Genomic DNA, 56,420 nt, shown 5'->3' with positions numbered 1-56,420 from the left:
AGTATTAAATCTGTAAGTTATTGATATGATTATAGGGTTTGTGGGGATCCGTCAGGTATGTCGCAACTGTAGGGAACAGAGTTGCGACTATGATTAGCCAAATTAAAACAAAACCGATAACCAGCTCATTGGAAATAATAATTCTGGCGCTATTAAAGCATGCCGATGCAACCCAACACTGAGCCACTGTAATACTGAATCAAAAGCCAGCAACAGCAGCACCAGCACAATAAAGGCGGTCATCAGCTGCCGCAGGCCTGGTAATTGAATCGAGTCTTGTGTATTCATCGCCACTCTCCCTGAAGTTCTGATACTAAGTCGGGTCTGATTGCGAAATAGTTGGAAGCGTTACGAAAAAAAATCAGCACAGGTTCATTCGGACTTGCTAAAGTTCGCGCCAAACTGCCCCCTAAGGACAATAAAATGATCACCAAACACAAAATTCTGGCTCTTGCTTTACTGCTGTTGGCCTCTTGTTCTCAGCTGAATCATCTGGATATTTTCAGCCTGAAACAGCAAGAGTTGCAGAGCTTATTGCTGGATCAATTAGAGCAACAGCAAGGCAAAGGTAAAATGTTGGGCCTGCCGCTGACTTTAACGGTTCGTCAATTGGAGCTGCAATTAGCTCCGGATAACAAGCAGCAGATAGAACTCAAGCTGGCGCTGGGTGCTGAAGTGGATGCGTTATTGAAACCTCTGAATACAGATCTGAATCTACACTTGTCGGCTTTGCCTTATTTTGACGACGAGAAAAACGCCATTTATCTGAAAAACTTAACCATTCTGAATTCCAGTGTCGGCAGTGGCAGCTCGCAACTCAAACTGGCGCCTTTAAGCAATGAAGCCAAAGCTATTCTGGCGCAGCTTTTAAATCGTCAGCCGGTATATCAGCTCGATTGCAACAAAGTGACAGAAAAAGTCTTATGTGGCATGCCTTTAACTTTGGTATTGCAGCCTGGTGAGCTGCTGTTAAAGCCCAACTACTCTGCTCAGTAACCTCTGATTTAGCTAAAGGGCTCTTGGTTGAAGGGCCTTTTAGGCTGTTAAATGTAAAGGTGATATGATCTATTTGCAAACGATTCTCATTTGATCTAAAGTGGCGCCCATTATTCAAATGAGATCTATTCTCATTAAATGGAGCGCCTTATGTTTAAACTCAACCCCCTGCTTTGTTCTGCTTCACTGGTATTGGCTTTTACTGCGACCGCACATACTCCCTATCTGGCACCAGCCAGTTTTGAACCCTTAGGCGGCTGGGTGACGCTGGATGCAGCTTTTGCTGAGAAGTTTTTTGTGCCCGAAGTGGCCTTTGATCAAAGCGAATTTAAAGTGCTGCAACCCGATGGTAAAGCTGTTGCACCAAAAGAGCTGTTTTCCGGTAAAACCCGCATTGCAGTGGCACACCAGCTGGAACAGGACGGTACTTATAAATTCAGTACGGGCCAACGATTCGGTGCTGTATTTCGTAGCTGGCAGCAGGACGGCAAAACCCATAACAGCAGAGATCCAAAAGAACAAATTCCTGCTGGTGCTAAGTTAACCGCACATTTCCAGTCGGTGACCCTGGCTGAAACTTATGTCAGTAAAGGTGCGCCAAGCCAGACTGCCTTGAAGCCAACCAATCATGGGCTGGAGTTAGTGTTCCAAAGCCATCCCAACGACCTGTATATCCAGAGTCCAATCAAAGCCACTGTGCTTTATAACGGCAAAGCTTTAGCCGAACAAAAAGTACAAGTGTATCCGGCCAACTCGGCAGAAGCAGAAACCAAAGCCTCCAAAGAATTAATGACTGACAAACAAGGTCAGCTGAATTTCGAGCTGGATAAAGCCGGTACCTATTTGCTGCTGACCCGTTTTCGTACCGATGCACCCAAAGGTGCCAAAGCCCCAACTTACAGTTACAGCTACAGCGCTGTAGTTGAAGTCACTGAATAACAGGAGTTTATGATGCAACGCAGAAGCACAGCCCTTACTTTATTTTTAGCCATTACCAGCTGTTATTTAGCTGCTGATGAAAAAGCGCCAAAAAAACCAGCCCATCAGCCTACAGCTCAGGGTAAAGCCAGTTTTATTCAGGATTATGATCTGAATAAAGACGGCACTGTCAGTGAGACTGAATTTGCAGAAGTACGTCAGCAGCGTTACAGCGCTATGGACGAGAACAAAGATGGTCAGGTGTCGGTGGACGAATATGTCAATGAATACGCCGGTCGCCTGGATAAAAAACTAGAGACCGAACGTACAGGCCAAATCAAACAAACGCTGGTGCGTATCGAAGCACTGGATAAAAACAAAAGCAAAACCATAGGCCAGGATGAATACAACGCCTCAGGTGATAAAGCTTTTGCCTATATAGATACCAATAAAGATGGCGTCATTAGTAGAGCTGACCCGCTGCCAGAGCGTGAGCGAAAAGCTGACGCCAAACAAACTGTGCGCGCTCGCCCGGCTTTAGTGATGCCAACGACCCACAGTGTGGTTGGTATGTTGGATATGTACGATCAAAATGGCGACGGCAAGGTCGACAAAACAGAATACCAACAGCAACGCGATGCCGCTTTTGCTCGCACTGATCTGGATAAAAATGCTGAGCTGAGCAGCGATGAATACCTGAATGAGTTTGTGGATCGCCTGGACCGTCAAATCGCCAAAACCCGTACCGCTCAGTTAAAGCAAGCTGCAGTGCGCTTTAAAGCTTTGGATAAAGACAACAATCAGCAAATCAGTGCGGCCGAGTTTAATGCTTCGGGCGAACGTATGTTCAAGCGTTGGGATACAGATCTAAACCAGCAAGTGACCATGGCTGAAGCTTTGCCTGTTATTAATAACGAACAAACCAAAGGTACGGCTGAGTAATGAAAAGTTTTGTCTGGCCTTTGACGCTATTATCGTTAAGTCCACTACTGGTGCTGGCAAAACCTGTCAGTTATCAGCAGGATGTTGCAGGGAAGCAACTGAAATTGCAGCTGGAAGGCGTCAGCCAAAAGGACTGGCAGGCCAGACTACCGCAGTTTCAGCGTTGGTTAGCCACGTCTCAACCCAAGCAACAAGAACTGATTAAGCTCTGCGAGGAATGGCGTGTGCTAAGCCAGCAAAGTTACAGCTGCCGTTTAGGCGCTATAGCTCAGCAATGGCAGCAAGCGGTAAAAAGCCAAGAGTTACCGGACAGAGTGGAATTACGCCGTCAAACCAGAGCCATAGAGCAGCAAGTCGTTTCAGCAGCGAGTTACAATACTGTGGTCTGGCAGCTGAACGGTTTAGCCAATGCCCGTTTGTTGGACGAAACGGCAAAGCTGTTTAAGAGTTGGTTCCCGCAATTAAAGCAGATGGATCTGCAATCTGGTGTCAGCCGGCTGTTATGGTCTGATACGGGTGCGATACCGCTGAATCTGGGCACTGAACAGCCGTTGTTGCAGCAACTGCAACTGAGTTCTATAGCTTTAGCTCAGACCGAAACGGCTGATACTCAGCAAGGCTATAAGGTGTCGTATCGGACTTTTAGTCCGCTATTGAATCCGGCCGAAGGCTGGCCTGTGGAATATGGTCCAACAGCCACAGTGCTGGCTAAAGATGCTGTTACGGCTTATTTATTGGCGCAAAGTCTGGCGGTGTTGGATCTGAAGCAGGGCCAGCAGCTTACCGCCCAACAGCAGGCTGCCGCTTTAATCAAAACAGATTCGGCCAACTGGTATGCGTCTAACTCCTGGTATCACTATCTGGCGGATAAAAGCCAAAGTCAGCAGCAGCGGCTAGAAATCAGCTATCAGCTCCCCAAATTTACTGATGGCAATTACAAAAGACCTTATGTGTCGGTATGGCTGACCGATCAGCAGAAAAAACCAGTACGGCAATTGAGTCTGGTCGGCCAGCAAAGCCGTTGGTATCAGGAACTGAATCACTGGTGGCGTCGGTTGGGGCGGAAAAATCCGGAGCAAATTGATCAGATTGCCGGTGCTACCCAAAAACCAGGTACTTATCAGTTACAGTGGGATGGTCGTGATCAGCAAGGTGCTGTGGTGCCATGGGGTCAATACCAGTTGCATCTGGAAGTGGCGCGTGAACATGGTGGCCACGAACATTTAACTTTGCCGCTGAATTGGCAAGCCGATCTGAAGCCGGTAGAGCAGCAAGGTGAAGCTGAACTGGGGTTGGTGCGCCTGCAACTTCAGAGCAAAGACGGCTAAGTTTTTAGAATCAAATTCCTGTTGAGTTGCCTGCCAACTCCTGTTGTTCTCCCTATTCTTTGAATAGGGAGCTTTTTGCATTTTTAAATTATAAGTCATTGATATAAATGAAAATAAATTGAATTTTATTATTGAGAATGATTCTCGTTTGATCTAGCATAACGCCATCCTGTGGACTTACCACAACTGTTTAGCTCGTCAAGGAGAGCGTCATGCCCTGTTCTAAAACTTTAATTGCTGTTGCTATCAGCAGCTTATTTTCCACCTCCCTGTTGGCCGAAGTTGCTGCTGATGAAGCCGCAAAAGAGTTGTCACAACTGGATGCTGTGACAGTTACAGCTACTGCACTTGAAGATAAAAAATCGACCACAGCCAATAGCACAGTGATCAAAGCCAAGCAGCTGGAACAACAGCAGGTGCAGCGTTTAGAAGACATGGTGCGTTATATTCCGGGCGTCAGCTTAACTGACCAGGGCCGTTTTGGTTCTGCTGGTTTTAATATCCGTGGCCTGGAAGGCAATCAGGTGGCTATTACGGTGGATGGTTTGTCTGTAGGTGAGACTTTAAACCCGCCCACTTATGCCTTTTACGATTTTTTTGCGGCCGGCCGTGGTGGCATAGACCCGGATGCGGTGAAACAAATTGAAATCGTCAAAGGTGCTGACGCCATAGCCGCAGGCAGCGGCTCTTTAGGCGGCGCCGTACTTTTTGTCACTAAAGACGCAGCAGACTATTTAGAACCAGAAGGCAACGACACTTTTGTCCGGTTAAAAGCAGCTTACAGTGGCGCCAATGATGAAACTCAGGGCACTGTGACAGTGGCAAACCGTACTGGCAAGCTGGAAGCTTTGGCCGTGCTGACCAAAAGGGAAGGCCACGAAATGGAAAACTATGCCGACTCAGCAGAGCGCCAGGCCATTACAGGTTCAGGCCGCCCTGTTGCCGATCCGCAAGACAACAGCAGCCACAATATACTTACCAAATTAAAGTACCAGCTGACAGAGACGCAGGATATTGGCCTGACCGCTGAGTTATTTAAAGCAGATATCGACACCAATAACTTATCCTGGTTAAGCCGTAGCTACCTGACCCGCACCAGTGACGACCAGCAGGAACGCAGCCGTATTGGTCTACAATACAATTGGTTAGCTGGTCATCAATTATTTGACGCCTTCTCTACCAGCCTGGATTATCAGAAAACCCAAAATGACGCTTTCACCTTGATGCTTGCTCCTGCCAGTGCAGCGCGTTTATGTACAGCAGGCCCTTGTTACCGCAGTGAAGACCGTGATTACGAACAGGATTTGCTGAAGTGGGCTTTTGCTTTGGACAAAGAGCTGCACAGTGAGGGTCGCATTCATCAGCTGGTGTATGGCGGTGCTTTGGAGCAAAAATCTGTTGATTTCTCCGCTATAGACACCAGTTATGTCGGTCAAACCATGGCTGTAGCAAAGCAGGAAATAGACCCTGATTTTGTGCCAGAGACAGACGCGGACTTATGGCATCTTTATCTGCGCGATAGCATCAAATTTAATGACAGCGCTTTTAGTTTAACTAGTGGCTTACGTTATGACCATGTCGCGTATAGCCCTACTTTAAATCAAGGCTTTACCGACGCTACAGGTACAGTGCAGGATGCCAGTTTCAGCGCCCTGACTGGTCAGTTAGTCGGAACTTATCAGCTGACAGAACAGCAAAGTGTCGCCTTGCAACTGGGTCGTGGTTTCCGGGCGCCAAGTACTGAAGAAATGTATTTCCAAACATCCTCCGTCAGTCGCACTGAACAAGCTAGTGGCACAGTGGTGACAGGTTTATACGGCTCTTTATCCAACCCCAATTTGCAAGCTGAGTACAGTACTAACCTGGAACTGGCTTACCAGTGGCAAGGTGAAAACGGCAGAATCAAAGTGGCGGTGTTTAAAGATAACTACCACGACATGATTGAAAATGTCACCAAAGTACAAAACCCGGGCACAGTCTATGAAAGTTGCACCAGCTTTGGTTGTACTGTCACTCAGGGCAACCCTTATACCATCAACGAAAACGTCGGTGATGTAGATGTCACAGGAGTCGAGTTGCAAGGTGCCTGGCGCTTTAATCAAAGCTGGAGTGCTCAGTTCTCTTATAGCCATCATGAAGGTGAAAAAGACAATGGCGATCCGTTGATTACCATAAGCCCTGATAAGCTGGTGGCTGGGGTCAGCTATCGCGCAACCGACTGGTGGGATCTGGCCGCTAACTTAAGTTACAGCTCAGACGTCAAAGCCAAAGATGCTTACGAAACGGAAGAGGACGGTACTCAGACCCAATTAGTCACCTATCTGCCAAAAAGCGCTACTGTGGTGGATTTAGTCAGCAATATGGAGTTTGGCGACAACTGGTTACTGAACGTCGGTGTGTATAACCTGCTGGATAAAGAATACTACCGCTGGGAGCGGATCCGTTATGCCGCCAGCACCCGCAACAATATCAGTGCCGACGGTATTCAGCGTTACAGCGAACCGGGCCGTTATGCCAAGTTGAGTGTCAGTTACAGTTTCTGATCCTTGACGGAGATTGGGTTCAACCTCCGGCGGCGCGGATAAACCGCGCCCCTAAATTGCCCCGCTTTCTGCGTTACCCTGGTCTTTTGAGAGAATGCTCAACCACCTGCTGGGAAGACAGGTGGTTTTTTTATTCGCAGCCATCCATGGCGCTCACCCTTTGGGCCAGCTAAAGCTGTTAAAAATCGTTCCAGACGATTTTTTACTTTAAAAAACAAAGATTATGTTGAGGAAAAAACGTTATAATGTCACAGGTTTTTTACTGGGCTTTTTCTGCCTGGCACTGATCATCTTTATCCGCTGTTATTTCCCATAGGACAGGATTTTTTATGTTAACTCTGTTTATCCTACTGGCTGCCTTTTTGGTGATGCTGGTGTCCCTGTCCGGGGCCGTGTTATTTCTGCTGCCGCAAAAAAAACTACAACGTTTTTTACCACTGATTTTAAGTCTGGCTGTAGGTGTATTGCTGGCCAATGCTTTTTTACATTTATTGCCGGACGCACTGCAGCATCAGGAGTCGCATCGTCAGCTTTTTGGTTGGGTATTAGCGGGTTTATTAGGTTTTTACTTTCTGGAACGTGCGCTGCAACATGGCCATCCACAATTGCCGGATCAAGCGATAAGCACAGCCAGCTATGGCAAAGTGAATCTGGTGGCTGATGGAGTTCACAATTTTATTGATGGTGTATTAATAGCAGGCAGTTTTCTGGTCGACCCTTTATTGGGTGTGACAACGACAGTCGCTATTCTGATCCATGAAATACCACAGGAAATTGCCGATGTTGCTGTATTACTGCATGCCGGTTTCAGCCGTAAAAAAGCTTTGTTGTATAACCTGTTATCGGCCAGCGCTTGTGTATTAGGTGCAGTAGCGACCTTGACTATCAGTCATTGGTTAACCCCTAATCTGAATATCTTATTGGCTATTACAGCAGGTGCTTTTATTTATTTAGCCAGCGCCGATTTAATGCCGCTGCTGCGCAAAAATGTTGAACAACCTCTGTGGTTACATGGCCTGATGATGGGGCTTGGTGTTTTGCTTATGCTTATTTTGATTGGTCCCGAAGCTTCACATCAACATTAAGTTGTTGTAGGGGCCGCGGCTTGTCCCGGCCCGTCCATCTGCACCGCGGTATCATTAGACGGGCGGGTACAAGACCCGCCCCTACATTTTTTATTTACTATGCCCCGATACTTCCTTCACCAAAAATCTATCCACAAAAGCTGAATTTAACTTTCACTCTTGCACTTATCTTTCGTTTCTGTAAAATATCTTTCGAAACGAAACTTAAATGACTGGCAGATGAACAAACGAAACACCCAACAACGCCGCCGCGCTATTATTGATCTGCTGAATCTGCAGGGCGAAGTCAGTGTTGAGCAGTTGGCTCATCACTTTGAAACTTCTGAAGTGACTATTCGTAAAGACTTAGCTGCACTGGAAGATAATGGCTTGTTATTGCGTCGTTATGGTGGAGCAGTGCAAGTGCCGCATGAACTGATCCAGGAAGCCGCGGTCGAAAAAGTTTCAGAACGAAAGCAAATTCTGGCCAAAGCTGCTGCAGAGCTGATTCGTGACCACAACCGCATTATTCTCGACAGCGGCAGCACCACAGCAGCTTTATTGCCTGAACTGTCGCATAAACAAGGTTTAGTGGTGATGACCAATTCCTTGTCTATTGCCAATGCATTACGTGAACTGGAAAACGAACCTACACTGCTGATGACAGGTGGCAGTTGGGACCCACAGTCTGAGGCTTTTCAGGGCCAGCTGGCGGAACAGGTTTTACGTGCATACGATTTCGACCAGCTGTTTATTGGTGCCGATGGCATTGATCTGCAGCGTGGTACTACTACTTTTAATGAGCTGACCAGCTTAAGCCGGGTGATGGCAGAAGTGGCGCGTGAAGTGGTGGTGATGGTGGAGTCCGACAAAATAGGCCGGAAAATCCACAACTTAGAATTGCCCTGGTCGTCCATCAAAATACTGGTAACAGATGACAAGTTACCCGCCAGCGCAAAACAACAAATAGAACAACAAGGCGTAAAGGTGATTTGCGCCCCCCTTGGATCAGTGGAGTAAGACTTTATGTGTGGAATAGTAGGTGCTGTAGCACAACGTGACGTAGTCGACATTTTGGTGGAAGCTTACGCCGTCTGGAATACCGTGGTTATGACTCTGCCGGTGTGGCGATCATCAGCCCAACAGGCGAATTACAACGTATCCGCCGTTTAGGTAAAGTAAAAGAGTTGTCTGACGCAGTAAAATTAACCCCTGTTGTTGGCGGCACTGGTATTGCGCACACTCGCTGGGCTACCCACGGCGAACCTTCAGAGCGTAACGCTCACCCACACGTTTCCGGCAATATTTCAGTGGTGCATAACGGCATTATCGAAAACCACGGCCCGCTGCGTGAAATGTTAAAAGCCAAAGGTTATGTGTTTAATTCTGACACTGACACTGAGGTTATTGCGCACTTAGTGGCTGAAGAAATGAAAACCGCTGGTTCTTTGTTAGCTGCAGTACAAACTGCGGTCAAACAATTTAACGGCGCGTACGGCACTGTATTGATGGACCAAAACGACCCAAGCCACTTAGTGGTAGCCCGTTCAGGTAGTCCATTGGTGATCGGCTTTGGTATTGGCGAAAACTTTATCGCTTCTGATCAGTTAGCCCTGTTACCAGTCACCCGTCGTTTTATGTTTTTAGAAGAAGGCGATGTGGCCGAAATTACCCGTACCAGCGTGACTGTGTACGACAAAAACGGCAACCAAGTCGAGCGCACTATTACTGAATCCACCGCCAGCTATGACGCCGGTGACAAAGGCCAGTACCGCCACTTTATGTTAAAAGAAATCTACGAACAGCCACATGCCATCAGCAATACCTTAGAAGGTCGCTTAGGCTCAGATTCAGTGCTGGACGAGACTTTTGGTAACGGCGCCGCTGAACTGTTCAAAAAAGTCCGTCACGTGCAAATCGTTGCCTGCGGTACCTCGTACCACTCAGGTATGGTGGCACGTTACTGGCTGGAATCTTTAGCTGGTATTTCCTGTAACGTGGAGATTGCCTCTGAATTCCGTTACCGCAAGTCGTTTGTGCAGCCAGGCAGCTTGCTGGTCAGCATTTCCCAGTCTGGTGAAACGGCAGACACTTTAGCGGCCTTACGTTTAGCCAAAGAAGCGGGTTACATCGGTAGCTTAACTATTTGTAACGTGGCTGGTTCTTCACTGGTACGTGAATCAGATCTGGCCTTTATGACCCGTGCTGGCGCTGAAATTGGTGTTGCATCTACTAAAGCTTTCACTACTCAGTTAGTAGGTTTGTCGATGCTGACGTTGGCCATTGGTAAATACAATGGTTTAACCTCACAGCAGCAACAGGACATGGTGCAGGCATTAAAATCGCTGCCAGCCAAACTGGAAGAAACTTTAACACTAGCGCCAAAAATTGAAGCTTTGGCGACAGAGTTCGCTGACAAGCACAACTCGTTGTTTTTAGGCCGTGGCGACCAGTACCCTATCGCTATGGAAGGCGCGCTGAAGCTCAAAGAAATTTCCTACATTCACGCTGAAGCTTATGCCGCAGGCGAGCTGAAACATGGCCCATTGGCACTGATTGACGCTGATATGCCAATTATTGTGGTAGCGCCAAACAACGAACTGCTGGAAAAACTGCAGTCAAACGTGGAAGAAGTGCGTGCCCGAGGCGGTATTATGTACATATTCGCTGACATCGATGCTCACTTTAAATCAGACGCAACACAGCGTGTGATCAGCGTGCCACACGTACATCCGTTGATTGCACCAATCATCTACACTATTCCGCTGCAATTATTAAGCTACTACGTCGCCATTATCAAAGGCACAGACGTAGACCAGCCACGTAACCTGGCGAAGTCAGTGACTGTGGAATAGGTTTAAGTTATTGATTTAAAAATAAAAAGCTGACTATGTCAGCTTTTTTTATGCCTAAAATTTGGCTATGCTGTGTTCATTAGGTTGTACAGATAGTTTTAAGCCTCTGTGGCTCTGGGTATTTTGATCGCCAGACTTGATGGTTTTTTAGTATTTACTAATATTCTTTTTGGGTATATGCTTATATTAATAAGTGATTAGCCTCTGTGTTTAATGCGCAGTTGTTTTCCCTGAGTTACCAAGAGGTATTGAAGATGGACTGGATGAATTTTACTCCACAACAGTCGCTACTTGGTGGGCTATTGATTGGTCTTGCGACAGCCCTGTTATGGTTGCTGAATGGTCGTATTGCCGGGATTAGTGGTATTGCGGCCGGTAGTCTGACTTCCTCCTGCACTGAACGGTGGTGGCGGCTGGCTTTTGTGCTGGGGTTGGTATTGTCTTCCTGGGTCTGGCTGCTGTTGGCTCCCTTGCCAGAAGTTCAGGTCACGTCGAATTACCAGCTAGTAGCCTTGGCGGGTTTGTTGGTTGGCTTTGGTGCTCGTTTAGGCTCTGGCTGTACCAGTGGTCACGGCATCTGTGGTTTATCCCGACTGTCAGGCCGCTCTTTAGTCGCTACTGTTACTTTTATGACAGTTGCTATGGTCACAGTTTTTGTTGTCCGTCATCTGCTATAAGGACTTCATCATGATAAAACACAGATTTTTAACCTTGAGCGCTTTTATCTGCGGTCTGCTATTTGGTTTGGGTTTACTGATGGCTGGTATGGCAAATCCTGCCAAAGTGCTGGGGTTTTTAGATATAGCAGGGCTTTGGGATCCATCGCTGGCTTTGGTGATGGTTGGCGGCATAGTCGTGGCTTTTATCGCTTTTAGCCTCAGCAAAAAAATGCCGCACAGTCTGTTACAGACGAAGTTCAACTGGCCTGATGCTACAGCTATTACTAAACCTCTACTGATCGGCAGCACGCTGTTTGGTTTAGGCTGGGGCTTAGTGGGTCTGTGTCCTGGCCCTGCTTTGGTGTTGGCTGGCTCAGGAGCTATAGAAGGACTGCTTTTTGTCGTCTTTATGTTGATTGGTTTTCGGTTGGCGGATCTTGTACAAGCCAGGCTGAGTTAAACAGTCACTTTCATCTGAATATCCCTTAGCAACACAGCTAAAGCCGCATCACTGCGGCTTTGGTTTTAGTTATTTCTACCATTTCAGTAAAAATTGCTCAAAAAATCCGCTTGCTAATGCAGAGTGTGATCTGCTATACATATTACTATGTAATGCAAGGTATGATTCATCGCATGGTTACTTTATGACAATAGAAGAAAAAACTCAGGAAAAGTGGGAAGTGCAGTTGCGTAAAGGCACGCTGGAGCTGGTGATTTTAGCTGCACTGCAACACCGTACTTTGTATGGGCTGGAGCTTTTGAAGCTGCTGCAAAGTTTTAAAAGTGCCGCCATTACCGAAGGTACTTTGTATCCGCTGTTAGACCGACTGAAACGTGAAGGTATTGTGGATGCACAGTGGGTGCAGGAAGGGGATGTCAGGCCACGTAAGTATTACAGCCTGACCAATACTGGCCATCAAAAGCTGGCCGATTTGATCACTTTATGGCGTCAGTCCGTGCTTGATATTGAATTTTTATTGGCTCATCCGGGCCCTGATGTTTTACCTGTTCAAGGAGAATAAAGATGGAACAACGCGACATGATTCATCAGTACCTGAAAGAGCTGGAGCGTTATCTGGCCAGATTGGAGAAGGCTCAAGCGCAGGAAGTGCTAAAAGAAATTGAAAGTCATATTTTTGATGTGCTGGAACAGCAACAAGGTTCAGGTCAGGTTGTGGATGCCAAAGCCATTTTGCAGGGCTTTGGTGAACCCCGTCAGTTGGCTTTTGCCTATATCGCTCATGTCACGGATGGTGCGCCACCTCCTACTGGTTTTAAAGCCATTCAAAAAGTAAAACAGGGAGTGACCGCGACTTTGTATTACACCATGGCGGCTTTTGGTTTCAGTATTGCTTTTGCATTACTTTTTGTTGCCGGAGCAAAAATCTTTATGCCAGATTCGGTCGGCGCCTGGTCTGCCGGTAACGGGGAAAGCCTGGCCATCGGCTTTTTTGCTGCGCCTTATCCTGCAGATCAGGAATTACTTGGCGCCTGGTTTATTCCTGTCACCAGCCTCACTGCGTTATTGGTCATCACCTTGACCAAAAAAGTGTTACGGGTTTTAAAAAATAATAGGTAACAGGGCAACGTATTGGCGGTGAACGTCAGACTCTCCGTGACTATAGAGTCAGTAATCCGCCTCGCAGCTCTGAGGATTTGTTGATCCAGCAAGACCAGTATTTCCGGCTGAATGACAGCGGAGAACAAAGCTTGTTGTGAGTCCAGCATGCTATTGGCATACATATGTTCTGAAATCGGCTGCCGACAAAGGTTTACTAAATAAATAGCCCTGCCCAACCTCACAACCGAGTTTGATCAGCATGTCTTTTTGCGCCTCAATCTCAATGCCTTCGGCTATCAGCTGCAAATTCATCGACTGAGCCAGAGAGATCACTGCTTTGACTATTTCTATGTCGCCTCTGTCGGTCAGCATTTCCTGCACAAAGGATTTATCTATTTTCAGCACATCAACCTGAAATTTTTTCAGATAAGACAAGCTGGAATAGCCGGTGCCAAAGTCGTCTATCGAAGTGCGAATGCCTGATGCTCTGAGTTGGCTTAACATGTTTTGCGTTTTACTGACATCGAGCATCAGTGCGCTCTCCGTCACTTCCAACTCCAGAAGTTGTGCTGAGAGCTTTAGTTCTGCCAGCAGATCCCTGATTTGCTTCACTAACTGTGGGTCGGCAAACTGAGCCGCTGCAATATTGACAGACACTGGCACCTGATAACCCTGTTGTTGCCAACTTAAACACTCCTGACAGGCCTGACGTAACACTTGTAGGCCTAACTCTACAATTAAACCTGTTTCTTCTGCCAACGGAATAAACTCTAACGGAGAGACCCATTGTCCCTGCTGGTTTTGCATCCGAGCAAGAGCTTCAGCTCCTAACAGCTTGCCTGTTTTTAAACAAAGCTTGGGTTGGTAATATACCTGTAGCTGCCTGTTAGCCAAGGTGTCGCGTAACAGCAGTTCCAGTTGATGGCGATAGATGATTTGCTGCTCCAATTCGTCGGAGAAAAAGCTGGTTCTGTTACGGCCTTCAGATTTGGCTTTAAACATAGCAATGTCGGCGTGGCGCATAACCATTTCAATGGTTTGGGCATCATCAGGATAAATACTGACGCCTATGCTGACGGTCATTTGGTATTTCTTTTCGTCCAGCGTAAAAGGTTGCTGAAATTGACTATGCACCTGACTGCTGAACAAAGCGATTTCTTCGATAGACCAGAGCTCTGGTAGCACCATCACAAACTCATCACCCCCTAAGCGCGCCAGTGTAGTTCCTGCATCACAAATAGAACTCAGGCGTTCAGAGGCTTGCTTGATCAGCAAATCACCGAGATTATGACCAATAGAATCATTCACATATTTAAAGTGATCCAGGTCGATCAGCAGTAAAGCCGATTTATGGTGCAACTGCTCAGCTTTTTTAATGGCCTGTTCGATACGGTCATACAGCAAAACACGATTAGGCAAGTTGGTTAAAGGATCATGATTCGCTAAATGGCTCATTTTTAACGCCAGCGCCATACTTTCGCTGACATCATGAAATACCACTATGCTGCCAAGACAATGTCCGTTACTGTCGATAATAGGTGCTGCTGAGTCTTCGACCTGATACAGCTGCCCTGTGCGTGATACCAACTGACAATTCAATGCCATGGCTACAACACGCTGTTCTTTCAGCGCAAAATAAATTGGGTTCCAGTGCGGTTCTAAGCTGTGGGCATCTCTTAATTGCATGACTTCTTCGATAGGGCGAAACAGTGCCTCTCTGGCAAGCCAACCTGTCATACGTTCGGCAATAGGATTCATAAAGCTGATTTTGCCGTCCAGATCTGTGGCTATCACCGCATCGCCTATAGAATCTAAGGTCACGCGTAGCCACTCTCTTTCCGCTGCGACTTGTCTGCTGTAGCGGCTTAAATCCAGCAGATTTTTAATCCGCATCCGACTCGATACTGCATGCAGAGGTTTACGTAAAAAATCTATGCCGCCTTCAGTGAGTGACGCTATTTCATGTTCTATATCGATATGAGTAGTGACAAATACAACAGCTATATCTTGGGTGGCGGGATTGGATTTTAAGCTTCGACATACGGTAAGGCCATCCATACCTGGCATCTCTATGTCCAAAATGATGAGTTCAGGGCGATGCAAAACGGCCAGCTCAATGGCTTGAACCCCATCTGTGGCGAAATACAAAGTCGCTAAATCCTGCAATAGTTCGCGCAGGACTAATAAGGACGATGCCTGATCATCCACTAATAAAATTTTTGCTGCTGGTACAATAGCTTGCATGATCTGCATTCGGCACTTCCCTGTTTTTTGCCCAATCTTTTATTAGTGTAGACGAAAAATTAACCGGATAAAGCGCGGGATTTTTCACCCAAAGCCAATTATGCTGTGATAAATCATTTGGATAGGCCAAAACGTTGTTTAATTTTAGTGTACTGGAGCAATTAATTGGTTTTTCGCAAGATGCTTTTCAGCATCTCTCGCCTGCTATGACTCAACTGATCAGGTCTACCTCTGTTGAGCTACAGAAACTTAAGCAGTCCTATCAAAACAACGATGCTAAAGCTATTGAGTACTTTATGCATAAATTACGCGGCAGTTACGCGACTTTGGGGGCTACTACCTTGCCTGAATTATCACGCCCTCTGGAGCAAGCTCTGCATCAGTCTGGCCAGCTACCTGGTGCCGAAGCTTTTGCAGAGTATCTGGAGTGTGTGGAGCAAACCAGTGCCGCCCTGGAGTTGTGGTTGACTCAGTTTGAGCATCATTCAGATACCACTACACCTGACGTTTTGCAGTACATTCAGTATCTTGAAAATAGTGATATGCAGGCTTACAGCCTGTTTCAGCAACAAAGATTGGGGTGGATCGCCTATTTAGGTGCTGAAGATTTTGTGCTGATGGAGCAGGAAATTATGACATTAAACTTTGTGGCTGCGACAGAGCGCCTTAAACGCATTATGCAGCATAAGGAAGCAGGTCAATGACAGGTTTGAAGCGCACGTTGTCAGAGCTTTGGCCTGTGTTGATCCCGGTATTGTTGTTTTCGGTAATTGGCTTTTATTTGTCGGGGCATTTGCAGCAACGGCAGGAGGAACAGAATCAGCAACGTATTCAACAAAGTTTAGATAATAAAGCCCGGCAACTGGCTGATGCGATAGGTGAAAAACTCACTATTTATCAGTATGGTTTACGTGGTGTCCGCGGCGCTGTATTAAGTACTGGTACAGAAAAGTTCGGCTATGAAAATATGCTGAATTACAGTCAAAGCCGTGACTTAAAGCTAGAATTTCCAGGCGCCCGCGGTTTTGGCATGATCCGCAAAGTAACGCCTGCTGCACTTCCGCAATTTTTAGCTCAAGCAGAAGCTGAAAATGCTGAAAGTTTTAGCTTTCGTCAGCAAAACGCGCATACGCATGATTTATTCGTGATTCAATACATTGAACCTATGGCTGACAATAAGGAGGCTGTAGGTTTTGATATAGCTTCTGAGCAAAGTCGCTATCAAACGGCATTAAAGGCTGTTCGGGAAAACAGAGCTGTACTGACAGACCCAGTGACTTTGGTGCAGGCGCAAAGCAAAAAATCTCAGGGCTTTTTGTTGTTAATGCCCATCTATTTGCAAGGTAAAGCGCCGCAAACGGCTGAAGAACGTTATCAGCAATTGTTTGGTCTGGCTTATGCCCCTTTAACCATTGATGAAATCTTATCCAGCATCAAAACCGCAGATGCACAGGTTCAACTGGACGTCATAGATATTGCATTTAATCCGCAGCAGGCTTTTTTTAAAACAACAGTTACAGATCAAGCTTTAGCCCCTTATAGGGCTGAGCAACAGTTATCTATTTTTGGTCGCGAATGGCTGGTCAGATTGCAGGCTACTGAGCATTTTGTGACTGCTTTGGCATTACCCGCACCCACGGATGTGTTTTACACCTCGGCAGGATTTAGTGCCTTGCTGATCGTCATTGTTGCTTTTGCCCAACTGACGTTTTTTCGGCGTTTTCAACTATCCAGGCAGCAGGCCGTGTTGGCAGCCATAGTAGAAAATGCGAATGAGGCCGTGATAGGTCTGGATAAACAAGGCAAGATCAGTAGCTGGAACCCGGCGGCAGAGCAAATGTTTGGCCATAGCGAAGCCGAAAGTCTGGGCAAAACGATCAGTCAGTTGATTGTTCCTGATTCTTATCTGGATGAACAAGCGCAGCTGGAGCAACTGGTCCGTAAAGGCCAGAAAATACGTTATGTTCAGACGGTGCGTCAGCACAAGTCTGGTCTGCAATATGCAGTCTCATTAAACGTATCACCTATTCTGGATGAAAAAGGCCAGTTTATCGGCTCAGCACTGACGGTAAACGACATCAGCCATATCAAGCAGGCTGAACAAAAACTGCAGCAAGCTAATGAAGAGCTGGAGCATCAGGTCGAGCTGCGTACTGCTGAAATTGAACGGGTATCAACCTTGCAGCGCAGCATTCTTCGTAACGCCAACTACGCTATTATCACGACTGATTTAAACGGCAGTATCACGTCTTTTAACCCGGCAGCTGAAGCTATGTTGCAGTATAAGGAAGCTGAACTCGCTGGTAGTTATAGCCCTGCTGTATTTCATGATCAAGGAGAAGTTGTTGAGTATGCAGAGCTGCTGACCAAGGAGCTTGGCTACAAGGTCGAGCCTGGTTTTGGCGTTTTTGTCGAAAAGGCTAAACAAGGGAAAACAGATACCAGAGAATGGACTTACAGTCGTAAAGATGGCAGCCGTTTTCCTGTCCAGCTTGCGGTAACAGCTTTGCTGGATCAGCAAAAGCAGGTGGTGGGTTATTTGGGTATAGCCCGCGATTTAACAGTGCAAAAAGAGCTGGAATTTGAGCTTGCTCTGGCGAAAGTGTCGACAGAACAAAGTCCGGATCTGGTGTTCTGGTTGAGTGATAGTGCACAAGTCATTAAAGCAAATCCAGCGGCTTTAGCCTGCTGTTCCGATGAATTGAGCCCAACCAAGCTTGTCGGTCAATTAGTAGGCGATCGACTACAGCAACTGACTCAAAGCTCGGAGAAAAAGCGCAGTGTGCAGTTTGAAACTCAGTTTGAGGACGCTACAGCTGTACAAATTCCCTTATCGGTGAATTTATCCTGGATCCGTTTTGAACAACGAGACTACTTCTATCTGGTGGCCCGTGATCGCTCTGAGCAACACAAGAGGGAGCGCGAGCTGGCCGAGGCCAGACGGTTGGCGGATGCAGCGAATGACGCAAAGTCGGCTTTTCTGGCCAATATGAGCCATGAAATCCGTACGCCGATGAATGCTATTCTGGGCATGTTGCAACTGGTGCAACAAACTAGCTTAACCAAAAGACAAGACGATTATATTCGTCAGACAGAAATTGCCGCTAAATCCTTGTTAGCTATTCTGAACGATATTCTCGATTTCTCGAAAGTGGAAGCCGGTAAGCTGGAAATGGATAGCCACAGCTTTGAACTGGCCGCGCTCATGGAAGACATAGGGATCATTCTGTCTGCCAATCTGGGCAGTAAAGATGTGGAGGTCTTGTATCAATTTGCCGACGATTTACCTCAACTTGTTGTTGGAGATAGTTTAAGACTGAAGCAAGTACTGCTGAATCTGACCGGTAATGCCATCAAATTCACTGAGCAAGGGGAAATTGTGGTAAGGATCGGAGTCACAGCCCGCACTGCCGATGCTGTCCGGTTGAAGTTTACAGTCAAAGATACGGGTATAGGCATGACTGAACAGCAGCTTGCACTGATTTTTCAGAGTTTCAGTCAGGCCGAGTCGTCCATTAGCCGTCGTTATGGCGGTTCAGGTCTGGGGCTGGCCATCAGTCGTGGTCTGGTTGAGCTGATGGGCGGACAATTATCAGTAGAGAGCTACTTCGGACAGGGCAGTAGTTTCGAGTTTGAGCTCTGGTTTAATTGTCTGAACTTACCTGCTGCTCAATCGGATTTATCCTTACTTGAGGATTTAACAGTACTGGTGGTAGACGACAACCAGCAATCCCGGCAGATTTTATCTGAGGTGATGCGCCATTACGGCTGTCAGGTAGATTTAGCCAGTAGTGGCGAACAGGCATTGCAGTTGTTGCAACAAAACAACAATTACAAGCTGGTGCTATTGGATTGGTTAATGCCCGGATTAGATGGCTGGCAAACCGCAGAGAAAATCCGTGAGTTAGTGCAAGGGCCGGATATGCCGCTGGTTATTATGGTGACAGCTCATGGCCGGGAATGTCTGGCGCAAAAGCAGCAGGAGGAACAAAGTCAGCATTTGCTTAATGGTTTTATTGTCAAGCCTGTCACCCCTAGCCGTTTGCTCGATGCTGTGCTGGATGCGCTGGCTGGTAAACAGATGTTTTCCAATGCGCTGCAGGATGTGGCACCACGGCAAAGTCGGCTGAATGGTTTGCAACTATTGCTGGTGGAAGATAATCCGACCAACCAGATAGTGGCGTCTGAGTTATTGAGTCATGAAGGGGCTTTAGTCGACATAGCGCCCGGTGGCACTTTTGCTTTGGCTATGCTGGAACAGCAGCCGGATAAATACGATTTGGTGTTGATGGATATTCAGATGCCGGATATGGACGGTTATGAAACCACCCGCCGTATCCGCAGTAAAGCGGCTATGCTGACTTTGCCGATAGTGGCTATGACGGCAAATGCGATGCAATCGGATAAACAAGCCTGTCTGGATGCGGGCATGAACGATCATGTGGCGAAACCTTTTGCTATCGACACGCTGGTTCAAACCATACTGAAGTGGTCAAAAACTCCGGTCGACCTCAGTCGGTCTGTCGCAAGTATGCAGCAGCCATTGCTGAGCTCAGCCTTGGTTGATGAGGCTTTACAGCAAGGGGTACAGCTAAATTCCGCGTTAAACCGTCTGGGTAACTCGGTGACTGTGTATCATAAAACGCTGAAGTCTTTTGTGGGAGAACTTGAGGCCGCCTTGGTCAAGCTTAAAGCTGGCGCGGCTTTGCCGGAAAAAGAGTTGTATTTGCTGGCCCACTCGTTAAAAGGCTCCGCCAGTTCTTTGGGTATTGTGCGTTTATCTGAACCTGCTGCGGCAATAGAGCAATCTATTAAACAAAAAACCGCCCTGGATTTACCCATGGCCATAACGAAGTTTGTTAAAGATGCGGAAGCATTTGTGCGTTTTGTGCCTTTACTGCTGGCCGAAACAGCGCCGACAGTCGAGACGCAGCTGGCTGATTTGCCAGATGACGCTGAACTTAAGGCTCTATTGGTTGAGCTGCAAACTTCTTTGCAAAGCTTTAATATGAGTGCCCTGGACCAGTTTGCACAGCTTAAACAGGCACTACAGCAACTCAACCCTGAATGGCTGGGGCCACTGGAAAGTGCACTAGAGCAACTGAATTTTGTGCAGGCCGTACTTTACACAGAGCAGTATCAGACGTTATTAAAAGGCAGTGATTGATGAGTGCGATCTCAACACCCAGTGTGGATAAAATAAAAATTCTGGTGGTAGACGACCAGCCCGTTAATATTCAAATCATTCACCAGATGCTTAATGCTGATTACCAGATTTTTATGGCGACATCCGGCGCTCAGGCGATAAGTTTGTGCCAAAGCAACCCGCCGGATCTGATCCTGCTGGATGTTGTTATGCCGGAACTGGACGGTGTAGCGACTTGTCGTTTATTAAAGCAACAGCCTGAGTTAGCCCACATACCGGTAATTTTTGTCACTGGCATGCAGAGTCAGGAAGAGGAGGTTGTATGTTGGGAAGCCGGTGGCGCTGACTTTGTGCTCAAACCTGTGAATGCGGTGACCCTGAAACACAGGATTAAAACTCAGGTGAAACTGTTGCAACAGGCTCGTTTACTGCAACAACTGGGTGCAGAAAATAACTGTTAAGTTGTCTGATACAAAGCCAAAATAGCTTGGCTTTGTCTGCATAGCTCCTGTTTTATTTCATCAGGAGCAAGCGCTGTCGCTGCTGTGCCGAGGGACAATAACCAACAGGCTAAAGAGCCCCAATCGCTGCAGTTGAGCGTTATCACTACCCCTTCATCATGCTGTTGTTCGTCCGTTATACCTTGCCACCATTCCCGTCTGGCTCTGTCCGCTGCTGCAGGGATAAACCTGACTTGAGCTGTCAGTTGGGCGATCGGAGTGCTATTTTGTAAAAAGTCCTTGGCGTTAAAATCACTTCTGGCCTGAAACTGTTCGCTGTGCAGTTGCAGATTGTGGATACGGTCAGTGCGAAAATCACGAAAATCCTGTCGTAGTCTGCACCAGGCAATCAAGTGCCAGCGGCCCAGATAAAACACTAAACCTGCAGCTTCTACTTCACGTTGGCTGTGAGTCTGGCTGGCACTCTGATAATCAAAGCTCAACAGTTGTTTCCTGGCTATGGCTTGTTGTAATACGGACAAATCTGCCTGTTGCGGATGCTCTGTCGTTGGAGTGGCCATGCCTCTGGCTAACAACTCCAGTCGTTGTTTGGCTTCATTGGGCAATACAGCTTTGATTTTATCTAAAGCTGATTGCATTTTTTCGTTATAGCTGTGAGTCGTCATGCGCTGCGCCAGCATCACGCCAGTAGACAAGGCATAGGCCTCTTGTTCCGAGAAATTCACTGGCGGTAGTAAATAACCTTTCATCAGGCTATAGCCAATACCTGCTTCCGCCAGAATAGGCACTCCGGCTTCGCCTAAGGCAGCAATATCACGGTAAATAGTACGAACACTTAAACCAAAATGTTCTGCTATGGCTTCGGCTGTACAGGTGCGGCGACTTTGCAAATACAAAATTAACGCCAGTAATCTGTCTACACGATTCATCTGTTTCTCTTGGTAGTGGCGCAATTAACGGATCATTAGCCGACTGATTTTGCCATCCTGCAAGGCAAATACATAGTTCAGTTGAATGGGGCTCCCCTGAAACTGGCCAGATACATTCGCCTTAACCCAAACTTCACCATAGTTGCGTTCTGCAGTCAGTACCTGAATCATGGGTTGATACTTTTGTTGAGTTTGCTGCAGCCAGCGCTGAATTGACTCTAGCCCGGTTAATTGCTCGCCCTCATCAAAGACGGAGGCGTCCGGGTCGAAACATTCAGCGGCCAATGTATTATTTCGCTCGTTAGTCGCTGAAAAATAACGATCAATTGCAGTATCTAACACAGTCATGATGCGCTCCTTTTACTTGACCCTGTCAGAGTAGCAGTCCAGACTGACAACCTTATGTCAGTAGTGTTTACTTTCATTGAACACAAATCTGATAGCCACCACAGAGTTAGGCTTAGCTTTACTGAGTTCAGATGTCAGTAGCTAATGACTGAACGCTCCACTTGTGCTCATCAGCGCATTCCATTGATCCTTTGTGTTGTATAAACAGTATGTAATTGCACATAAAGCTATTGGTCGCTGTAAAAAGACATCTGACCGAATGTCATGTCATCTTTACTCAATCTTGACACTCGCTTCATTGCAGGGCTTTCGCGGCTGAATTAGAGTAAGCCCGTTTTTACTGAACTTAATTTTTGTTACAGGGATTTATCTTATGTCTTTGCTGAAAAAGCCTGTTGTTTTAGCTGTTAGTCTGGCTGTTGCTGCTGCCGCTCTGTATTGGTTTTGGCCAAGTGCTGAACCTGCTGGGGCAGGACAAGCTGCTGCAGGCAAACCTGGCCCGGGACAACGACCAGCGGGGCAAAGACCTGGAGGAGCACGTCCTGCGATGGCCAATAATCCCTGGGCTATGCCAGTTCCTGTGCGGGTAATTGAAGCGGGTTCTACCGATTTAAAAGTGCAGATTAAAGCCATAGGTACAGTAACGCCATTGAACTCTGTTCTGGTGCAAAGTCGGGTTTCCGGTCCTTTACAGCAAGTATTCTTCGAAGAAGGTCAGAAAGTTGAAGCTGGTCAGTTGTTAGCTCAGATTGATCCGGCCGATTACAAAGTAGAGTTGGCTCAGGCGCAGGGTCAGAAAGAACAAAATATAGCGCTGCTGAAAAGTGCGGAACAGGACCTGGAGCGTTTTGCCAAACTCAAAGAGCAAAATACGATAGCAGCACAACAAATGAACGCGCAGCAAGCTCTAGTCAGTCAGCTCAAAGGTGCTATTAAGTCGAATCAGGCTGCTATTGATGCCGCTGCTTTGCAGTTGTCTTATACCCAAATTAAAGCTCCTATCAGTGGCCGTTTAGGTTTGCGAGCTGTCGACCCAGGTAATTTAATTCAGGCTAATAGTGCCGAAGGTTTGGTCACTATTACTCAAAGCTCACCTATAGCTGTAGTTTTTACTATTCCTGAAACTCAGTTGCAGCAAGTTCGCAGTGCCTTTCGTGCAGGCTCTGCCTTATCGGTGGAGGCTTGGGACAGAGCTGAACAAATGCAGCTGACCAGCGGTACCTTAACCACCTTAGATAACCAGATTGATATAGCCACAGGCACTTTGAAGCTCAAAGCTGAATTTGCTAATCAGAACGAAGAGTTATTCCCGAATCAGTTTGTCAATGTGCGCTTGAATGTGGCAGTACAAAGTGGCGCTGTCACTATTCCACAGGATGCTGTGCAATACGGTGCCCAAGGGACTTATGTTTATATGATCGATGACAACAACAAAGCGCAAATCCGTTTGTTGAAATTAGGTGCTGTCGATAACGGCTTAGTGGCGGTGGAAGAAGGCTTAAAAGCCGGGGATAAAGTGGTACTGGAAGGCTTAGATCGTTTAAGACCAGACCGCGAAGTTGAGGTGATCCAGGACGCGCCTAAGGGGTAAATGATGAACCTGTCCAAGCCTTTTATTTTACGCCCTGTTGCCACTTCGTTATTAATGTTGGCGATTTTAATCGCTGGCCTTTTAAGCTGGCGTTTGCTGCCTGTGGCTGCCTTGCCTCAGGTGGATTACCCTATCATTCAAGTGTTTAGCTTTAACCCTGGTGCGAGCCCAGACATTATGGCGCGCACTGTCACAGCGCCTTTGGAGCGGCGTTTAGGCCAGATACCAGGTCTGAAACAAATGTCGTCCAATAGCTCGGCCGGTGCTTCGGTTATTACGTTGCAGTTTGCCTTAGTGGTGGATATGGGGGTGGCCGAGCAGGAGGTTCAAGCCGCTATTAATACAGCCTCCTCCTTGTTACCAAGCGACTTACCTACGCCTCCGGTCTATCGCAAAGTAAACCCGGCCGATGCACCTATTCTGACCTTAGCTGTCAGCTCCGACACGCTGCCTTTGCCTGCTGTCTACGACTTAGTGGATACCCGTATGGCACAGAAGCTGGCTCAGCTGACTGGCGTGGGTATGGTCAGCCTGGCCGGTGGTCAGCGCCCTGCCATTCGCGTCAAAGCTAATCCGGCTGCTCTGGCCAGCCTGGATTTAAGTGTCGAAAGTCTGCGAAGTGCTATCAGCGCAGCCAATACCAATCAGCCCAAAGGCAGTTTTGATGGTGCCTTTCGCTCCACTATGCTGGAAGCCAATGACCAAATTCGCAGTATCGACGAATACGAAGAGTTAATTATTGCCTACCGTGAAGGCGCACCTGTGCGCTTAAAAGACGTGGCAAAAATTGAAAATGGTGCTGAAGACAGGTTTCTCGCTGCATGGGCTAACCAAAAAGCTGCGGTGCTGGTCAATATTCAGCGCCAGCCCGGTGCCAATGTGATTGATGTGGCCGACAGAGTACAGGAATTATTACCGCAACTGACGGCCACTATGCCTGCCGCTGTGAAAGTAGAAGTCTTAACGGACCGGACTCACAGTATTCGTGCTTCAGTGCGGGATGTACAAAAAGAGCTGGTGTTCGCCATAGTGCTGGTGGTGTTAGTGACGTTTGCCTTCCTGCGCACTATTCCGGCCACTATTATCCCTAGTCTGGCCGTGCCTTTATCTTTGATTGGTACCTTTGCTGTGATGGTGTTGCTGGATTTCTCCGTCAATAACCTGACTTTAATGGCCTTGACCATAGCCACAGGTTTTGTGGTGGATGACGCTATCGTTATGCTGGAAAACGTCGCAAGGCACCGTGAAGAAGGGGCTTCGCCAATGGAAGCGGCACTGAAAGGTGCCAAAGAAATTGGTTTTACGCTGATATCCCTGACCTTTTCGCTGATCGCTGTGCTTATTCCTCTGCTTTTTATGGCGGATGTAGTAGGGCGTTTATTCTTTGAGTTTGCTGTCACTTTGGCTGTGGCAATCCTGATTTCTCTGGTGGTATCTTTAACGCTCACCCCTATGCTGTGCGCGCGTTTATTAACTACGCTGCCAGAGCATCATGATCAAAATGGCTTGATGGACCGCATTATTGCCTCTTATGGCCGTGGTTTACAGTGGGTATTACGTCACCAAACTTTAGCCATGTTCAGTATGTTGGCGACAGTGGCTTTAACTGCGCTGTTGTATCTGGCGGTGCCGAAAGGCTTTTTCCCGGTGCAGGACAGTGGCGTTATACAGGTGGTGACTGAAGCGCCACAGGATATTTCTTTTCAGGCGATGGCATCGCGCCAGCAGGAACTGGCGGAAAATATTTTGCAGCATCCATCGGTCAGCAGTTTATCGTCTTTTATCGGCGTTGATGGCAGCAATACCAGCATTAATAGTGGCCGAATTCAGATCAACCTGAAACAACATGGCGAACGTGATTTGTCGGCTGTGGAAGTCATTCGCGAGCTGGAGCAGCAAGTGCAGGCCGTACCTGGCATTAAAGGCTGGTTCCAGCCGGTGCAGGAACTGAGTATTGAAGACCGTGTTAGTCGCACTCAATACCAGTTCAGCTTAACCACACCGGATCAGGATGTATTGAACCAGTGGTTGCCCGTTTTAGTGGAAGCCTTGCAACAACGACCTGAATTGTCCGAAGTGGCACATGACCTGCAACAACAGGGCTTGCAGGCCTATATCGATATTGACCGCACTGCAGCAGCACGTTTAGGTATTAATGTGTCGCAAATCAGTACTGTGCTGCAAAGTGCTTATAGCCAGCGCCAGATCACCACCTTATTTACTCAGGCTAATCAGTACCGGGTGATTCTGGAGGTAGACCCGGATCAGATCAATGGTGTGGATGCGCTGAATAAGCTTTATATCAGCACTAGCTCAGGTACGCCTGTGCCGCTGTCTGCTGTGGCGAAAGTGACACAACGACCTGCCAAGTTATTGATTAACCATCAGGGCCAGTTCCCTTCTGTCACTTTGTCTTTTAACCTGGCTGAAGGTTATTCGCTGGGTGAGGCTGTAGCAGCCATCGAAGAAGTACAGCAGCAATTGCAATTACCAGCTGAAATGGAACTGACCTTTCAGGGTGCTGCTGAAGCGTTCAGAGCCTCTTTGAGTAATACGCTCTGGCTGGTGCTGGCGGCAGTAATCACTATGTATATAGTGCTGGGTATTTTGTATGAAAGCTTAATTCATCCGGTCACCATATTGTCGACTTTACCTTCAGCTACTGTCGGTGCCTTATTGGCGCTGCTGATCGCAGGTCAGCCTTTGGATTTGATCGCAGTGATCGGCATAGTGCTGCTGATAGGTTTAGTGAAGAAAAACGGCATTATGATGGTCGACTTTGCACTGGAAGCGCAGCGCCATCAGGGCTTGTCGCCGACTGAAGCTATTTATCAGGCGGCTTTAATGCGGTTCCGGCCTATTTTAATGACGACTTTAGCTGCACTGTTTGGTGCTATCCCATTGTTACTCGCCAGCGGCTCAGGTGCTGAATTGCGCCAGCCTTTAGGCTTGGTGATGGTCGGTGGTTTGCTGGTCAGCCAGGTGTTGACACTTTTTACCACGCCAGTGGTCTATCTGTGGTTTGACCGTCATTTTAGTAGCAAAGAAGGTCGTCAAGAACACTTACCTGAAGCTGAGGCAAAAGCGCTATGAATTTAGCTAAGCCCTTTATTCAGCGCCCTGTCGCCAGTGGTTTAATTGCCACAGCGATTTTGTTGCTCGGTATGTTGTGCTGGCGTTTGTTACCGGTATCCCCTTTGCCTGCGGTCGATTTCCCAATGATAGTGGTCACCGCCAGTTTACCTGGTGCCAGCCCAGAAAGTATGGCGGCCACTGTGGCCACGCCGCTGGAGCGGGCTTTGGGCAGTATCGCCGGCATTAACCGCATCAGTTCCAGCAGCAATCAGGGTTCTGCACAAATACGGCTGGAATTTGATTTAGATCGTAATGTCGACGAAGCAGCCCGTGAAGTACAGGCCGCTATTAATGCGGCCCGCAGTCAGTTGCCATCCGGTATGCCAGGCAATCCAAGTTATCGTAAATTCAACCCGTCACAGGCCCCTGTGATGGCGCTGGCGTTGAGCTCAGAGCACTTGGCCTCCAGTGCTTTATATGATGCTGCCTCTACCGTATTGGCGCAAAAACTGGCTGCTATTACTGGCGTAGGTCAGGTTGAAGTGACTGGTGCTTCTTTGCCTGCGGTGCGGGTGCAATTAAACCCTGGTATGTTGACACAATACGGTGTGGCATTGGATGAGGTGCGCAGTGCGATCAGTGGCGCTAACGCCGCCGTGCCTCTGGGTGTATTGGAGAGCAGCGATCAGCGCTGGCAGTTGGCGACCAGCCAGACGTTGCGGCAGGCGTCGGACTATCAGAATTTAGTCGTGAAATACGTCAATGGTGCGCCTATCCGCTTGTCGGATGTGGCATTAGTCACTGACTCAACAGAAAACCGCTACAGCGCAGGTTTTCATAACGATAAAAATGCGGTGATTTTACTGATCAGTCGCCGCACCGGCGCCAATATAGTGGAAACCATAGACGCTATTTACCAGCAAATGCCGCTACTGCAAGCTTTGGTACCAGCTGGCGCGGATTTAGCTGTAGTGATGGACCGCAGCCCGGTGATCCGCGCGACCTTAACGGAAGCGCAAATCAGCTTATTGATTGCTGTGGCTCTGGTGGTGCTGGTGGTCTGGGCTTTTTTAGGCAGCCTGCGCAGTGCCTTGATCCCAAGTCTGGCCATTCCTGTGTCTTTGGTTGGCTCTTTTACCGTGATGTATCTCTGTGATTTTTCGCTGAATAATTTGTCGGTGATGGCGCTGATTGTCGCCACAGGTTTAGTGGTGGATGACGCTATTGTCGTAGTCGAAAATATAAAACGTCATATAGAAAGGGGATTAACGCCTTTGCAAGCAGCGCGACAAGGCGCGTCTGAAGTTGGTTTTACTTTGTTGGCGATGAACCTGGCGTTAGTGGTGATTTTCCTGTCAATTTTGTTTATGGGCGGCTTGGTCGAGCGTTTATTCCGGGAGTTTTCCATCACGCTGGCTGCTGCTATGACTATCAGTCTGGTGATTTCGCTGACCTTAACGCCAAGTCTGTCTGCCCTGCTGTTGAAAAGCAAAAAGCCTGGCGAGACAAAGATCGGCGGCTTTGAGAAGTTTCAGCAGAAATATCACCAGAGCGTGAGCTGGAGCTTAAGCCATTACCGCTGGTTGCTGGCCGCTTTAGTCTTGTTATTCGCTGCTAATGCCTGGTTATACACCAAAGTGCCTACAGGGTTACTGCCGGATCAGGATACTGGCCAGCTGAATGGTTTTGTGCGTGGTGATGATGGGTTTTCCTTTCAAATTATGCAGCCAAAAATTGAAGCCTTCCGTCAGCATTTATTAAAAGATCCGGCCATCGCTGATGTGACGGGTTCCAGCGGTGGCGATATGGGCATTAGTAACAGCTGGATGCGGGTAAGGTTAAAACCTCTGGCGGAGCGCAAAATATCAGCTCAGCAAGTGGTCGATCGTATTCGCGCTACAGCCCCGAAAGTTCCGGGTGGCATGGTGTTCTTAAATGTCGATCAGGATATCCGCTTGTCATCGCCCTTTGGCCGCAGTGATTATGAGCTGTTGATGCTCTCCGGTGATTTGCAGCTGTTGCGTAAATGGAGCAAACAAGTCGCGGAAAAAATGCAGGAACTACCGGAGCTGGTGGATGTGGATACGCCAAGCGGCGAAGATGCACAACAAGTTTCATTGACGATAGACCGTGAAGCTGCACAGCGTTTAGGTGTGGATATGCGCACTATTGCTACTTTGCTGAATAACTCTTTCTCCCAGCGGCAGGTGGCGACTTTATATGATGAGATGAACCAATACCGTGTGGTGATGGAACTGACACCAGGTTATACCGCTCAGCCTGAAGTATTAAAGCAACTGCAGCTGGTGACGGCCGACGGTAACAGAGTGCCTTTATCCAGTATTGCCAGTTATCAGTACAGTCTGGCCAATGACCGTATCCGCCGCGATGGCCAGTTTGCCTCTGTCGGTATAGGGTATGGCCTGGCACCTGGTGTTACTTTGCAGCAGGCCTCCGCTGCCATTGACCAGGTATTAGCGCGGGCCATGGTGCCCAGTGGTATTCACACCATCAATGGGGAAGATCAGCGTAATGCCATGTTTAAAACTGGCGATCAGTTGTGGTTGATTATTGGCGTGATCTTTACTGTGTACCTGCTGCTTGGGGTGTTGTATGAAAGCACTATTCAGCCGATCACTATCTTATCGACTTTACCTTGCGCTGGTTTGGGCGCTTTGCTAGCGCTTTATGTCAGCAACACCGACTTTAACCTGATTGCTTTGTTGGGGCTGTTTTTGCTGATTGGTATAGTGATGAAAAACGCCATTTTACTGGTCGATTTTGCCTTACATGCCGAACGGGATCTGGGATTATCACCCCAAGAGGCGGTCGCTTTGGCGGCAGCACAACGTTTGCGACCTATCTTAATGACCAACTTTGCGGCTTTGTTAGGCGCTGTGCCCTTGCTATTTGGTATGGGCGAAGGTTCAGAACTACGTCAGCCTTTAGGTATCACTATAGTGGGCGGTTTGTTGGTTAGTCAGCTGCTGACGTTGTACAGCACTCCAGCTGTGTATCTGGCCTTAAGCAAATTCCGTCGGGCTAAGCCGGTAGATGTAGTGTTGAATACAGCGAAGTAAAAGGTAAAAAAAGGCTAAGGTTTAGCTCAGCCTTAAAGGATGAATACTCATCCGGCACCAGGAATGTTTAGCTTGCCTAGAATACAAAATCGTCGGGAACGATTTTCACTCACATCATCCCTGATGTTCGCCTACGGCAGCTGAAGCTGCGAAAAACGGCTGTCCTGCCGTTTTTTGAACATCGGAGCGAAGCGACGATGGCCCGTCAGGGCGAAGCCGGATAAAACATTGCCAACAGTTTGGCAATGTCCGGATGAGCGCCAGTGGCTCTGTCCACTGGCCGGTTGAGGCCACGGATGGCGCGAATAAAATAGGCAAGGCCAACCGGGAATACGCGCCTTGCCCCGGCTTGCGCCTTAACCTGTCACCTTGCGACTGCGTAAACCGAAGTAGCAGATGTAGATGTAACAAAAGATCGGCAGAATAAAAGACAAAGCCAGACCAAAAGTATCTGCCAGCTTGCCTTGAGCTAAAGGTACTAAAGCTCCGCCTACTATAGCCAGACACAATAAACCTGCCCCCTGACTGGTGTATTTACCTAAACCATGTAAAGCCAGACTAAAAATAGTTGGGAACATAATGGAGTTAGCGATACCGACGAGTAGTAGCGCAAATAAAGCCAGTTGCCCTTGACCTGTAATCACCAGTACCAGCAATAACATGGCTGCAGCAGCGTGAATGGCCAGCAATAAACCAGCATTCATGCGCTGCATCAACAAAGCACCAACAAAACGGCCGACCATGGCGCCACCCCAATACCAGGCGACATAGTGTGCCGCGTCAGCTTCTGCCAGTCCTGTAATTTCAGGCAAGGCAATAAAGTTGACCATCACTGAACCTATAGCGACCTCAGCGCCCACGTACATAAAAATACCTAAAGCACCCAGCCACAAATGGGTAAAAGGCAGCAGCTTTTTAATGGATATTTTTTCCGCAGCAGTCGCATTTTCGACCACAGGTAAATTCAAACGGGAAAAAATAAAAGCGACGGCAAACAAGGCGATAGTCAGTATCAGATACGGCAGTTGCACAGCGTCTGCGCCTTCAGTGCTATCGAGTTGACTCAGGATTAAAGCAGCGCCAATCAATGGAGCCACAGTAGTGCCTAAGGAGTTAAAAGCTTGCGTCATGGTCAGACGGCTGGAAGCCGTTTTTGGATTGCCCAGCACCGTGACATAAGGGTTAGCCGCGACCTGCAAAATGGTGATACCGGAGGCCAGCACAAACAATGCCGCTAAAAACCAGGGGTAGCTATGAAAGCTGGCGGCCGGAATAAAGTTTAAAGTGCCAAAGCCTGCAATAGCTAAGCCTATCACTATGCCTTTTTGATAGCCCAGTCGGTTAATCAGAGCTCCAGCAGGTAATGACACTACAAAATAAGCGCCAAAAAAGCAGAATTGGATCAACATGGCCTGGGTGTAAGTCAGGTCAAACACTGCTTTTAAATGTGGAATTAAAATGTCATTCAGACAAGTAATAAAACCCCAGATAAAAAATAGAAACGTCAGAGTAGGTAAAGCCCAACTGCTGACAGGGGTGCCGGAGCTCTGTATTTCGGCCTGTGAAATGGATTGCATAATAATCAGTTCCTGTTTAAGTAGATTAAGTTGCAGGGCAACTTAAATCGGCCGTTGCTGTGGCTGGCGTCAGGCGAATGTTAGAAATACTCAGCTGATAAGCGGCCTCGCTATGCAACACAAAAGGTTGCTGCAGATGATTCAGCGCTGCGCCTTTGGCGGCAAAACACCCTAAATCAATCACCACTTTATGCCATTGACCAGCGGCTTTACTGCCGATAAGTTCAGCTAAATTCAAAGTACCCCCACAACCTGAGCCACAAGACTGGGCTAAAGTGACTGCTGCTGTGGGTGCTGCATTCCATTTCATATCGACCACCAACTGACCATAACCACTGGCATCCAGCGGTACAGCTGCTTGCAGTACCAGTTTGGCTTTCGAATTGGCAGCCCAGTCCAAGAGTAAAGCGTCTTCCTGTTTTTGCCAGTTCACTGCGGCTAAGTTCAGGCTTTGGTCGGCACTTTTAGCTTTGTTACCTGTGACAGTAACCACAGCTGTTTCATCCTGCAAAATCAGGCTGTAGCCAGAAGCAGGACGGCGTTCAAATAAACTTAAGCTGTCATTACTAACACTCTGAGCACTGTTGATTTGCTCGGACAAATCATTGGCAATGGTGGTGTTATCCTGATAAGTCAGGCCATAACCCAAAGCAAAGAGTGGCTCGTAATTGCTCTCACCCTGATTGAGCGGGGTTTGATCTGCCGTTTTTGGCCAGGAGAAAGGCAGTTTGCCTTTAAAGTCATAGTGCACTTCACCGGCTGCAGTTTTAAATAATACCTCTGCCACGGCTTGACCCGCGGAACCAGGCAACCAGGCGGCGACAAAAGCATCAGACTGATTCAGTTCAGGATTTACCCATAAAGGCCGACCCGTTAAAAACACAGTCACTACCGGAATACCATCGGCTTTAAGTTTTTTCAGTAGTTCCAGATCGGTGTTTTTACCCGCCTGATAATCCAGTGTTTTGATATCGCCATCAAATTCGGCGTATGGGTTTTCACCTATGACAACAATAGCAACGTCAGGTTTTTGTTGGTAAGAGCCATCAGCACTGAGCTCGACAGTGCCTTGCGCCGCTTCGACTTGCTGTTGTATGCCTGAGTAAATAGAACGGCCATTCGGGAAGTCTGCGTTGACATTACCTGTGCCTTGCCAGGTTAAAGTCCAGCCACCACTTTGTTTGCCGATATTGTCTGCACCATCGCCTGTCACCAGTACTTTTTGTTTTGGAGCTAAGGGCAGTAATTGGTTATTGTTTTTCAGTAGAACCAAAGATTCACGCACAGCTTGGGCTGCAATGGCCTGATGATCAGCATGACCAATCAGTTCTGCTTTGCCCGCCAGTTCAGACTGAGCTGGGTTACCTTTTTCAAATAAACCAGCGCGGATTTTGACTCTTAAAATACGACTGACGGCATCATCTAAACGCGCTGCTGATATTTCACCTGCTTTGGCCTGAGCCAGAGTGTTGGTATAAAGCGCTTTACCATCTTCCGGTGCCATTAAAATATCAACACCAGCGTTAATAGCTGCGGCACAGCTAGTGTTAGTACAGCCAGGCAGCTGACCATGGCCGTTCCAGTCGCCGACCACTAAACCATCAAAACCCAAGCGTTCTTTTAAAACAGTGGTGAGCAGGTAATGATTGCCATGCATTTTGTCGCCATGCCAGCTGTTAAAAGACGCCATCACAGTTTGCACACCTGCATTGAGGCTAGTGATATAACCCTGAGCATGCAGACGGACTAAATCGGCTTCGTTGCTGAGCGTATTGCCCTGATCTTTACCATTTTCAGTGCCACCATCACCCAAATAATGTTTGGCTGTAGCAATTAAACGGCCGCTTTGCATAAAGTCAGTACCGACATTGCCCTGAATACCTTTGACTAAAGCAGCGCCCAACTCTTTAACAATGGCCGGGTCTTCTGAATAACTTTCGTAGCTGCGGCCCCAGCGATCATCGCGGGCGACCGCTACTGTGGGCGCAAATATCCAATTAATACCTGTCGCAGCCACTTCAGTGGCTGTGGCTTTACCTAGGGCTTCGACTAACTCTGCATTGTTGGCTGCACCCAAACCTATATTGTGCGGAAATATAGTCGCGCCAATGACATTATTGTGGCCATGCACCGCATCCGTGCCCCAAATAGGAGGGATACTGCTGCCGTCTTTCGTTGCATCCACACCAGCGTCGTAATAAGCCTGAGCTAAAGCAACCCAGTCTGCTGCTGTAGAGTTTTTATTATCATTTGGATAGGCGCCGCCACCATTTAGATAAGAACCAAAACCATACTGGCGCATATCTTCTACTGTCATCCAGCGGATATCTGGTTGGATCAACTGAGCTACTTTTTGCTCAATCGTCATAGCAGACAGCAGTTGCTGCACCCTTTGCTCTGTGTCGTTGTTGATTAAAGGGCTTTTTAATTCAGGCCACAGACCCAGACTGTCAGGTGCAACTGCTTTCACCTCTGCCGCTTTCTCTGTGGTCGCATTTTGTGGGCCGCAACCAGACAAGGTTGTGATAAGGGCAGCACTGCACAATAACGCCAATCGAGTGTATCGAAACATAATGAGTATCCTGTTGAGCTCTGTCTGCCTTTGTGTCCGCTTTCGTCTGAAAGTCGGGTCTTTTCACTGTATCAGCAGAGTTTTTATCGGCGGGGTTGGCAGGCAGATCAGCGGTTTATGTGCGCAAAGGCATACAAAAGTTCTGATGGGTGCTTGATATTCTGTCCCCGTGTCCTCCGGGGCTTATGATGAAGCTCCGGCATACAAATCTATGATTTGCTTATTCTTATTTTTATACGCTTTGTATTTTTCCTGTCGTGAAGACTGAAAATACACAGTTTCTTCAGGAGTAATGCAATTGTAAGCGGTTTCATTTTTAGCTGATAAAGTCGTTATTGCCAACTGTTTTTTAACCAAATTGTAAGATTTAGTTTTTCTGTATTGACGAGTTAAAAAAAATCACCTAACTTTGTGAAAGCGCTTACAGTTAGTTTTGGGGAGTAAAAAACTACCTGTCCTGCGTGAACTGAATTTCGTAGCAAGTAAAAAACCAAAAACAGTCGACAGGGAACTACACATGAAATCCAAAACGTTCAAAAAGACCAGACTCGCCACCAGTCTGTCGTTAGTGCTTGGCGTGGGCGTTGTTATGCCAGCTTCGCGGATGACGCGCAGGAACAGAACGCACAAAAAGCCGAAGAAAAAATTGAAGTGATCAGCGTCACCGGTATTCGCGGTAGTCTGATTAAATCTATGGACACCAAACGTTCTTCCACTGGTATTGTGGATGCCATTTCAGCCGAAGATATAGGTAAATTTCCAGATACTAACCTGGCAGAATCGCTGCAGCGTATTAGCGGTGTGTCTATTGACCGTGTCAACGGCGAAGGTAGTAAAGTATCAGTCCGTGGTTTTGGTCCGGACCAAAACTTAGTGACCTTGAATGGTCGTCAAATGCCTGTGACTACGGGTTCACGTTCTTTTGATTTCGCCAATATTTCTGCCGACACCATCAGTGGTGTTGAAGTCAACAAAACCAGTTTTGCCTCCAATCCGACGGGTGGTATAGGTTCGGTTATTGATGTACAAACCTTAAAACCTTTAAGTGCTGGCGGCGAAAAAGCGGTATTCAGTGCTGCTATGGTCGATGACAGATCGACAGAAGAAGGCAGCGCAACTCCTGAGTTAGCAGGTTTGTATTCCACTACTTTTAATGATGATAAGTTTGGTGTGTTAGTGTCCGCCAGCTATCAGGAGCGTGAAAGTGGTAGCCAGCAAGCCAACGTAGGTACAGGCTGGCGTAGTTTTCCTGGCTCTGTCGATATCACTTCCGGTGAGTGGGGTGCTGTTCCAGTAGGTAACCAAGAGAACCGCCCTGGTGCTGATGATGTGTACTCTGTACCACAAACGACTATTTATAAATTTGAAGAACAGCAACGTGCCCGTACCAATGGTCAGTTAGTGTTGCAATATGCACCGACAGATACTCTGACGGCCAGCGTTGACTACACTTACATGCGCAATGATATCGACACTCAGTACAATGACGTGTCTGCCTGGTATACCTATGTGCCTTCACGGAGTGTCTGGACCGATGGCCCTATCTCTTCACCATTAATTTATTCTGAGGAATATGCTACTCCTGCAGATTTATCTATGGGTGCTGGCGATTATGGTGTTCGGAACGAAAGTGGCTCTTTAGGCCTGAATCTGGAATGGCAAGCTACTGATAACTTAAAACTGAGTTTTGATGCGCACAAATCTGACGCTGAATTCAAACCAAACCATGTGTTGGGCTCAAGCAACACCTTAAGCACAGCGGCTTTTATTCGTCAAAGTGCTGCAACAGATTTTACCGGAGATATTCCACTGCTAGCTGTTGAAGGTGGTAACTCAGTTCGTCCATCAGATATGGTGGTGACAGGTAGCGTATTTGGTAACTCTACCAACAAATCTGAAATTGATCAGTACCAGTTTGATGGTGAGTATATTTTTGAAAATAGTAATAGCAGCATCGATTTTGGTATTGCACTGACGAACGTAGACAACCATTCAAAATCAGTCAACGTGCAACGTAACGACTGGGGTGGTGTAGGTCAGGCAGGTGATTTCGATGATTCCTTCTTCCCGGCTGGCACTATCCATGACAAGTTCAACGGCAGTAAAGGCGATTTCTCCTTAATGCCAGATCGTGATTTTGAAGTGCTGAATACTATTTTCTTCTGGGACTTCAATACGGTTCGCGCTCGTGCCGAAGAGTTATATACTCCGGCTGGTTTCGTCGGTGCTGGTGATTGTGGTACTAACTTCTGCCCTTCGACCGATTACGATAGTGACGTAAACCGTTATACCAAAGAAGAATCACAGTCTGCTTATGTGCAGTACAACTACGAAAATGAAATCTCGGGTATGCCGTATGATCTTCATGTAGGCGTGCGTTATGAAACCACAGATGTAACTTCAACTTCTGCTGTTGCTGCATACAATGGTGCGCGTTGGGTAGCTGACACCGAAGTCGTTTTGCAAGCCAGCGGTCAGCGCGAGTTCCAGACGAAAACGGGTGATTACGACTACGTCTTACCTAGCATGAATTTCAATATCGAAGTCATCGATGATGTGATGTTACGTGCAGCCTATAGTGAAACTATAGGTCGTCCTGATTATGTCTCGATTCAGGGCGGTACAGTAGTGTCCACTATAGCGAACCGTGCTGGTGGTGGTGGTAATGCAGGTAACCCAAGCCTGTTGCCTTTAGAGTCGAAAAATATTGACTTGTCGGCAGAATGGTACTATTCACCAGCTAGTTACGTTTCCGTTGGTTACTTCCGCAAGGATACCAGTAACTTTATTAGTAACACTATTGTTGAGTCCTCTATCTACAGTATTCCAAACCCTGTAGATGGTAAAAAATACGATGAAGCAGTAGCTGCTGTAGGGAATGACGCTGGAGCTATTCGTAACTGGATTTTTGCTAACTACCCGAATGCACCAGGTGTAGATGTTGCTAACCGCACCATAGACGGTGTGGCTGGTGAAGATGAAATTTTACTGTTCAAAATTGATACTCCTTCGAACGGCTCTGATTCTGATGTTATTGACGGCTGGGAGTTCGCGGTACAACACGCCTTTGGTGAAACTGGTTTTGGCGCTATTGCTAACTACACCATGGTTGATAGCGAAAGGTCTTATAACAATTTCCTGTTACAGGATCAGCCAGCTGTGATTGGTTTAAGTGACACCGCTAACGCTATTTTGTTCTATGAAATGGATGGTTTCCAGGCTCGTATCGCTTATAACTGGCGAGATGAGTTCCTGAACTCTAAAGGACAGGATACTGGTGCTCATCCTAAATATACTGAGGCCTACCATCAAATTGATATGTCGGTCAGCTATGACTTACCGCAAGTCGAGGGTTTGACTATTTTTGTTGAGGCCTTAAACGTCACTGATGAGCATATCCGTGTTCACGGTCGTGCCACCGAGCAAGTGTTAAGTTTGGTTGAATCAGGTGCCCGTTATAGTCTGGGTGCGCGTTACAGCTTCTAAGCTGATCCAGGGCCATAAGGATATGGCCCATTCTGTTCCGGCATTTTCAGCCTGGGTTGGGAATGCCATTTCTTCATTTTTTCTATAGCTTCGTACTTAAACAAAAAACCAGTAGCTTTCGTATCCAGCGACAGGTTTAATCAAACTATAACTAAAAATAGACGGTAAAGGTCGGGATATAGCATGAGTAAAAATGTTTTATTAAACAGCGTTGAACACAGAGACCTGAAAGTGATCACGACCAGAGGCGCACACTATGGTGATGCAGTCTGGTTTACTGTCACTTTTCCCAAAGAATTTCGCACTGTTCAGGCGCACTACCCGATTTTTTTTCACAAAGATAGCAACAGCAATCAGTTTTTCGCTGTGACTTTGTTTGGTTTTCAGGATCAGGAAAATCTCTTTTTACAACAGGATAACTGGCGTGGTTGTTACATTCCTCTGATGCTCAGACGTCAGCCTTTTTTGATTGGCCAGCAATTGGTGCGTGAGGATGGAATCGAAACCACTCAACGAGTGATCCACATCGACCTAGATAACCCGCGCGTTAGCCAAACTGAAGGCGAAGCGCTGTTTTTACCTTTTGGTGGCAACAGCCTTATTTGGATGAAGTCGCAGTCATGCTGGAAACCATTCATCATGGCATGCTCGACAGCAAAACTTTTATTGATCTGTTGCTTGAGCATCAACTGCTGGAATCTTTTACTCTGGATTTAACCTTCAGCAATGGCCAGAAGCAGCAGTTGGCCGGTTTTTATACCATTCATGAGGACAACCTCGCGGCTTTATCGCCGGAGCTTTTAGCGCAGCTGCATCAAAAAGGTTATTTGCAGGCTATTTATATGGCTATTGCGTCGCAGGCCAATATCCGACATTTATTGCAGTTAAAGAATAAGCAGTTTGAGTAAGGTCTGACGAGCCATGCACAAGACAACGCCTTTAGTACAAGTAAAAACTCTGGAAGGATGCGATTTAGCTGATGCTCTGAGTTTAATAGCTAAGGCCTCTTCTCCTTTAATTTTCAAAGGCTTGTGTAAAGATTGGCCCTTGGTCAAGGCGGGTGTTATTTCCGCTTCGTCTGCAGCAGATTACCTTCGGCAGTTTTATCAGGGGATTCCTGTCAGTGCCTGTTACCTGGAGCCCGATCAGCAAGGCCGGGTGTTTTATAATCCAGAGCAAAATGGCTTTAATTACCAGGGCGGAAAAATAGACTTTAATCAGTTGCTGGACCGTCTTTTTGCGTTGAATAATCAAGCTCAAGTGCCCACCTATTATATGGGTTCAACCGAGATCAACCATTGGTTTCCGGGTTTGGCAGAACACAATACGCTACCCATGCCAGGCATCAGTCCATTAACCAGTGTTTGGCTTGGTAATCAATCCCGTATCGCTGCTCATTATGACTTTCCGCAAAATCTGGCCTGTAATGCGGTCGGACACCGTACTTTTACCTTATTTCCGCCAGAGCAAATCAGCAATTTATATCCTGGCCCTATGGAATTTGCGCCAGGTGGTCAGGATGTCAGTATGGTCGATTTTGCCGCGCCTGATTTTGAACGTTTCCCTAAATTTGCCGAAGCATTAAAACATGCACAGGTAGCCGAACTGGAACCCGGTGATGTGTTATTTATACCCAGCATGTGGTGGCACCATGTCGAGGCCTTGGACGCCTTTAATGTGCTGATCAGTCACTGGTGGCGCGATACTCCAGCCTATTTAGGCCGGCCTAACAATGCGCTGTCTATGGCAGTATTGAGCTTGCGTAGCTTGCCTAAAGCTCAGCGTCAGGCCTGGAAAGCTATATTTGATTACTACATTTTTGACCATGACGATGTTTCGCAGGAGCATATTCAGCCTGATGCTTTAAAGATGTTAACCAAGCCATTGGATGAGCTGAATGCACGCCAGATCCGGGCTGATTTATTAAATAAATTAAAACGCTGACAACCAACTAAAAATATAAAGACACCAATCAACAGGGTGAACAGATGAATAACCAACACAACAGAATCAAAAAGGTCGTGATTGCAGGCGGTGGCACCGCTGGCTGGATGACAGCGGCTGGCCTGACTAAATTACTGGGCAAAAACCTGGAAGTGGTTTTAGTAGAGTCCGACGATATTGGCACTGTGGGGGTCGGTGAAGCCACTATCCCCACTATGCATATCTTTCACCGCTTACTGAATATCAAAGAATCTGAAGTGATGGCGGCTACTAATGCCACTTTTAAGCTGGGTATTCAGTTTGAAAACTGGAAAAACCTGGGCGAAGACTATATTCACTCCTTTGGATTTTTAGGTAAAGACTGCTGGGCCTGTGGATTTCAGCATTTTTGGGTTAAAGCTAAACAAAAAGGTATAGCGACTGAAATAGGTGACTACTGTGTTGAGCATTTAGGCGCCCGTCAGGGCCGTTTTGCTGTGCTGCCGAATCAGGATCTGAACCACGCTTACCATATGGATGCGTCCTTATATGCCAAATTTCTGCGTCGTATGTCCGAGCAACATGGCATCAGACGCATTGAAGGTAAAATTCGTGAAGTACAGCAGCATATGGACGGCAATATTAGTGCGTTATTGCTGGAATCCGGTGAGCTGCTTGAGGGCGATTTGTTCATCGATTGCACTGGCTTCCGTGCTTTATTGATTGAGCAAACACTCAACACAGGTTTTGAAGACTGGAGCCACTGGTTGCCCTGTGATAGCGCTTATGCGGTACAAACCAAAACGACACAAGAGCCAGTGGCTTATACCCGAGCCATAGCCCGCCAAGCGGGTTGGCAATGGAAGATTCCGCTACAAAGCCGGGTGGGTAATGGCTTGGTATTCTGCAGCAAATTTATAACGGAAGCTGAAGCCAAACAAATGCTGGTGGATAATCTTGAAGGCGAAATGATGTTTGAGCCTCGGCTGATCAAATTTAAAACCGGAACACGCCGTCAGCACTGGAATAAAAACTGTGTCGCTATTGGTTTATCCAGTGGTTTCCTGGAGCCTTTAGAGTCGACCAGTATTCATTTGATCCAGCGTAGCATTATTCGTCTGCTGCAGATGTTTCCGTCCAACGGCATAAATTCTGCTGATGTGGCTGAGTTTAATCGCCAGACGAAGATCGAAATGGATAATATCCGCGACTTTATCATCCTGCACTATAAAGCCACGGAGCGCACAGATACTAAATTCTGGCGTTACTGCAAAGATATGGAAATCCCAGATACTCTTGCTCATCGGATGGAATTGTTTAAGCAATCCGGCAAAGTCTATAAGTTTGCACAGGAATTATTTGGCGAAAGCTCCTGGTTACAGGTGCTGATTGGTCAGGGCTTAATGCCAGAGCAGTACCATCCTATTGTCGATTTAATGCCGGATTCTGAACTGAATGATTTCCTGATGAGCATTAAACAGAATGTGAAACGCACTGTGAGTCAGTTCCCGACTCACCATGAGTTTATTCAGCATTATTGCAAGTCGTCTCTGGTCTGAAACAATGATGCAGGACGCGCTGAATTATCAGGTCAATAGCGCCATCCGGCCCGAAGTTATCTATCTCGGGCTGGAAAAAACGCCATTGATTATGATAGATAATTTTGCTCTGGACTTGTCTGGTTTACGCCAGCAGGCTCAGCACAGCGATTTTATGCGTGAGAGTCAAACCTATTACCCAGGGCAGCGTGCCGTATTGCCAAAAGCTTATGTGGCTGCCAGCTTAAATGCAGTGTATCAGCTCATTTACCAGGTGTATCAGGTACCTGAAACGCTTAGGTTAAAACCACAAATGCTGTTTTATGCGCTGATCACTCAGCCAGAAAACAGTCTGCATCCGCTGCAATGTATGCCGCATTTTGATACCAGCTCGACTTATTATTTTGCGCTGTTGCATTATCTGAATGACGGTCCTCATGGCAGTACAGGTTTTTTCCGGCATAAACCTACGGGTTTTGAACGCGTGACAGATCAAAGACGGCAGGACTATTTTCAGTCAGCGCAGCAGTTTATCGACCAGCATGGTGCGCCGCCGCAGCGTTATCAGGTGCAGAGCAATCAACATTATGAGCTGTATCACCAGATCCCTTATCAGGCAAACAGACTGATTATTTATCCCGGTAATCTGCTGCATTCGTCATTGGTAGATGTAGCTACTGACATCAATGGTTCGCCAGCCACCGGGCGTTTAACGGCCAATATGTTTATCGATTTCGTATAAAACCAAACCTTATAAACCCATAACACCAAGGAACTGAATATGGTCACGACAACACGAAAAATGAAAGCGATTACATGGCCAGTGTTGCGTTAATCAGACCACTTTTACCTTCCAATTTTAAAGATGAAAAGAAGATAACGATGAATTATGAATTGCCAAAAGGCTCAAGACTGCTGAACAAAGAATTTACTTATGGTGTAGCTACTTCATCTTTTCAGATTGAAGGTGGCATTGAAGATCGCTTGCCTTGTATCTGGGATACTTTTTGCGCTACACCGGGCAAAGTAAAAGATGGTTCAAACGGCGATTTAGCTTGTGATCACTATCATTTATGGCGTGACGATATCGCGCTGATAAGCTCCCTTGGTGTCGATGCTTATCGTTTATCTATTGCCTGGGCAAGGGTAATGAATAAAGACGGTAGCCTGAATCAGCGGGGCGTCGACTTTTACATCAACATTCTGGATGAGCTAAAAGCCAAAAATATTAAGTCTTTTGTCACCTTGTATCACTGGGATTTACCTCAGCATATTGAAGATCAGGGCGGCTGGCTGAATCGCAACACCGCTTATTTATTCCAGGATTATGCTGACAAGTTAAGTAAAGCCTTTGGTGACAGAGTTTATTCGTACGCGACCTTAAATGAACCGTTTTGCAGCTCGTATTTAGGTTATGAGGCTGGTATTCACGCGCCTGGTTTAACTAAAAAAGCCTTTGGCCGTCAGTCAGCACACCATTTATTGTTGGCTCATGGTCTGGCGATGCAGGTACTGCGGAAAAACAGTCCAAACAGCATGAACGGCATAGTGCTGAACTTCACCCCAGCTTATCCGCTAACCGACAGCCCTGCCGATCAAAGAGCAGCGCAGTTGGCTGACGACTACTTTAACCAGTGGTATATCAAGCCTGTATTTGATGGCGCTTACCCGGATTCTTTTGCTCTGCTGGCTGATGAAGACAAGCCAGTGATTGAGCCTGGTGACTTTGACATTATCAAAGCTCCTCTGGACTTTTTAGGCGTCAATTTCTACACCCGTACTGTGTATAAGGCCACTGAAGGCCGTGACTTTATTGAAGTCGATATGGCCGACGCGCCGAAAACAGATATTGGCTGGGAAATTTATCCACAGGCCTTTACCGATCTGTTAGTGTCTTTACATCAGAAATACAAACTACCTCCGGTGTATATTACCGAAAATGGTGCAGCGGCAGCCGATCAACTGCACAATGGCGCAGTGGATGATCAACTGCGTTTATCCTACTACCAGTCGCATCTGAATGCAGTGCATCAGGCGGTTGAGCAAGGTGTCGATATTCAGGCTATTTTGCCTGGAGTTTAATGGACAACTTTGAGTGGGCTGAAGGCTACTTAAAGCGTTTTGGTATCGTCTATGTCGACTACAACAGCCAGCAAAGAACTGTGAAAAACAGCGGTCTGGCTTACAAAAATTTAATCAGTAATCGTTAATTTATAAAAAAATAATAATTTCAAATCAACACTTTATAGGATGCGCCTGACATGGTTAGTGTAAAGGAGAAAATTGCTTACGGCCTTGGGGATACGGCAAGCAATATAGTGTTCCAGACCGTCATGTTGTTTCTGACGTTTTTTTATACCGATATCTACGGCATTTCGCCGGCTTTTGTCGGCACCATGTTTCTGGCTGTGCGTATTATCGACGCAGTGACAGATCCTATTATGGGCGCTCTTGCCGATCGCACCCAAAGCAGATACGGTAAGTTCCGTCCTTATTTACTGTGGTTTGCCTTACCTTTTGGCCTGATCAGCGTGCTGGCTTTTACCACACCAGACTTTGGTGAAGAAGGCAAAATGATCTACGCCTTCGTCACTTATACCCTGCTGATGCTGGTCTATACCGCTATTAATATTCCGTATTGTGCTTTAGGTGCTGTACTGACTGCCGATCCAAAAGAGCGAGTGTCGGTGCAGTCGTACCGTTTTGTTTTTGCCATGCTCGGTGGCCTGATGGTGACTGCTTTAACTTTGCCTTTAGTCGAGTTTTTTGGCCAGGGCGACAGGGCCAAAGGTTATCAACTGACTATTATGGCGATGAGTGTATTAGGTGTATTGATGTTTTTGGCCTGTTTTTACGGCACTAAAGAGCGCATCAATCCACCGAAAGAGGCAGTCAGCCGCAGCTATATGGATAACTTCCGTCAGTTGTGGAAAAACGATCAGTGGCGGGTGTTAGCGCTGGTGGCTTTGTGTCTGATGAGTGGTTATGTGCTGCGCACTACACTGGCTATTTATTATGTGAAGTATTATCTGGAAATGCCGGACAGCATCACCTTGTTTATCACTTTAGGTATGCTCGGCAGTATGGTCGGTTGTGTCATAGCTCAACCGCTGGCAAAACGATACTGCAAAGTAAAACTCTATATCGGCATTCAGGTTTTGGCGGCCGCCCTTTGTGCCAGCAGCTATTTTGTCGCGGCTGACAATGTGACTTTGGCTATTGGTTTGTATGTGTTGTGGAATCTGGTGTTTAACACCGGTACTCCACTGCTGTGGGCTAAAATGGCAGATACTGTAGATTATGGCCAGTGGCGTACCGGTATTCGCACTACCGGTATGGTGTATTCCTCCATTATTTTCTTTATCAAATTGGGTATAGCAGTAGGCGGTGCTTTAGGCGGCTGGTTACTGGCTGGCATCGGCTATCAGGCTGACGTGACTCAAACCGAAGAAACCAAAGCAGGGTTATTATTGGCTTTTAGTCTGTATCCGGCTATTGGTTCTTTAATTGTCGCTTTTGTGATGAGTGCTTATAAACTCAACACGCAAAAAGTTGATGAAATCACGTTGGAATTGAAGAGAGCTGCAGAGTAAAAGCTGATAGTATGACCAACTTGCAGAGCAATTCAGTTTTTGCTGAATTACTCTGCGGTTTCTGATTTTCTTCGACTCAATAAGAAGTGACAGCACTATATGGCGACCATTTACGACGTTTCTCAGCTTGCAGGTGTATCTCTGGCGACAGTTTCCAGGGTGATGAACAAAAACACTAATGTCAGCGAAAAGACTAAACAAAAAGTATTAGCCGCTATGGCCGAATTAGGTTACAGACCTAACACTTTTGCTCAGTCTTTGGCGTCGAATTGCTCGAATAGTGTCGGCGTGCTGGTTTCGCAACTGGATGGTCCATATTACGGTCCTATGATGGCGGAAATTGAAGCTGCACTGCGCTCTGATAACCGCCATGTCATTATCGCTGTGGGCCACAGTGATGCGGCTCAGGAAATTGACAGCGTTGAGTTTTTACTGAGTAAAGGCTGCGATGCATTGATCCTAGACGTCGAAGCTATCTCCGATGACTACCTGATTAAACTCAGTCAAAGTTCCACTCCTATAGTGCTGATCAACAGATACATAGCTGAAATCAGCGACTGCTGTATTTATCTGAATAACGAACTGGGTGGTTATATGGCCACACGGCATCTGATTGATTTGGGACACCGCGATATCGCCTATATTTCAGGCCCTGCGAAAAAACACGATGCGACAGAACGTCTTGAAGGCCATAAAAGAGCTTTGGCAGAAGTGGGAGTGTCTTTTGATCCTGCTTTGTGTTTTGAAGGTGATTACAAAGAAGACAGTGGCGTGGAAGGAATGAACTACCTGTTCAGCCAAAACAAAACATTCACCGCCGTTGTTTGTGCGAACGATCAGATGGTATCCGGTGCTATTTCGGTCTGTCTGGAACGAGGCATGAAAATACCGCAAGACTTATCTTTTGTCGGTTACGACAATATTCCTTTTGCCCGTTATGTGTCACCTAAGCTGACCACAGTGAATAACCCTATTCATGAAATGGGCAAAATGGCCGCTTTGTGGTTACTGAAGAACCTCTACAAACATGATATTGAAGTGGAAAACGTATTTGAGCCAGAACTAGTGGTACGTAATTCCGCTATCCGTAAAGGGTAAAGCAGCCTCCGCCTGATACGGAGGCTGTGTCTGGCTTAAGGTAAAGCCGCTTCTAACGTTAAAGTTAAGCCTTCACGGATTTGGTCGGCTAATTCAGATTCAGCTTTGGCTGAATAGGAGGCTTCAATCAGAAATACACCAGCTTCAACAGGCGTATAAGTAAACTGGCCAGTGGCATCGGTTTTATGCTGCACTCTGCCTGCTTCATCGCGATAACGCTCACCTTCGTAGGACACTTCCAGTTCAACACCAGCTTGCGCCTTACCATTCACTAAAAAGGTAAAAGTAACAGGCTCGCCTGCGACTATGTCAGCTGGGTGCACAGAGCTTTTAAATTCTAAACCTTCGTTTTTCAGTGCCAGCACTTCTGAGGTTGGTTTGTTCACTGTGATAAAAGTGACTGAACGACTGCGGCTTTGACTGGTCACTACATCGGTGGCATTGGCCGGTAGCTCTTTAGCTCGGGTCTTTTTATCCGCCATGATGCGCTTGCGCTCATCACCTACTTTGTACATAGTACCGAAACGTACAGGACCACCTAATTCCAGTTTGTAGGTACCTTCAGCATTTAACTGTGCATCGACCTGAGACTTACGTTTGCCCTGGTATTTATGCTCAATAGCCTGCTTTTTACCCTCTGGCGTATACAAAGATACGTTATCAACCGGGATACCTTTGTCAGCCACAAAAGTCATATTGGCAGCACTGACATCAGCCGATACCCAGCTGCCGGTTTTAGACAAGACAAAATGACTGGGTACAACCCATAAAGTATGAGCAATAGCCGGAGCGCTGATTGCAGCTGCAATCACGAATGATGCCAGAATAGATTTTTTCATTGGATTAGTTTCCCTGTGCTGAAGTAAGTTGAATTTTGCCCAGCTCTTTGCTGGCTTTTATTTCGATCTGAACGCTGCTGCCGTCCCATGTGAATGCTTGTTTCGCCAGATTACGGCCGCCTTGTTCACGGGCCGCTTCAACAAAAAGTACATAAGTGCCAGCAGCAACTGCTTTGCCTTGTTCGTCTTTACCATCCCAACGCACTTTGTAGCTGCCTGGCCCTTTGGTAGCGCCAGTTTTTGCATCTACTAATTGAGGTTCACTGCGGCCGAGTTTGCGCCAGAAACGACGTAAGTCTTTAATCCAGTCTGGTTTTTCCAGCCAGGCTTCGATTAGGCGCACGGGTTGCTGCTGCTCGTTTTCAATCCATACCGCCACATAAGGTCTGTGATACGTGCCGGTATCAATTTTTGGCAGTTCGACCTGAATTTCCAGTTCCTGCTGTGCCATGGCAGAGCCGCAACACAACAGCAACGCAGCGACTAAATACTTGTACATACAATTCCCTCTTAGTGAAACGACTATAAATCGGTGAAACAACTCTAAATTAATGAAACGACGCTATATAAGCTAATAAAGCCAACACCACACCAGCGACTGCTGTGGCATTACCAAAATCTCTTCTATTCGGCTGACGCCACAATAAATAAAAGCCCGACAAGGCAAATAACAGACAAAATACAGCGGTAATATCAATCAACCATTTCCAGCTACTACCGGCGTAACGGCCTTTATGTAAGTCGTTGGCCAAGGCCAGATAACCAGCAAATTCTGCATCTAATTCAGCGCTGCGCTCAGCTAAATCAATCACCACTGCGGCATAGCCTGCAGGACGTTTAAAGTCGATTTCCAGCAGTTCATCTTCAGGTGAAAAATTCAGGTTGTAACCGCCCTGTAACTGATATTCCTGCTTTAACCAGTCGACATACAAAGCAATAGCGGCTTGCTGCTGATCCTCGGGCAGGTTCAGTAAATCCGGCAATTGTTCCGGCAGCTCCAACTGCAGTTGCTGACTGGTTTTACCCAAACTACTGCTGATTTCAGGGTGATTTAAAGTGATGCCTGTGATGGCAAAAAATAACAACAGCAACAACACCAACATAGCGCTGTAGGTATGTAACCAACGCATCCAACGAGCTAAAGCTGAACTCTTCACAGTACCCCCTAAAAAACAGCTGTCATGCTACTGAGAATTGTTCTTATTTGCAAGGTTTTCGCAACTAGCTGATTTAGATGCTTATTGATTTTTACTGTCATCAGCCTTTTAACGCGACAATTGCTAGTGCAAATAGTTCGCAATTGCTATTGATCTTCTAATGAGAATCACTATCATTGTCGGCCATTGGAATTTATTAACTTATCTTTACAAATCGAGGTCAGATTTTATCCGCGTTGCGATGATCTGTTCGAACAACAGGAGTGTTTATGTTCAAGTCCCGTCCGGCCAAACTGGTGTTAGCCACCCAGCTCGCTTTAGGTCTGATAGCTACAGTCCAGGCTGAAGATGCAGCAGCTGTTAACGATGAGTCTATAGAGCGCATTGTGGTTACGGCTTCAGGTTTTGAACAAAAGCTGGTTGATGCTCCTGCCAGTATTTCCGTTATTACAGCAGAAGAGCTGCGTACCCGCCCATATACGACTTTACTGGATGCAGTACGCGATCTGGAAGGGGTCGATATTGGTGAAACCCGCGATAAAACAGGTCAGGGCACGATCAGTATGCGTGGCATGGGATCGGATTACACTTTAATCCTGGTCGACGGTAAACGTCAGAATAACCATGGTGATATTTACCCAAATAACTTTGGTGGTAACCAGTTCGGTCATATGCCACCTCTGGATACGATAGAACGTATTGAAGTGATACGTGGCCCTGCGTCTACTTTGTATGGTGCCGACGCTTTGGGTGGCGTGATCAATATCATCACCAAAAAAGTCACTAACGAGTGGGCTGGCTCAGTCAGCCATAGCCGCACAGCGCAAACAGATGACAGCTTTGGTGAAGAGATCACCACCGACTTCAACGTGATGGGCCCTTTGATCCCTGGTGTGCTTGGCATGTCGATTCGTGGTAGTGAATACAACCGTATGGCATCTACTCCGGAATATGCTGACGTAGTGTATCCAAATGGTGAAGTCCGTAGCCGTTCATTAGGTTTTGGTGCTGGCGGTAAAACCGTAGATAACGACAGCACAGTCTTAGGTGCTCGTCTGAGCTGGACTCCTGCTGAGAATCAGGCCGTCTGGTTTGATATCGACACTTCGACCCAAGAATACGATAACAGCCCTGTAATTAACGATGATGGCAGTCGTGAATACCCTGTAGGCACAGTCGACAATATAGATAGTATCTGGGCCGCAGGTAATTTCTGTAAAGGCTTTGTACCAACCTCTGGTGGCAACCAACAGCAAAAATGTACTGCTGGTGGTGGTACCTGGGCACGCCGCGCTAACCCACAAGTCGGCTACAGCCCAACTCAGGAATTTAGCCGTGATACCTGGTCATTAAGTCACGAAGGCAAATGGGATCTGGGCAACAGTTTTGTGTCTTTATCTTATGTCGACACCCAAAACCATGGCCGTACTTTACCTTTTACTTTGGCAGAACGTGCGCAGTTACTGACGATGATTGATGCCACCGGAGCTTATGCGGGCCTGAGCGTCGACGAGCGTAAAGCCATAGCTAAAGAGACGTTCCTGCCTCGTGCTCAACGTAAAATGGCCAGTAACCAATATACTCTGGATGCCAAAATGGATATGCCATTTGAACTGGCAGGCCAACACAAAGCTGTATTTGGTACGCAAGTGATCCGTGGTGAGCTGGAAGACGGTGTATTTGGTATGGAAAGCGGCACTCCTGGCGGCGTGCAGGAACACAATATGTGGTCCGTATTTGCGGAAGACACCTGGGACGCTACTCAGGCATTTGCCATCACTGCAGGTTTACGTCGTGACGACCATGAGATATTTGGCAGTGAAATGAGCCCACGTCTGTATGGTGTTTATACATTAACAGAACAGTGGACTATTAAAGGTGGCGTCAGCACAGGCTTTAAAACACCAAAAACAACTCAGTTGTATGACGGTGTCGTAGGCTTTGGTGGTCAGGGTACATCCCCTATGTTTGGTAACCCGGAGCTGGAACCGGAAACCAGCACCTCGACTGAAATTGCGGCTTACTGGGAACACCCTGACAACCACAACTTCAATGTCACCATTTTCAACAATGAATTTGACGATAAAATTGCTTCTCAGCCTTGTGGTGCTGCCACTGCACTGGTGTGCAGCAGTACAGGTGAATACGCCGATTTGGGGTATGCCACCAGTACAAAAACCGTCAATATCGACAGTGTGACTATTAAAGGTGCCGAAGTAGCAGGGCGCTGGCAGATTATCGATAACGTCGCTTTCCGTGCTAACTACACCTACACAGACAGCGAACAGAAAAGTGGAGCCAACAAAGGCCAGCCTCTGACCAACACAGCCAAACATATGGCGAACCTGACCATAGACTGGAATGCGACCGATGAGTTAAAAGTCTTCCTGACGTCAGAAATCCGCACCAAACGTTTCCGCGCCTGGGATACAGTTAAGAATGCACCGCTGAATTACAAAGCTTATGACGTGTACCACTTAGGTGCCAGCTATGCAGCCAGCGATTCAGTCACTTTTACTGCGCGGATCAACAACTTATTTGATCAGGACTTCACCACTTACGATTTAGCCTTTGTCGAGTGTGACAGCGGTACCAGTTGTATTCTGGATGCGAATGGCGCAAATGGCTATCAGGCCAGTTATGTCGACCATTTCAATAACAAAGACAAAGCCCGTAACTTATGGATGAGTGTTAACGTAAGCTTCTAAGCTTGTTGTAACGCCAGCCTTTGAACAAACCGCAGATTAATTCTGCGGTTTTTTATGTCTGTGCCAGTGCCTTGGTTGCGCTAACAATGCTACATTGTTTGAAACATGAATAGCTTTCCAATACAACTAAGGTGACAAGGATGCGACATAGTGCAGCGCTGCTTTTATTTACATCATCTCTGGCTTTGGCCAATCCATCTCCAATTCCGGCCAATCCGGTAGAGCAATTAAAACCTGAACTGAGTCAGGTTGTTGCTGCAGACGCTCAGCTGGAAATACTGGCTGAAGGTTTTCGCTGGGCTGAAGGCCCTGTGGCTGAACCTAAAACCGGAGATATTTTATTTTCCGATGTGCCTGATAATAAAGTTTGGCGCTGGAATAGCAAAGACGGTTTAACTTTGTATCTGAGCCCTTCTGGCCATACAGGTTTTATCGACGAACCTTCTATTAAAGAAGGTTCTAACGGTTTGATTTTCAACCAAAAAGGTCAGCTGGTGCTGGCGCAGCATGGCGACAGACGTTTAGCTGTATTAACCTCAGTCAGCGCAACAGGGCCACAGTATCAAAGCCTGACGACCAGCTATCAGGCAAGTTGTTTAACAGCCCAAATGATCTGGTGCAGCACAGCAATGGCAGCTACCTCTTTACTGATCCGCCTTATGGCCTCAAAGACGCGGATGACTCCAAGCAAAAGCAGCTGGCTTTTAATGGCGTGTATTGGCTCAAAGGTGGCGATGTCACGCTGGTGACTGATCAACTAACCCGACCTAATGGTTTGGCTTTATCACCGGATGAAAAGTGGTTGTATGTCGCTAACTCAGACCCACAAGCGGCGCAGTGGTGGAAATATCCTTTATCTGCAGATGGCGCTGTAGGCGAAGGTCAGCTGTTTTTTGACGCAACTGCATGGGTTAAAAGCAAACCTGGTTTACCTGATGGCTTAAAAGTATTGCCTTCAGGCCATTTGCTGGCAACAGGCCCTGGTGGTGTGTTGGTGTTTAGTGCCCAAGGCGAACATCTGGGCACTATTCAAACCGGTGTTGCTGCCGCCAATGTGGCTTTAAGTCTGGATATACAGTATTTGTACATCACGGCTTCCAACTATTTATTGCGGATTAAACTAAAAGCTGCCGTTTGAGCATCGGCTAATGTATAGAAATGTAAAGCTGCTCTATTACTGAGCAGCTTAAGGTTAAACTGCGGCCAACAGAATCCGGAGTGCAAGCCTTTGAACCCTTTATTGCTGATTGATGATGACCAGGAACTCACCTCGATGTTAAGTACTTACTTACAGCGCGAGGGTTTTGTCGTGCAGGTAGCCAATAACAGTCAGCTCGGTTTGCGACAGGCCATTTCTGGTCAGTATGAACTCCTGGTGCTGGATGTGATGATGCCAGGCTTAGATGGCATATCGCTGCTGCGCCAAATACGTCAGCATTCCACAGTACCTGTCATTATGTTAACCGCCAAAGGAGATGACATAGACAAAGTGCTGGGCCTGGAATTGGGGGCAGATGATTATGTCGCTAAACCTTGCTTACCCCGCGAATTAGTGGCGCGAATTCGGGCTATTTTACGCCGCGTGCAACAACAGCAGGACGAACCTACCGAAGTAAAAGTCGGGCCTTTAACGCTGGAACCCGGTTCACGTAAGGCCTGGGTCCACGGTCAGCCAATTCAGTTAACTGGTGCTGAGTTTAGTGTGCTCTGGGTGTTGGCTTGTCAGGCGGGGCGATTAGTCAGCAAAGCTGAGTTATCGTTGCAGGCTTTAGGTAAAACCCTAACCCAATACGACCGCAGTCTGGACGTACATATCAGTAATATCCGGCAAAAACTCGGTAAAAGGCAAGATGAGCAAGCCTGGATTGAAGCTGTGCGTGGCAAAGGTTACCAACTGATACACAGATACTAATCATGGGGCAGGTATTCTGGAAGTTCTTAGTCGCTTTTTGGGCTGCGTTGATCCTGGCTGGCACTTTAGTCTGGACCGTCAATGAAGTGAGTCGTGCGGCAGACGATGAGCCCAGGCCTGTCTGGATAGGGCCACAACTGCGTCTGGTGTTAGGTTCAGCTCAACTGATGGTAGACTCAGGCGGCATTCAATTGCTCGGCGATGTATTACAGCGCTGGGAAGACGACCCTATGTCCCGCGACAAAATTCTGCTGCTCAATGACAAGGGTAAAGATTATCTACAGCGTGAGGTGCCGCCAAACTGGGCCGAATTACTCAAAGAGCAACCTGACTACAAAGTAGAGGATAAATCCGGGCAAAGCTGGTTTTTATTCGCTGTGCCGCGCCATGAGTTTTTATTGGATTGGTTACGTAGCGGCAGAGGCATGTTGGCCAATAAGCCTGCTGCGCCTCCTCTTTCTGAATCACCTGACTTTGATGACAAAGGCCCGCCTCCTCCAATGCATGGTATGGCGGGGAAAACTGCTATGCCTATGCCTCCAGTCTGGTTTCATCCGGCATTTTTACTGGCTGCTATTTTGCTCACCAGCTTATTTGTCAGTTTATGGTTGGCCTGGTACTTTGCATCGCCAGTGCGACAATTAAAACGAGCTTTAGAGTCATTGGCCTCTGACCGATGGCTGACACAACTGGGTCCTAAAGTCACAGGGCGGCATGATGAATTTGGCGCTGTGGCCCGCAGTTTTAACGACATGGCCAAAAGTGTCGAGCAAGCGATCAGTGGTCAGCGCCGTTTATTACATGATGTCTCTCACGAATTCCGCTCACCTTTAGCCCGCTTACAAATTTTAGTTGGGCTGGCGCGGCAAACCCCTTCGGAAAGCGCTATGGTACTGGATAAAGTTGAAGCCGAAACCCAGAAACTCAACGCCTTAGTCGAAGAAATTCTGACCTACTCACGACTGGAAAGTGGTGCCGCTGCAGTAAAGTTACAGCAAGTCGATCTGTTGGAGTTACTGGAATCCGTGGCTGAAGATGGCCGGCTTGAGGCCTTGTCGCAGCAAAAACAACTACGGGTGAAAGCGGAAACTGCCAGACAGATACAGGCCGACCCGGATTTATTGTACCGGGCGCTGGAAAACCTGATCCGCAATGCCATCAAATTTACCCCGCCCAATACAGAAGTGACAGTGGAGCTGATACAGCTAGAACAGCTGGTGCAGATCCGCATTTCTGATCAGGGAACTGGTGTGGCACACGATGATTTAGCCAAGCTTTTTACGCCTTTTTTCCGCGCTCAAAGCAAAAAAGACGGGGTAGGTTTAGGCTTAAGTATTGCCAAAAGAGCAGTGGAAAGTTGTGGTGGAGAGTTAAAGCTGCATAACCTCTATGCAGCTTCGGGTATTGTCTGTGGTTTTCAGGCGGTGATTAGTTTACCGCTTGACTGATCTCATGTTCATCAAGGTATTGTCACTGTCAGGGTAAAGGTTTCTCCATTTGGAACTCGTAACGTGATAGTCGCAGCATCTTCTGAGATACCACCTGTTACTGTAATCGGCAGACTGCATTGACCAAATCTGTTTGTTCTTCTCTCTGAGCTACCGTTGCAGTTACCTACACTTACTGCCAAGCCCCCATCATTTTCTATGATTGTCACAGTTGAATCAAAGCTTGTATAAGGCAGAGGTACTGAGCCTGCATCTTGCAGTCGCAGATTTAAAGTTGTGCTGCCGCTAATACTGTTGCTACCCGAGTCACTGATTATGCTTGCAGGCCTGATAGAACTGAAACACATCTGATTATCTATAGTGGTTGCACTGTTACCGCTGGTTTCTGCAACAACCCAAACCTGTGCAGAGCCGACAGGCTCGAAACGTCGTTCAAGTGATGTATCTACGCAACCAGCATGTATACTGTTCACGTTTGCGGGGTAAGTCAGATAAAAGCTGGCGGCTCCATCCCTGACCACAGTCTGACCGCTGACTGGTTCTGCTTTAGCAGGGTCTACGCCTGAAACCTGAGCACCTAATAGCGATGCACCCACTATGTATTCAAGTCCGGTGGCTGAGTTTTGAAAGGCTTTATTCACTGGCAGCACCGAGCTTTGAGTGGGTGACGTAGCAACAAAGCGACTTTTATCGGCAGCCAGAGCATCAAGTATCAGTACCCGATCCTGAGCTTCAATAAAACGAGAAGCATTGTTCCGGGTAATATTTGCACTTTGAAACAATGCGTTGCTTAAATCAGTCAGCAAGGTAGCCCCTACAGTTGTTGAAGCATTACCATCAACCACTGTACTTCCAAAACCATAATTAATCTGTGGTGCCCGGTTTGATAGCAGCACGCTATCAATGACGCCTAAATTAATCACAGTACCATCAGCGACTGGATTGCCATAACGATCGGTCACCAATAATCCACCTTGTCTTCTATAGGTGCCATTTCCCATATTCTGAATAGCAGCTTCGACAGGGTAGCTAAATACAATTGAATGGACAGGGCCTGAGGCGATACTCAGCGTTGAACTGGTTGCCTGAATGGTTGGATTATAGTCTTTACCGCTGTTGTCTAAGGCTTCTGCTTTTAGTTCAATAACTCCAGGCAATTGGCCTGAGCTTAAGGTTAAGGTTGCAACACCGTTATTGGTCGCCACCTCTACGCTTTTGTTATGCTGAATCAACTGCCCTGAGGCCTGAGTACCAAAGAGTAATTCACCACCATTAGGCTGAGTCACAAAACTCACCCGCACATTGTTTATGCCAGCAGGAGCATCCTGCGCAGCACCGCCTGTAGAGGTCAGTAAACGCACCGTAATAGTACTGCTTTCCGTTTGGCCTACACCAGCAACATAAATAGCGCGCTCACTGGCTGTAATACTGATGCTGGCAGGTACAGGCCGTTCTGGTTCTGGCGCAGTTCCGGTAATAGTTATTGTTGAAGTAGCTGCACGCCATTGACATAAATAGTCACAGTTGCAGTGCCTGAGCTTTGGCCGGGAAATAAACGCACCGCAGCCACGCCATTGCCTGGGTCATTGGAGCCGCCACGGCCCGTTTCAGCTGTTGTGCGGGTTATAACTTCTGTTGCACTAAAGCTGCCTAAGTCGGTACTGAACTGGACTGTAGCATTGCGTAACAGCTCGCCGTTCGCGTCTCTGACCGTAGCGGAAATGGTGCTGAAACGTTCAGGAAAACCTATATCCAGACTGGCCGTGCTGGCACTGACAGCAACAGCAGTGGCATCTTCAGTTTTATCTGAACCCCCACAGGCGGTTAAAAATAGCAGAGAAAAAATAACATACAGACCAGACAAAACACGTGGCAACACTGTCATACACTATCCTTGTAACCAGATCGTTAGCTTATGTAAAATTTGCAAATTTATTGAATTCTAAAGAGGTAGGAGCCTTTTGTATAGGCTCTGCCAGAGCATCACGGTATTCGCTTGTGCTTTATAGCCGAACAGCGCATGCTGAGGTTTCATTTCTCCGGAAGTCAGATAGTTATGTTAATTACTTTTAAATCTGTAGCCGCAGCGCCAGTGCCAATGTTTGGTCATGTTGCTTTGCAACTGTTAGAGTTGATGGGCCGTTTGCCTAAAGCGCCAGGCGCTTTATTTGCGGAAGACGTAGCCGAAGCTTTAGCTGTGTTGCAACAAGGTTTAACCGAATTGGAAGCCCGTGAGCAGGCAGAACTGCCTGAGCATTCTGCAGACAAAGATCAGGACAAACCCAATGCGATTCCGCTTAAACACCGCGCCGTGCCGTTAATTGCATTAATGCAGGCGGCTATACGTGAGCAAAAAGGCGTGAGTTGGGAGTAACCCTTTCCTCGTCGGGCCAAAACCTTTAGTACTTGAACGCTGAGGCAGGGATAGGTTATCGCCTTATGCTCTAAAACCCTTGGTTCTTGAAGCTGCAGCTTTGTTGACTGCGGCCGTGAGCCTAGCTGCAACTGCAATTACTTTGGGCTGGTGTAGGGATTTTGTGGTTTAGCCCGCCACTGCGGCCGGGTCCATCCAGAAAAACTCCCAGATATGGCCATCTAAATCCAACACTGAGCGGCCATACATAAAACCTAAATCCTGTTTTGCATTGATGTCGGCGGTACCACCGGCTTTATCCGCCGCAGCACAGACCTGATCCACTGCTTCTTTATCATCACAACTCAACGCCAGCATCACTTCGCTGCTGCCTGAATCTGGTATTGGTCTTTGAGTAAAACTCTGCCATTTGGCGTGCGTGAGTAACATAACAAAAATATGCTCGCTCCAGACCA

Annotated in this window: 40 protein-coding genes and 4 pseudogenes (1 of these 44 running past the window's edge); 32 read left to right on the top strand and 12 right to left on the bottom strand. The window is 47.2% G+C overall.

Annotated elements, in window-relative coordinates:
- Nucleotides 1-102 precede the first annotated feature (102 nt).
- The gene (locus WH43_RS02180; protein WP_053423020.1) at nt 103-288 is read right to left on the bottom strand and encodes a hypothetical protein; all 186 of its coding nucleotides are present in this window, start codon (nt 286-288) and stop codon (nt 103-105) included.
- A 135-nt stretch (nt 289-423) separates the two neighbouring features.
- On the opposite strand from WH43_RS02180, the gene WH43_RS02175 reads away from it, so the two are divergent.
- The 12 genes and pseudogenes from WH43_RS02175 (at nt 424) to WH43_RS02120 (ending at nt 12,884) form a co-directional block, all read left to right on the top strand.
- Nucleotides 424-996, top strand: a complete 573-nt coding sequence (locus WH43_RS02175; protein ID WP_053423019.1) for a DUF1439 domain-containing protein — start codon at nt 424-426, stop codon at nt 994-996.
- Nucleotides 997-1,146: 150 nt separating this feature from the next.
- On the top strand, nt 1,147-1,935 hold the full coding sequence (locus WH43_RS02170; RefSeq protein WP_053423018.1) for a DUF4198 domain-containing protein: 789 nt from the start codon (nt 1,147-1,149) through the stop codon (nt 1,933-1,935).
- A gap of 9 nt (nt 1,936-1,944) precedes the next feature.
- Nucleotides 1,945-2,856 carry an EF-hand domain-containing protein gene (locus WH43_RS02165; protein WP_152342762.1) on the top strand — a complete coding sequence of 304 codons (912 nt, stop codon included), beginning with the start codon at nt 1,945-1,947 and terminating at the stop codon, nt 2,854-2,856.
- Nucleotides 2,856-4,184 (top strand): DUF2271 domain-containing protein, encoded by a 1,329-nt coding sequence (locus WH43_RS02160; protein ID WP_053423016.1) that lies wholly within the window; start codon nt 2,856-2,858, stop codon nt 4,182-4,184. Before WH43_RS02165 ends, WH43_RS02160 begins: the two co-directional genes overlap by 1 nt.
- Before the next feature lie 212 nt (nt 4,185-4,396).
- Complete coding sequence (locus tag WH43_RS02155; RefSeq protein ID WP_053423015.1) at nt 4,397-6,727, top strand: TonB-dependent hemoglobin/transferrin/lactoferrin family receptor; 2,331 nt, start codon at nt 4,397-4,399, stop codon at nt 6,725-6,727.
- Nucleotides 6,728-7,056: 329 nt separating this feature from the next.
- Complete coding sequence (locus WH43_RS02150) at nt 7,057-7,812, top strand: ZIP family metal transporter (protein ID WP_053423014.1); 756 nt, start codon at nt 7,057-7,059, stop codon at nt 7,810-7,812.
- A gap of 219 nt (nt 7,813-8,031) precedes the next feature.
- The gene (locus WH43_RS02145) at nt 8,032-8,811 is read left to right on the top strand and encodes a DeoR/GlpR family DNA-binding transcription regulator (RefSeq protein ID WP_053423013.1); all 780 of its coding nucleotides are present in this window, start codon (nt 8,032-8,034) and stop codon (nt 8,809-8,811) included.
- 6 nt (nt 8,812-8,817) lie between these two features.
- Nucleotides 8,818-10,646 (top strand): annotated as a pseudogene (gene glmS, locus WH43_RS02140) (glutamine--fructose-6-phosphate transaminase (isomerizing)).
- 254 nt (nt 10,647-10,900) lie between these two features.
- Complete coding sequence (locus WH43_RS02135) at nt 10,901-11,323, top strand: YeeE/YedE family protein (protein ID WP_082335644.1); 423 nt, start codon at nt 10,901-10,903, stop codon at nt 11,321-11,323.
- A gap of 10 nt (nt 11,324-11,333) precedes the next feature.
- A complete protein-coding gene (locus tag WH43_RS02130) occupies nt 11,334-11,765 on the top strand; it encodes a DUF6691 family protein (protein ID WP_053423012.1) in 432 nt (143 codons plus the stop codon).
- A 184-nt stretch (nt 11,766-11,949) separates the two neighbouring features.
- On the top strand, nt 11,950-12,327 hold the full coding sequence (locus tag WH43_RS02125) for a PadR family transcriptional regulator (protein ID WP_053423011.1): 378 nt from the start codon (nt 11,950-11,952) through the stop codon (nt 12,325-12,327).
- Nucleotides 12,328-12,329: 2 nt separating this feature from the next.
- Complete coding sequence (locus WH43_RS02120; RefSeq protein WP_053423010.1) at nt 12,330-12,884, top strand: HAAS signaling domain-containing protein; 555 nt, start codon at nt 12,330-12,332, stop codon at nt 12,882-12,884.
- Between the two features lie 150 nt (nt 12,885-13,034).
- On the opposite strand, the gene WH43_RS02115 is transcribed toward WH43_RS02120, so the two are convergent.
- Nucleotides 13,035-15,119 carry a putative bifunctional diguanylate cyclase/phosphodiesterase gene (locus tag WH43_RS02115; RefSeq protein WP_082335643.1) on the bottom strand — a complete coding sequence of 695 codons (2,085 nt, stop codon included), beginning with the start codon at nt 15,117-15,119 and terminating at the stop codon, nt 13,035-13,037.
- A 125-nt stretch (nt 15,120-15,244) separates the two neighbouring features.
- Between WH43_RS02115 and WH43_RS02110 the strand changes: the two genes are divergently transcribed.
- Genes WH43_RS02110 through WH43_RS02100 form a run of 3 tightly spaced genes read left to right on the top strand, consistent with a single transcriptional unit; the run spans nt 15,245 to nt 20,717 of the window.
- Entirely contained in the window at nt 15,245-15,814 is a 570-nt protein-coding gene (locus WH43_RS02110) for an Hpt domain-containing protein (RefSeq protein WP_053423009.1), read from the top strand.
- Nucleotides 15,811-20,277 carry a CHASE domain-containing hybrid sensor histidine kinase/response regulator gene (locus tag WH43_RS02105; protein ID WP_053423008.1) on the top strand — a complete coding sequence of 1,489 codons (4,467 nt, stop codon included), beginning with the start codon at nt 15,811-15,813 and terminating at the stop codon, nt 20,275-20,277. The genes WH43_RS02110 and WH43_RS02105 overlap by 4 nt, the downstream gene beginning before the upstream one ends.
- Entirely contained in the window at nt 20,277-20,717 is a 441-nt protein-coding gene (locus tag WH43_RS02100; protein ID WP_053423007.1) for a response regulator, read from the top strand. The genes WH43_RS02105 and WH43_RS02100 overlap by 1 nt, the downstream gene beginning before the upstream one ends.
- On the opposite strand, the gene WH43_RS02095 is transcribed toward WH43_RS02100, so the two are convergent.
- Both WH43_RS02095 and WH43_RS02090 read right to left on the bottom strand, forming a co-directional pair.
- On the bottom strand, nt 20,714-21,646 hold the full coding sequence (locus tag WH43_RS02095) for a helix-turn-helix transcriptional regulator (RefSeq protein ID WP_053423006.1): 933 nt from the start codon (nt 21,644-21,646) through the stop codon (nt 20,714-20,716). The two genes, WH43_RS02100 and WH43_RS02095, sit on opposite strands and share 4 nt — an antisense overlap.
- Nucleotides 21,647-21,670: 24 nt before the next feature.
- Complete coding sequence (locus WH43_RS02090; protein WP_053423005.1) at nt 21,671-21,994, bottom strand: nuclear transport factor 2 family protein; 324 nt, start codon at nt 21,992-21,994, stop codon at nt 21,671-21,673.
- 373 nt (nt 21,995-22,367) lie between these two features.
- Between WH43_RS02090 and WH43_RS02085 the strand changes: the two genes are divergently transcribed.
- Genes WH43_RS02085 through WH43_RS02075 form a run of 3 tightly spaced genes read left to right on the top strand, consistent with a single transcriptional unit; the run spans nt 22,368 to nt 29,740 of the window.
- Entirely contained in the window at nt 22,368-23,585 is a 1,218-nt protein-coding gene (locus tag WH43_RS02085; RefSeq protein ID WP_053423004.1) for an MdtA/MuxA family multidrug efflux RND transporter periplasmic adaptor subunit, read from the top strand.
- Entirely contained in the window at nt 23,586-26,678 is a 3,093-nt protein-coding gene (locus WH43_RS02080; protein WP_286049401.1) for a multidrug efflux RND transporter permease subunit, read from the top strand.
- A complete protein-coding gene (locus WH43_RS02075) occupies nt 26,675-29,740 on the top strand; it encodes an efflux RND transporter permease subunit (RefSeq protein ID WP_053423002.1) in 3,066 nt (1,021 codons plus the stop codon). Before WH43_RS02080 ends, WH43_RS02075 begins: the two co-directional genes overlap by 4 nt.
- A 356-nt stretch (nt 29,741-30,096) precedes the next feature.
- Here the strand turns inward: WH43_RS02075 and WH43_RS02070 are convergent, their stop codons facing one another.
- Together WH43_RS02070 and WH43_RS02065 are read right to left on the bottom strand one after the other, a co-directional pair.
- Nucleotides 30,097-31,317: a sugar MFS transporter gene (locus WH43_RS02070; protein ID WP_053423001.1), complete on the bottom strand. Its 1,221-nt coding sequence runs from the start codon at nt 31,315-31,317 to the stop codon at nt 30,097-30,099.
- Between the two features lie 25 nt (nt 31,318-31,342).
- Nucleotides 31,343-33,889 carry a glycoside hydrolase family 3 protein gene (locus WH43_RS02065; protein ID WP_053423000.1) on the bottom strand — a complete coding sequence of 849 codons (2,547 nt, stop codon included), beginning with the start codon at nt 33,887-33,889 and terminating at the stop codon, nt 31,343-31,345.
- A gap of 651 nt (nt 33,890-34,540) precedes the next feature.
- Between WH43_RS02065 and WH43_RS02055 the strand changes: the two genes are divergently transcribed.
- From WH43_RS02055 to WH43_RS02020, 8 genes and pseudogenes are all read left to right on the top strand, one after another.
- Nucleotides 34,541-37,375 (top strand): TonB-dependent receptor, encoded by a 2,835-nt coding sequence (locus WH43_RS02055; RefSeq protein WP_286049400.1) that lies wholly within the window; start codon nt 34,541-34,543, stop codon nt 37,373-37,375.
- 183 nt (nt 37,376-37,558) lie between these two features.
- Nucleotides 37,559-38,283: pseudogene (locus tag WH43_RS21035) on the top strand (SapC family protein).
- A gap of 13 nt (nt 38,284-38,296) precedes the next feature.
- Complete coding sequence (locus tag WH43_RS02045; protein ID WP_053422998.1) at nt 38,297-39,319, top strand: cupin-like domain-containing protein; 1,023 nt, start codon at nt 38,297-38,299, stop codon at nt 39,317-39,319.
- 44 nt (nt 39,320-39,363) lie between these two features.
- Entirely contained in the window at nt 39,364-40,857 is a 1,494-nt protein-coding gene (locus WH43_RS02040) for a tryptophan halogenase family protein (RefSeq protein WP_053422997.1), read from the top strand.
- Nucleotides 40,817-41,578, top strand: coding sequence for a DUF6445 family protein (locus WH43_RS02035; RefSeq protein WP_286049398.1), 762 nt, complete (start codon nt 40,817-40,819; stop codon nt 41,576-41,578). The genes WH43_RS02040 and WH43_RS02035 overlap by 41 nt, the downstream gene beginning before the upstream one ends.
- Before the next feature lie 74 nt (nt 41,579-41,652).
- Nucleotides 41,653-43,046, top strand: a pseudogene (locus WH43_RS02030) (GH1 family beta-glucosidase).
- Nucleotides 43,047-43,097: 51 nt separating this feature from the next.
- On the top strand, nt 43,098-44,429 hold the full coding sequence (locus WH43_RS02025; protein ID WP_053422995.1) for a glycoside-pentoside-hexuronide (GPH):cation symporter: 1,332 nt from the start codon (nt 43,098-43,100) through the stop codon (nt 44,427-44,429).
- A 99-nt stretch (nt 44,430-44,528) separates the two neighbouring features.
- Nucleotides 44,529-45,527, top strand: a complete 999-nt coding sequence (locus tag WH43_RS02020) for a LacI family DNA-binding transcriptional regulator (RefSeq protein WP_053422994.1) — start codon at nt 44,529-44,531, stop codon at nt 45,525-45,527.
- 35 nt (nt 45,528-45,562) lie between these two features.
- Here WH43_RS02020 and WH43_RS02015 read toward each other — a convergent pair whose 3' ends face one another.
- The 3 genes from WH43_RS02015 to WH43_RS02005 are packed head-to-tail and all read right to left on the bottom strand — an operon-like array spanning nt 45,563 to nt 47,523.
- Entirely contained in the window at nt 45,563-46,366 is an 804-nt protein-coding gene (locus WH43_RS02015; RefSeq protein WP_053422993.1) for a DUF4198 domain-containing protein, read from the bottom strand.
- A gap of 4 nt (nt 46,367-46,370) precedes the next feature.
- Complete coding sequence (locus WH43_RS02010; RefSeq protein WP_053422992.1) at nt 46,371-46,865, bottom strand: DUF2271 domain-containing protein; 495 nt, start codon at nt 46,863-46,865, stop codon at nt 46,371-46,373.
- A gap of 49 nt (nt 46,866-46,914) precedes the next feature.
- Nucleotides 46,915-47,523: a PepSY-associated TM helix domain-containing protein gene (locus tag WH43_RS02005; protein WP_229670509.1), complete on the bottom strand. Its 609-nt coding sequence runs from the start codon at nt 47,521-47,523 to the stop codon at nt 46,915-46,917.
- 269 nt (nt 47,524-47,792) lie between these two features.
- Here WH43_RS02005 and WH43_RS02000 point away from each other — a divergent pair, with 269 nt between their 5' ends.
- The 5 genes and pseudogenes from WH43_RS02000 (at nt 47,793) to WH43_RS01985 (ending at nt 53,591) form a co-directional block, all read left to right on the top strand.
- Entirely contained in the window at nt 47,793-50,231 is a 2,439-nt protein-coding gene (locus WH43_RS02000; RefSeq protein ID WP_053422990.1) for a TonB-dependent receptor domain-containing protein, read from the top strand.
- A 140-nt stretch (nt 50,232-50,371) separates the two neighbouring features.
- A pseudogene (locus WH43_RS21165) lies at nt 50,372-50,716 on the top strand (SMP-30/gluconolactonase/LRE family protein); the annotation flags it as partial.
- Between the two features lie 131 nt (nt 50,717-50,847).
- Nucleotides 50,848-51,369: an SMP-30/gluconolactonase/LRE family protein gene (locus WH43_RS20205; RefSeq protein ID WP_502694027.1), complete on the top strand. Its 522-nt coding sequence runs from the start codon at nt 50,848-50,850 to the stop codon at nt 51,367-51,369.
- A gap of 90 nt (nt 51,370-51,459) precedes the next feature.
- Nucleotides 51,460-52,143: a response regulator transcription factor gene (locus tag WH43_RS01990; protein ID WP_082335640.1), complete on the top strand. Its 684-nt coding sequence runs from the start codon at nt 51,460-51,462 to the stop codon at nt 52,141-52,143.
- 2 nt (nt 52,144-52,145) lie between these two features.
- The gene (locus WH43_RS01985) at nt 52,146-53,591 is read left to right on the top strand and encodes a sensor histidine kinase (protein WP_053422989.1); all 1,446 of its coding nucleotides are present in this window, start codon (nt 52,146-52,148) and stop codon (nt 53,589-53,591) included.
- An 11-nt stretch (nt 53,592-53,602) separates the two neighbouring features.
- On the opposite strand, the gene WH43_RS01980 is transcribed toward WH43_RS01985, so the two are convergent.
- Together WH43_RS01980 and WH43_RS01975 are read right to left on the bottom strand one after the other, a co-directional pair.
- Nucleotides 53,603-54,952: a hypothetical protein gene (locus tag WH43_RS01980; RefSeq protein ID WP_053422988.1), complete on the bottom strand. Its 1,350-nt coding sequence runs from the start codon at nt 54,950-54,952 to the stop codon at nt 53,603-53,605.
- A gap of 119 nt (nt 54,953-55,071) precedes the next feature.
- Complete coding sequence (locus tag WH43_RS01975; protein WP_053422987.1) at nt 55,072-55,476, bottom strand: Ig-like domain-containing protein; 405 nt, start codon at nt 55,474-55,476, stop codon at nt 55,072-55,074.
- A gap of 171 nt (nt 55,477-55,647) precedes the next feature.
- Here WH43_RS01975 and WH43_RS01970 point away from each other — a divergent pair, with 171 nt between their 5' ends.
- Nucleotides 55,648-55,965, top strand: coding sequence for a DUF1840 domain-containing protein (locus WH43_RS01970; RefSeq protein ID WP_053422986.1), 318 nt, complete (start codon nt 55,648-55,650; stop codon nt 55,963-55,965).
- Nucleotides 55,966-56,133: 168 nt separating this feature from the next.
- Here WH43_RS01970 and WH43_RS01965 read toward each other — a convergent pair whose 3' ends face one another.
- A protein-coding gene (locus tag WH43_RS01965) for a VOC family protein (protein ID WP_053422985.1) crosses the window boundary here: on the bottom strand, nt 56,134-56,420 show its 3' portion. It continues 118 nt past the right edge of the window; only the last 287 of its 405 coding nucleotides appear in the window; the start codon falls outside the window, past its right edge; the stop codon is at nt 56,134-56,136.

The sequence above is a fragment of the Rheinheimera sp. KL1 genome, assembly GCF_001275035.1.
GTDB lineage: Bacteria > Pseudomonadota > Gammaproteobacteria > Enterobacterales > Alteromonadaceae > Pararheinheimera > Pararheinheimera tangshanensis.
The sequence above is the reverse complement of the archived record's forward strand: the minus strand, read 5'-3'. Positions and strand labels throughout refer to the sequence as shown.

What these genes read in the sequence shown, in the direction of transcription:
- WH43_RS02180 (WP_053423020.1), bottom strand. Translation starts at nt 288, where the DNA reads ATGAATACACAAGACTCGATTCAATTACCAGGCCTGCGGCAGCTGATG.
- WH43_RS02175 (WP_053423019.1), top strand. Translation starts at nt 424, where the DNA reads ATGATCACCAAACACAAAATTCTGGCTCTTGCTTTACTGCTGTTGGCC.
- WH43_RS02170 (WP_053423018.1), top strand. Translation starts at nt 1,147, where the DNA reads ATGTTTAAACTCAACCCCCTGCTTTGTTCTGCTTCACTGGTATTGGCT.
- WH43_RS02165 (WP_152342762.1), top strand. Translation starts at nt 1,945, where the DNA reads ATGATGCAACGCAGAAGCACAGCCCTTACTTTATTTTTAGCCATTACC.
- WH43_RS02160 (WP_053423016.1), top strand. Translation starts at nt 2,856, where the DNA reads ATGAAAAGTTTTGTCTGGCCTTTGACGCTATTATCGTTAAGTCCACTA.
- WH43_RS02155 (WP_053423015.1), top strand. Translation starts at nt 4,397, where the DNA reads ATGCCCTGTTCTAAAACTTTAATTGCTGTTGCTATCAGCAGCTTATTT.
- WH43_RS02150 (WP_053423014.1), top strand. Translation starts at nt 7,057, where the DNA reads ATGTTAACTCTGTTTATCCTACTGGCTGCCTTTTTGGTGATGCTGGTG.
- WH43_RS02145 (WP_053423013.1), top strand. Translation starts at nt 8,032, where the DNA reads ATGAACAAACGAAACACCCAACAACGCCGCCGCGCTATTATTGATCTG.
- WH43_RS02135 (WP_082335644.1), top strand. Translation starts at nt 10,901, where the DNA reads ATGGACTGGATGAATTTTACTCCACAACAGTCGCTACTTGGTGGGCTA.
- WH43_RS02130 (WP_053423012.1), top strand. Translation starts at nt 11,334, where the DNA reads ATGATAAAACACAGATTTTTAACCTTGAGCGCTTTTATCTGCGGTCTG.
- WH43_RS02125 (WP_053423011.1), top strand. Translation starts at nt 11,950, where the DNA reads ATGACAATAGAAGAAAAAACTCAGGAAAAGTGGGAAGTGCAGTTGCGT.
- WH43_RS02120 (WP_053423010.1), top strand. Translation starts at nt 12,330, where the DNA reads ATGGAACAACGCGACATGATTCATCAGTACCTGAAAGAGCTGGAGCGT.
- WH43_RS02115 (WP_082335643.1), bottom strand. Translation starts at nt 15,119, where the DNA reads ATGCAGATCATGCAAGCTATTGTACCAGCAGCAAAAATTTTATTAGTG.
- WH43_RS02105 (WP_053423008.1), top strand. Translation starts at nt 15,811, where the DNA reads ATGACAGGTTTGAAGCGCACGTTGTCAGAGCTTTGGCCTGTGTTGATC.
- WH43_RS02100 (WP_053423007.1), top strand. Translation starts at nt 20,277, where the DNA reads ATGAGTGCGATCTCAACACCCAGTGTGGATAAAATAAAAATTCTGGTG.
- WH43_RS02095 (WP_053423006.1), bottom strand. Translation starts at nt 21,646, where the DNA reads ATGAATCGTGTAGACAGATTACTGGCGTTAATTTTGTATTTGCAAAGT.
- WH43_RS02090 (WP_053423005.1), bottom strand. Translation starts at nt 21,994, where the DNA reads ATGACTGTGTTAGATACTGCAATTGATCGTTATTTTTCAGCGACTAAC.
- WH43_RS02085 (WP_053423004.1), top strand. Translation starts at nt 22,368, where the DNA reads ATGTCTTTGCTGAAAAAGCCTGTTGTTTTAGCTGTTAGTCTGGCTGTT.
- WH43_RS02080 (WP_286049401.1), top strand. Translation starts at nt 23,586, where the DNA reads ATGATGAACCTGTCCAAGCCTTTTATTTTACGCCCTGTTGCCACTTCG.
- WH43_RS02075 (WP_053423002.1), top strand. Translation starts at nt 26,675, where the DNA reads ATGAATTTAGCTAAGCCCTTTATTCAGCGCCCTGTCGCCAGTGGTTTA.
- WH43_RS02070 (WP_053423001.1), bottom strand. Translation starts at nt 31,317, where the DNA reads ATGCAATCCATTTCACAGGCCGAAATACAGAGCTCCGGCACCCCTGTC.
- WH43_RS02065 (WP_053423000.1), bottom strand. Translation starts at nt 33,889, where the DNA reads ATGTTTCGATACACTCGATTGGCGTTATTGTGCAGTGCTGCCCTTATC.
- WH43_RS02045 (WP_053422998.1), top strand. Translation starts at nt 38,297, where the DNA reads ATGCACAAGACAACGCCTTTAGTACAAGTAAAAACTCTGGAAGGATGC.
- WH43_RS02040 (WP_053422997.1), top strand. Translation starts at nt 39,364, where the DNA reads ATGAATAACCAACACAACAGAATCAAAAAGGTCGTGATTGCAGGCGGT.
- WH43_RS02035 (WP_286049398.1), top strand. Translation starts at nt 40,817, where the DNA reads ATGAGTTTATTCAGCATTATTGCAAGTCGTCTCTGGTCTGAAACAATG.
- WH43_RS02025 (WP_053422995.1), top strand. Translation starts at nt 43,098, where the DNA reads ATGGTTAGTGTAAAGGAGAAAATTGCTTACGGCCTTGGGGATACGGCA.
- WH43_RS02020 (WP_053422994.1), top strand. Translation starts at nt 44,529, where the DNA reads ATGGCGACCATTTACGACGTTTCTCAGCTTGCAGGTGTATCTCTGGCG.
- WH43_RS02015 (WP_053422993.1), bottom strand. Translation starts at nt 46,366, where the DNA reads ATGAAAAAATCTATTCTGGCATCATTCGTGATTGCAGCTGCAATCAGC.
- WH43_RS02010 (WP_053422992.1), bottom strand. Translation starts at nt 46,865, where the DNA reads ATGTACAAGTATTTAGTCGCTGCGTTGCTGTTGTGTTGCGGCTCTGCC.
- WH43_RS02000 (WP_053422990.1), top strand. Translation starts at nt 47,793, where the DNA reads ATGTTCAAGTCCCGTCCGGCCAAACTGGTGTTAGCCACCCAGCTCGCT.
- WH43_RS01985 (WP_053422989.1), top strand. Translation starts at nt 52,146, where the DNA reads ATGGGGCAGGTATTCTGGAAGTTCTTAGTCGCTTTTTGGGCTGCGTTG.
- WH43_RS01975 (WP_053422987.1), bottom strand. Translation starts at nt 55,476, where the DNA reads ATGACAGTGTTGCCACGTGTTTTGTCTGGTCTGTATGTTATTTTTTCT.
- WH43_RS01970 (WP_053422986.1), top strand. Translation starts at nt 55,648, where the DNA reads ATGTTAATTACTTTTAAATCTGTAGCCGCAGCGCCAGTGCCAATGTTT.